General features: G+C 42.5%; 45 protein-coding genes and 4 pseudogenes. 21 read left to right on the forward strand and 28 right to left on the reverse strand.

The features are described 5' to 3' along the window. Nucleotides 1-829 precede the first annotated feature (829 nt). From KZ793_RS16435 to KZ793_RS16475, 8 genes and pseudogenes are all read left to right on the forward strand, one after another. On the forward strand, nucleotides 830-1,444 hold the full coding sequence (locus KZ793_RS16435; RefSeq protein ID WP_225816323.1) for a plasmid pRiA4b ORF-3 family protein: 615 nt from the start codon (nucleotides 830-832) through the stop codon (nucleotides 1,442-1,444). A 485-nt stretch (nucleotides 1,445-1,929) separates the two neighbouring features. Continuing rightward, nucleotides 1,930-2,244, forward strand: a complete 315-nt coding sequence (locus tag KZ793_RS16440) for a PAAR domain-containing protein (RefSeq protein ID WP_225816324.1) — start codon at nucleotides 1,930-1,932, stop codon at nucleotides 2,242-2,244. Between the two features lie 11 nt (nucleotides 2,245-2,255). After that, nucleotides 2,256-2,459, forward strand: a pseudogene (locus tag KZ793_RS22955) (type VI secretion system baseplate subunit TssF); the annotation flags it as partial. 558 nt (nucleotides 2,460-3,017) lie between these two features. After that, a pseudogene (locus KZ793_RS22960) lies at nucleotides 3,018-3,763 on the forward strand (hypothetical protein). A gap of 789 nt (nucleotides 3,764-4,552) precedes the next feature. After that, nucleotides 4,553-4,993, forward strand: coding sequence for a type II toxin-antitoxin system PemK/MazF family toxin (locus tag KZ793_RS16460; protein WP_225816325.1), 441 nt, complete (start codon nucleotides 4,553-4,555; stop codon nucleotides 4,991-4,993). A gap of 1,004 nt (nucleotides 4,994-5,997) precedes the next feature. After that, nucleotides 5,998-6,333: a hypothetical protein gene (locus KZ793_RS16465; RefSeq protein WP_397443626.1), complete on the forward strand. Its 336-nt coding sequence runs from the start codon at nucleotides 5,998-6,000 to the stop codon at nucleotides 6,331-6,333. After that, nucleotides 6,236-7,468, forward strand: coding sequence for a type VI secretion system tip protein TssI/VgrG (tssI, locus tag KZ793_RS16470; RefSeq protein ID WP_317987478.1), 1,233 nt, complete (start codon nucleotides 6,236-6,238; stop codon nucleotides 7,466-7,468). Before KZ793_RS16465 ends, tssI begins: the two co-directional genes overlap by 98 nt. Further along, nucleotides 7,465-8,256 (forward strand): DUF4123 domain-containing protein, encoded by a 792-nt coding sequence (locus tag KZ793_RS16475; protein WP_225816326.1) that lies wholly within the window; start codon nucleotides 7,465-7,467, stop codon nucleotides 8,254-8,256. Before tssI ends, KZ793_RS16475 begins: the two co-directional genes overlap by 4 nt. Before the next feature lie 1,019 nt (nucleotides 8,257-9,275). On the opposite strand, the gene cas6e is transcribed toward KZ793_RS16475, so the two are convergent. The 7 genes from cas6e to KZ793_RS16510 form a co-directional block, all read right to left on the reverse strand. Beyond that, nucleotides 9,276-9,950 (reverse strand): type I-E CRISPR-associated protein Cas6/Cse3/CasE, encoded by a 675-nt coding sequence (cas6e, locus tag KZ793_RS16480; RefSeq protein ID WP_225816327.1) that lies wholly within the window; start codon nucleotides 9,948-9,950, stop codon nucleotides 9,276-9,278. Then, nucleotides 9,937-10,683, reverse strand: coding sequence for a type I-E CRISPR-associated protein Cas5/CasD (gene cas5e / locus KZ793_RS16485; protein WP_225816328.1), 747 nt, complete (start codon nucleotides 10,681-10,683; stop codon nucleotides 9,937-9,939). Before cas5e ends, cas6e begins: the two co-directional genes overlap by 14 nt. Before the next feature lie 11 nt (nucleotides 10,684-10,694). Continuing rightward, complete coding sequence (cas7e, locus tag KZ793_RS16490) at nucleotides 10,695-11,729, reverse strand: type I-E CRISPR-associated protein Cas7/Cse4/CasC (RefSeq protein ID WP_225816329.1); 1,035 nt, start codon at nucleotides 11,727-11,729, stop codon at nucleotides 10,695-10,697. A 20-nt stretch (nucleotides 11,730-11,749) separates the two neighbouring features. Further along, complete coding sequence (gene casB / locus KZ793_RS16495; protein WP_225816330.1) at nucleotides 11,750-12,331, reverse strand: type I-E CRISPR-associated protein Cse2/CasB; 582 nt, start codon at nucleotides 12,329-12,331, stop codon at nucleotides 11,750-11,752. Further along, on the reverse strand, nucleotides 12,331-13,935 hold the full coding sequence (gene casA / locus KZ793_RS16500; RefSeq protein WP_225816331.1) for a type I-E CRISPR-associated protein Cse1/CasA: 1,605 nt from the start codon (nucleotides 13,933-13,935) through the stop codon (nucleotides 12,331-12,333). The genes casB and casA overlap by 1 nt, the downstream gene beginning before the upstream one ends. 14 nt (nucleotides 13,936-13,949) lie before the next feature. Continuing rightward, on the reverse strand, nucleotides 13,950-16,667 hold the full coding sequence (gene cas3 / locus KZ793_RS16505; RefSeq protein ID WP_225816332.1) for a CRISPR-associated helicase Cas3': 2,718 nt from the start codon (nucleotides 16,665-16,667) through the stop codon (nucleotides 13,950-13,952). A 680-nt stretch (nucleotides 16,668-17,347) separates the two neighbouring features. Further along, nucleotides 17,348-18,379: a hypothetical protein gene (locus KZ793_RS16510; protein ID WP_225816333.1), complete on the reverse strand. Its 1,032-nt coding sequence runs from the start codon at nucleotides 18,377-18,379 to the stop codon at nucleotides 17,348-17,350. A 482-nt stretch (nucleotides 18,380-18,861) separates the two neighbouring features. On the opposite strand from KZ793_RS16510, the gene KZ793_RS16515 reads away from it, so the two are divergent. The 8 genes from KZ793_RS16515 to KZ793_RS16550 all read left to right on the forward strand — a co-directional run bounded on the left by KZ793_RS16515 (nucleotide 18,862) and on the right by KZ793_RS16550 (nucleotide 31,288). After that, nucleotides 18,862-19,371 carry a sigma-70 family RNA polymerase sigma factor gene (locus KZ793_RS16515; protein ID WP_225816334.1) on the forward strand — a complete coding sequence of 170 codons (510 nt, stop codon included), beginning with the start codon at nucleotides 18,862-18,864 and terminating at the stop codon, nucleotides 19,369-19,371. Beyond that, entirely contained in the window at nucleotides 19,350-20,363 is a 1,014-nt protein-coding gene (locus KZ793_RS16520) for a FecR domain-containing protein (protein WP_225816335.1), read from the forward strand. The genes KZ793_RS16515 and KZ793_RS16520 overlap by 22 nt, the downstream gene beginning before the upstream one ends. An 87-nt stretch (nucleotides 20,364-20,450) precedes the next feature. After that, nucleotides 20,451-23,033 (forward strand): TonB-dependent receptor, encoded by a 2,583-nt coding sequence (locus KZ793_RS16525; protein ID WP_225816336.1) that lies wholly within the window; start codon nucleotides 20,451-20,453, stop codon nucleotides 23,031-23,033. A 529-nt stretch (nucleotides 23,034-23,562) separates the two neighbouring features. Further along, nucleotides 23,563-24,687 (forward strand): hypothetical protein, encoded by a 1,125-nt coding sequence (locus tag KZ793_RS16530; RefSeq protein ID WP_225816337.1) that lies wholly within the window; start codon nucleotides 23,563-23,565, stop codon nucleotides 24,685-24,687. A 492-nt stretch (nucleotides 24,688-25,179) separates the two neighbouring features. Continuing rightward, entirely contained in the window at nucleotides 25,180-26,298 is a 1,119-nt protein-coding gene (locus tag KZ793_RS16535) for a hypothetical protein (RefSeq protein WP_225816338.1), read from the forward strand. Between the two features lie 468 nt (nucleotides 26,299-26,766). Continuing rightward, nucleotides 26,767-27,897 (forward strand): hypothetical protein, encoded by a 1,131-nt coding sequence (locus KZ793_RS16540; protein ID WP_225816339.1) that lies wholly within the window; start codon nucleotides 26,767-26,769, stop codon nucleotides 27,895-27,897. 490 nt (nucleotides 27,898-28,387) lie between these two features. Continuing rightward, a complete protein-coding gene (locus tag KZ793_RS16545) occupies nucleotides 28,388-29,509 on the forward strand; it encodes a hypothetical protein (RefSeq protein ID WP_225816340.1) in 1,122 nt (373 codons plus the stop codon). A gap of 648 nt (nucleotides 29,510-30,157) precedes the next feature. Further along, a complete protein-coding gene (locus tag KZ793_RS16550) occupies nucleotides 30,158-31,288 on the forward strand; it encodes a hypothetical protein (RefSeq protein WP_225816341.1) in 1,131 nt (376 codons plus the stop codon). Nucleotides 31,289-31,593: 305 nt separating this feature from the next. Here KZ793_RS16550 and KZ793_RS16555 read toward each other — a convergent pair. From KZ793_RS16555 to KZ793_RS16565, 3 genes and pseudogenes are all read right to left on the reverse strand, one after another. After that, nucleotides 31,594-32,153 (reverse strand): annotated as a pseudogene (locus KZ793_RS16555) (hypothetical protein); the annotation flags it as partial. 123 nt (nucleotides 32,154-32,276) lie between these two features. Beyond that, nucleotides 32,277-32,429: pseudogene (locus tag KZ793_RS16560) on the reverse strand (nucleotidyl transferase AbiEii/AbiGii toxin family protein); the annotation flags it as partial. Continuing rightward, nucleotides 32,422-33,195, reverse strand: a complete 774-nt coding sequence (locus KZ793_RS16565) for a type IV toxin-antitoxin system AbiEi family antitoxin (RefSeq protein WP_225816342.1) — start codon at nucleotides 33,193-33,195, stop codon at nucleotides 32,422-32,424. The gene KZ793_RS16565 and the pseudogene KZ793_RS16560, both read right to left, overlap by 8 nt. A gap of 238 nt (nucleotides 33,196-33,433) precedes the next feature. On the opposite strand from KZ793_RS16565, the gene mutS reads away from it, so the two are divergent. Further along, entirely contained in the window at nucleotides 33,434-35,989 is a 2,556-nt protein-coding gene (mutS, locus tag KZ793_RS16570) for a DNA mismatch repair protein MutS (protein ID WP_225816343.1), read from the forward strand. A gap of 4 nt (nucleotides 35,990-35,993) precedes the next feature. Then, entirely contained in the window at nucleotides 35,994-36,755 is a 762-nt protein-coding gene (gene miaE / locus KZ793_RS16575; protein WP_225816344.1) for a tRNA isopentenyl-2-thiomethyl-A-37 hydroxylase MiaE, read from the forward strand. A gap of 106 nt (nucleotides 36,756-36,861) precedes the next feature. On the opposite strand, the gene KZ793_RS16580 is transcribed toward miaE, so the two are convergent. From KZ793_RS16580 to cysG, 14 genes are all read right to left on the reverse strand, one after another. Continuing rightward, nucleotides 36,862-37,149, reverse strand: a complete 288-nt coding sequence (locus KZ793_RS16580) for a HigA family addiction module antitoxin (RefSeq protein ID WP_225816345.1) — start codon at nucleotides 37,147-37,149, stop codon at nucleotides 36,862-36,864. Next, nucleotides 37,149-37,427 (reverse strand): type II toxin-antitoxin system RelE/ParE family toxin, encoded by a 279-nt coding sequence (locus KZ793_RS16585; protein WP_225816366.1) that lies wholly within the window; start codon nucleotides 37,425-37,427, stop codon nucleotides 37,149-37,151. The genes KZ793_RS16580 and KZ793_RS16585 overlap by 1 nt, the downstream gene beginning before the upstream one ends. Nucleotides 37,428-37,875: 448 nt before the next feature. Further along, a complete protein-coding gene (gene rpoS, locus KZ793_RS16590) occupies nucleotides 37,876-38,874 on the reverse strand; it encodes an RNA polymerase sigma factor RpoS (RefSeq protein ID WP_225816346.1) in 999 nt (332 codons plus the stop codon). 51 nt (nucleotides 38,875-38,925) lie between these two features. Beyond that, nucleotides 38,926-39,903, reverse strand: coding sequence for a murein hydrolase activator NlpD (gene nlpD, locus KZ793_RS16595; protein WP_225816347.1), 978 nt, complete (start codon nucleotides 39,901-39,903; stop codon nucleotides 38,926-38,928). A gap of 170 nt (nucleotides 39,904-40,073) precedes the next feature. Beyond that, a complete protein-coding gene (locus KZ793_RS16600) occupies nucleotides 40,074-40,700 on the reverse strand; it encodes a protein-L-isoaspartate(D-aspartate) O-methyltransferase (protein ID WP_225816348.1) in 627 nt (208 codons plus the stop codon). After that, nucleotides 40,694-41,458: a 5'/3'-nucleotidase SurE gene (surE, locus tag KZ793_RS16605; protein WP_225816349.1), complete on the reverse strand. Its 765-nt coding sequence runs from the start codon at nucleotides 41,456-41,458 to the stop codon at nucleotides 40,694-40,696. Before surE ends, KZ793_RS16600 begins: the two co-directional genes overlap by 7 nt. After that, the gene (gene truD / locus KZ793_RS16610) at nucleotides 41,436-42,485 is read right to left on the reverse strand and encodes a tRNA pseudouridine(13) synthase TruD (protein ID WP_225816350.1); all 1,050 of its coding nucleotides are present in this window, start codon (nucleotides 42,483-42,485) and stop codon (nucleotides 41,436-41,438) included. The genes surE and truD overlap by 23 nt, the downstream gene beginning before the upstream one ends. A gap of 3 nt (nucleotides 42,486-42,488) precedes the next feature. Beyond that, entirely contained in the window at nucleotides 42,489-42,962 is a 474-nt protein-coding gene (ispF, locus tag KZ793_RS16615) for a 2-C-methyl-D-erythritol 2,4-cyclodiphosphate synthase (protein ID WP_225816351.1), read from the reverse strand. A 13-nt stretch (nucleotides 42,963-42,975) separates the two neighbouring features. Further along, nucleotides 42,976-43,707 carry a 2-C-methyl-D-erythritol 4-phosphate cytidylyltransferase gene (gene ispD / locus KZ793_RS16620; RefSeq protein WP_225816352.1) on the reverse strand — a complete coding sequence of 244 codons (732 nt, stop codon included), beginning with the start codon at nucleotides 43,705-43,707 and terminating at the stop codon, nucleotides 42,976-42,978. A gap of 5 nt (nucleotides 43,708-43,712) precedes the next feature. Next, entirely contained in the window at nucleotides 43,713-44,033 is a 321-nt protein-coding gene (gene ftsB / locus KZ793_RS16625) for a cell division protein FtsB (RefSeq protein WP_225816353.1), read from the reverse strand. 143 nt (nucleotides 44,034-44,176) lie between these two features. Then, nucleotides 44,177-44,809, reverse strand: coding sequence for an adenylyl-sulfate kinase (gene cysC, locus KZ793_RS16630; RefSeq protein WP_225816354.1), 633 nt, complete (start codon nucleotides 44,807-44,809; stop codon nucleotides 44,177-44,179). 1 nt (nucleotide 44,810) lies between these two features. Beyond that, nucleotides 44,811-46,253 carry a sulfate adenylyltransferase subunit CysN gene (cysN, locus tag KZ793_RS16635; RefSeq protein WP_225816355.1) on the reverse strand — a complete coding sequence of 481 codons (1,443 nt, stop codon included), beginning with the start codon at nucleotides 46,251-46,253 and terminating at the stop codon, nucleotides 44,811-44,813. 11 nt (nucleotides 46,254-46,264) lie between these two features. Next, nucleotides 46,265-47,173: a sulfate adenylyltransferase subunit CysD gene (cysD, locus tag KZ793_RS16640; protein ID WP_225816356.1), complete on the reverse strand. Its 909-nt coding sequence runs from the start codon at nucleotides 47,171-47,173 to the stop codon at nucleotides 46,265-46,267. A 9-nt stretch (nucleotides 47,174-47,182) separates the two neighbouring features. Then, complete coding sequence (gene cysG, locus KZ793_RS16645) at nucleotides 47,183-48,595, reverse strand: siroheme synthase CysG (protein ID WP_225816357.1); 1,413 nt, start codon at nucleotides 48,593-48,595, stop codon at nucleotides 47,183-47,185. 162 nt (nucleotides 48,596-48,757) lie between these two features. Between cysG and KZ793_RS16650 the strand changes: the two genes are divergently transcribed. Next, nucleotides 48,758-49,000: a toxin-antitoxin system HicB family antitoxin gene (locus KZ793_RS16650; protein WP_225816358.1), complete on the forward strand. Its 243-nt coding sequence runs from the start codon at nucleotides 48,758-48,760 to the stop codon at nucleotides 48,998-49,000. Between the two features lie 84 nt (nucleotides 49,001-49,084). Here KZ793_RS16650 and KZ793_RS16655 read toward each other — a convergent pair whose 3' ends face one another. Genes KZ793_RS16655 through cysJ form a run of 3 tightly spaced genes read right to left on the reverse strand, consistent with a single transcriptional unit; the run spans nucleotide 49,085 to nucleotide 53,348 of the window. Continuing rightward, nucleotides 49,085-49,819, reverse strand: a complete 735-nt coding sequence (locus KZ793_RS16655) for a phosphoadenylyl-sulfate reductase (RefSeq protein ID WP_225816359.1) — start codon at nucleotides 49,817-49,819, stop codon at nucleotides 49,085-49,087. Beyond that, the gene (gene cysI, locus KZ793_RS16660) at nucleotides 49,816-51,546 is read right to left on the reverse strand and encodes an assimilatory sulfite reductase (NADPH) hemoprotein subunit (protein WP_225816360.1); all 1,731 of its coding nucleotides are present in this window, start codon (nucleotides 51,544-51,546) and stop codon (nucleotides 49,816-49,818) included. Before cysI ends, KZ793_RS16655 begins: the two co-directional genes overlap by 4 nt. Continuing rightward, nucleotides 51,546-53,348 (reverse strand): NADPH-dependent assimilatory sulfite reductase flavoprotein subunit, encoded by a 1,803-nt coding sequence (cysJ, locus tag KZ793_RS16665; RefSeq protein ID WP_225816361.1) that lies wholly within the window; start codon nucleotides 53,346-53,348, stop codon nucleotides 51,546-51,548. Before cysJ ends, cysI begins: the two co-directional genes overlap by 1 nt. Nucleotides 53,349-53,615: 267 nt before the next feature. Here cysJ and queD point away from each other — a divergent pair, with 267 nt between their 5' ends. Beyond that, a complete protein-coding gene (queD, locus tag KZ793_RS16670; protein WP_132355931.1) occupies nucleotides 53,616-53,978 on the forward strand; it encodes a 6-carboxytetrahydropterin synthase QueD in 363 nt (120 codons plus the stop codon). A 41-nt stretch (nucleotides 53,979-54,019) separates the two neighbouring features. Here the strand turns inward: queD and queE are convergent, their stop codons facing one another. Next, a complete protein-coding gene (queE, locus tag KZ793_RS16675; RefSeq protein ID WP_225816362.1) occupies nucleotides 54,020-54,691 on the reverse strand; it encodes a 7-carboxy-7-deazaguanine synthase QueE in 672 nt (223 codons plus the stop codon). A gap of 170 nt (nucleotides 54,692-54,861) precedes the next feature. Here queE and KZ793_RS16680 point away from each other — a divergent pair, with 170 nt between their 5' ends. After that, nucleotides 54,862-56,247, forward strand: a complete 1,386-nt coding sequence (locus tag KZ793_RS16680; RefSeq protein WP_225816363.1) for an amino acid permease — start codon at nucleotides 54,862-54,864, stop codon at nucleotides 56,245-56,247. Nucleotides 56,248-56,411 lie beyond the last annotated feature (164 nt).

Here is a 56,411-nt window from a genome sequence, read left to right on the forward strand (position 1 = left end):
TCGAAATCTATTAGGTATATGTAACAGTAAATTATCATTTATTTTATCGAATAAAAAATTTCATACCATAATATATACAGGGATTCACTATCAATATTCTTAATTATTTAGATAACATCGAATGAATATTCATCGATCATATACCTCGCCATATAAATTTGATATAGATGCTCATTTCATGGCGGAAACTTATGAATATATTAAAAAATTTTCATAATTTAATTTATTCTCTCTGGTCTGAGCAATTGTAAGCGGAATTTCCTCAAAGAATAACCCTCTTATTTCATTCAATTTTACTCAACAACATACGTACTCATTTCCTTAATCCATGCGATAAAACACTAAAAAACTCGTAACCTTTTTTTATTAATAGGAATGATTTTACAATAAGAATATCTGTAGTTAATCAACTATTATCATGATACAACGTTGGTTAAGGATTTCCTGAGTTAGGACAGTGATTAATCTTCGATATTTGATGAACGGCATGTAAATAATATGCGTTTTTTCTGTTAACAGCAAAGGCTCTGAATATATCGCTCCTACTCGTGATTTTAAACTATACTTAATATATATAACCCATGCACAAAGAGACTACCCACACAAACGGAATTCAGTCAAAGTGCAAACTGGTCAGGCCAGATTATCTGTTGTAAAAGCTATTATGGATATTAGCCACTAGAATTGATGATATGACCAAAGATTTTCGTATGGTAGCTAAATATGTCTGGTATTCCGACAATATTAACCAGAGAAATTCAACAAAATATTGACAATAGATGGAACACATGGAAAAAAGGATCATCTCAAAACCATTAGGAGGTTAGTGATGAATGAAAGATTCTATCAATTAAAAGTAACGCTCACAGACTCAAAACCCGCTATTTGGCGGCGATTTGTCGTTCCCGCTTCTATCTCATTCGATAGGCTGCATGACGTGATACAGATCGTGATGGGATGGCAGGATAGTCATCTACATGAATTTCGTATTGGTAAACTACGACTAACAGAAATGCCAGAAAGCCCATCTGATAGCAAGGAAGAAGACTTATACCGTCTGGTTGACCTGATTAAACAAAAAGGGCGATCTTTTACTTATCTCTATGATTTTGGCGATGGTTGGGAACACGAAATTATTTTAGAAAACAGTCAGTATCCTGAAAATAATCTTCCACTTCCTTTTTATTGTCTGGATGGTGCTCGTGCCTGTCCCTTTGAAGATACCGGCGGGATTGATGGTTATGAAAATTTAATAGCAATACTGAATGATCCTGACCATGAGGAATATGCAGAAACGCGGCAATGGATAAGTGAATTACTTGATTTGGATGAAGATGAATATTTCGACTTCGAACAATTTCCCATTAATAATATTAATGCATTTCTAGCGCTCTATTATCGCTGGTCACGAGATCGTTACCATCTCTTGTGGGATTGGGAATGAATTTAACGATGGGATTAGGTGATACTTAACTCGGTATCGAGTGCAGTTTCTGCGGTGCTTTCAGATTAGCCCTATCAAGCTGCACTGGTATTTAAATATCATTATCATCACTCATTTGATATTAAATGCAGTAACTATCGCGAATGGTATTACTATTACAGACCATTCCTATCAATCAACAGGAAATACAAACCGCATGCAAAAACGAAGCATGCATATAAGATTCTCTTCTCTCACCAAGCCTTTCCGGTTGTACTAACGAAGTTATTAACACAACGACTATACCTAATAGATTTCGAGTTGCAGCGCGGCGGCAAGTGAATGAATCCCCAGAAGCATAGATAACGATGTGACTGGGGTGAGTGAAAGCAGCCAACAAAGCAGCAGCTTGAAAGATGAAGGGTATATCACTCAACTCGCCATTAATTCACTCTAATAAGCGCAGCTTTTATCTGTGATGGTGGGATTTTTACTACGTTATTTCTTTGGCAAAAGAATTAATTATTTCAACTCCAGGCAAAAATATGACGCTAAAAAATGTAATACGACAAGGCGACAGAACCTCTCATGGCGGCTGTGTCTTAGCCAGTGATGACAGTTTTAAGGTTCTGGGTAAAGGCGTGGCACGGATTAACGATCCGGTGTCGTGTCCAAAGTGTGGCGGATATCAAACCATTGCTGAGGGAACCTCAACCGTGATCGGAACCAATCAACAAGGGCTGGCTCTAGAGGGCATGAAAACCTCCTGCGGGGCCACACTGATCGCCTCACAAACATCTTTTCAGATCAAAACCTTATAGGACAGTGTGTTATGAATAAAAAAGAGTCTCTATTCCTACAAGAATTGCAGTATATACGGCAATTGGCGCAGGAAGTCGCAAAAGAAAATCCGCACCTGGCAAATTTTTTATCTGAAGGTGCCGGTGATCCGGATATTGAGCGAGTGATACAGGGCTTTGCGCTGTTGGCTGCCCGTCTTCGCGGCAAGATCGAGGATGAGTTTCCCGAACTCACATCAGGGATGCTGGCAGGGTATGACTGGGAAATCATGAAATTATTGTCACCCTCACCGATTATTCAGGCAATTAAACAGGCGACAGCCAGTAAAGAAATTTATCTGCATCATGGTAAAGTGGTTCATTTTTTTCAAGCCAACAGTTGCCCGGAATGGCTGATTTCCGCCCGGAATGTCTCTTTTATAACGGGTATTGCCGAAGAGATATTGGATAACACCACAAAACTCTACTTAATTCCTGAGTTAAATCAGGAAACAGAAAAGGATTTTTCTCTGGCCGGTGAGCGGCAGAATGCGTTATTTAATCAGCTCAGTCAACAAGAAAAAGACAAACTGTTTGTTGAAAACAGAAGTGCTGATTTGAAAGGCGGATTCGGTTTCTCTAACCATAGCTCGTATAAATATGCGGGTTATATTGACCAGCGCCTCAGAGAGTTATGCGAACCGGATAAGATTACGATCTATCAGGACAGCCAGCGTCAATTTAAGGCGAAAATGGATAGTTATAAGATGCTTATCCCTGACAATGTTTACTACCGAAATCTCTATTTTCTGGATATGGATAAGCAGTTAATAAAATCACTGACCGTGAGCCAACATTTTATTTACTGGGCATTTGGCGATACCTTTTTTAACTGGTTTTTTCCTTTTTCACCTGACGAGAAGAAACAGTTGATTACGGTGGAAAGTGTCGTACCGAAATACACAAAACCGTATGTATCTGCGCAGTATATCTCAAAAGACTGTCTTAGATATCAGTTTGATGCAGGTATGTCGCCTTATCAAGTGCCGACCTATTATGGATTGGATTTGGATGTAAAAGTTGATCCACAAACCGGTTACTTTCAGGAGAAATTGCCTTTCAATGGAGGAGGATGGTGTAAATGGAAAATCAATCAAGCTTCTGTGGCAGTAGGGTATACCGATTCCGACATCTGATGAAAGATGCTGTGCCGTATGCGGGAACCGGCTTAACGGCATTTATCAATGATGCTGCCCGGACAAATATTAGCGAAATTTCTGCATCGAATACGATTGATTTTAACCCGGTTATTTACCCTGTTTTAGAAATGGTTGAAGGATTTCCGAAAAGTATATCCTTACAAGGTAAGGTTAAATTGTATCCTTTTAGGTTGAAGTTAACACCAGGAGCAAAATGGAAAATTATTTTTAAACCTAAACTGGATGAAACCAAAATGCCGAAAGTGATTATTCCACCGGGTAAAGAACCTGCGAGGATTGAATATCCAGATGGGAGCATTGATTGGAATAATGATCAAATAGAATACTGGAAAATAAAGTAACATCATTAAGGTCATATCGCCAATATTTAAGTAAAAATCAATGTATTGTTTTCAGCAACTATTTGTATTTGCATTCCAGGACAAAATTTCTTAAAGATTCACCAAGGACATTATTTAGATTTTGGTTTTAGAGATGCAGTATGAATTTAATAATCGCTGATGCCTTGGAATATAAATGTAGGGTAAAAAATTTGCGTCTGGGAATAAAAATGTCATTATATTCCTTTTTCTTTTATTACTTCCGGCAAAGTTCAGTGGTTTCATTGAAGTCTTAATTACTTTATCTTCTAATATTATTATTCCAGATAACCACATAAAGTCATTTTATTTTACTGCCATATCTTTAATAGTATATATGGTGTTTTATTTGATCAATATAAGATTTTTTCCTACTGCAAAGGAAAATTCAATCATCATTTCTTTGGTAGGTAAAAAACATTGTTTTTTTGTTGTATCGTTTTTTTATTTATAGTGCTTTTCCGATAATTATTTTCTTTGTTATGGTTTTTTTTCTTAAAACGTTAATTGTTTACATTACTTTTCATCTATGTTTTTTGATAGTTTCTTTTGCTGTAATTGGATTTTGCTTATTTGAGTTAACCTGAATTACAACCAATAAAAATATCTATCAACTATAATTTTCCATAAGTAGCCTATTATGATAGGCTATCTTTATCGAACACTGATAACTAACTATTGACCGTTAAATTGTTCGTTTACGTTGTTAGATATCTGACCTAACACATATACTAGGGTAGGAACCATTATTTTAGAGGGCCGATTAATTAAATGGCTATTAGATATCGCCCGCGTATCGGTGAAATATTTGATTGTGACTTTGGGTTACCGGCACAACCAGACCATTTTAATGGTCGCATCCCGCCTGAGATGGTAAAAAAAAGAATGGTTGTAATCATGAATGCCCGTTTGTGTAGCAATGGTTATCTCGTTGTTCCCATTTCCTCAACTTTAAACAACGATGGTATTGCTCGCGGTTATCATGTCGAATTAGATCAATCTATTTTTCGAATAACTAATTTTTATGATCGTCGCAGGCGCTGGGCGTTAGTCCATCATATGCAGATAGTAAACACAAACAGACTCTTTAAATTAAGAGATAATGAACAAACATTTCAGCAATATTTGACGCGTGAAGATGTTGAAAAGATACAACGTGCAATAATCAAAATCATCGGCGCATCAAGCCTTATCAGTAAATCTGAAAGTTGACTTTTGGTATTCTATTAACTACAGTATGATTATTCCCCATGAGGGCTTTGTTAAAAATTTCTCCCGCAAAGGGCTTATAACCCCTCATATCTAATATGAGGGGTTTTTGATTTAGTAATCTACATTCGCCTTATGCGATTATGTACCGCTTGATAATTTTCCCATCAAAATAAGTTCACCATCAACTGACAATTCGTGTAGTTTACTAGTGACATCAATGAGATAACAACTAAGTGGTAAAAGTAAAAGCTGGGAAGACTGAACAAAATCTTCTTCATCTGGAAAAAGACAGAAAAATATGTCGAGTGCTTCAGCGACTTCTATAACTCGCTCGATTAATTCTGCTAGTTCCCGTCCTATGCTTAATAGTCATATAAACACTTTCTCAAAGTGCTGTTTATGTGATCAGATGACACAACGCTTGTCCACGTTGTGTTCCTCGCCTGCTTTTTATTTATAAGGTGTTTTCCAACTCCTCATATGTAAAAAATTTAATAAAATTCCATGTCTGATCATCAATCATGATAATCTCATATTTTTTTCAACTATTGTTTTTCTTTGTTTTTTTATTTCTTGCTCTCTTGTTATTAAATCTTTTTCTGTGATTATATTTTATCTTATATTTTTCTTTCTATTCAAACGTCATATGTGTCGATTTAATGGCATACCAAAGGAGTATTTTGAGTTGTTTCTCAAGGAATGTGAGTGGAGATTTAATAATCATAATTTAAGTTCCATCATATTGGACAGTATGAAGGAAATTCCAACTCCTGTTCCCTTATTCAAAGGGATTAATTGATGGGAATACATTTCTGTCTTCCTGTCGTTCAGCTCGCTATTACTCACGGCATAAGCGGTGTTTTTTATCTGTGGTAATAGGATTTTTACTATCTTGTTTCTTTAGTGACGAAATCAATGACAGCTATTCCTGACAGGATATTTATGCTGATGAAGATGATTTAGCCGGACGGAGAAATAACGTTATAAAGAAAGAAGTAAAACTAATGGGTATATCAGATCCACGCTTGTGTTTTGATTGTAAGCGTTTTTTGAAAAACTGGGTGGAATTTCAGTTGGTGGATGAACAGGGAAAGCCGCTGGTCAACATGCCTTATCGCCTGATCAGTCGCGGCACCCCGGGTTATGTGCGCCGAGGGGTAACTAATGGTTTTGGTGTGCTCAGAGAAGAGGAGCTGTTACCTCATCCGGTGACGCTATATATTGCTGCTCAGCCGCTGGCCGATGAGATGGAACAGCGTCCGTTGCGAGAAAAACGCGGAGGCGAAACCGTTCGTCCAGCGTCAGCAGCAGGCCGTCCAGAATCAACGTCAGGCCGGTAGCGGGCAAAGCAACTGTTTTAAACTGATGCCCGGTAAAATCTTTGACCTCAGCGAACACCCGGTTGATACCATGAATACCCGCTGGCAAATCGTGGCTATTCGTCATCACGGCAAGTGTCCGCAGGCACTGCAAGAAGGTAGCGGAGAATCAGGAACTGATCTGCATAACGAATTCAGTTTTATTTCGGGTTATAAGGACTGGCGAGCGCTATATCGTTACAAACCGCTGGCGGATGGCGATGAAGTGGCAACCGTGGTCGGCCCGGCGGGGGAAGAGATTTACGTGAATGCTGAGGGCTGTATTCGCATTCATTTTCACTGGGATCGTTATGATAAAGCCAATGAAAATGCCTCCTGTTGGGTACGGTTCACCCAGGGTTGGAATGGCAGTGGTTACGGTTTTATGGCGGTTCCTCGTATCGGTCAGGAAGTGATTGTCTCCTACCTGAACGGCGATATTGATCGCCCGATTGTGACTGGTTGCACCTATAACGGCTTAAACCGGCCACCGCTAGATTTACCCGCCGAAAAGACCCGAACCACGTTTAAGACCCGGACTCACAAAGGGGAAGGCTTTAACGAGTTGCGCTTTGAAGATGCAAAAGATCAGGAAGAGATTTACCTACATGGGCAAAAAGATTTAACCGCCCATATTCAGCACGACGCTTACTGGCATATTAAACACGACCATAAGCAGCGAATCGATAATAACCGCTATAGTGAAATTTCAGTGGATGATCATCGGCATGTCAGAGGATCGGGGAAGTACAGCACTGATGGCGATGTTTCACACCGTATCTCAGGTAGTCAACATTTACAGACTGGGGAAGCGTTGGTCGCTGAAAGCGGTCAGGAAACGCACCTGAAAAGCGGCGGTAAAATGGTATTGGAAGCGGCGTCAGAAATTACCTTAAAAGTCGGTAGTCATTTTATCCGGTTAACTCCCGGCGGTATTCTGACCTCGCCGAATTTATCAGTCGGGCAAGGTTCTGCCGGTACTGGCCGTGGGTTGTCTCTGCAACTGCCGGAAGGGGTTGCGCCTCTGCCCGGTGTTAACTTCCCTGCCAAACCGTTTTGTGCTGTGCTGGCTCAACAGGAAGCAAATTGGGTTATTAATAATCCGGAGGATGAATGAATACATCAATAAATTGGCTACAGTGGCTGAGTATCCCTAATAAACCATCGGTTTTCTTTATGCTCAATTCACTCGCGGAATCTGACCCAGTGGCGCTTTTTTATAGCAACGACTGGGTAGAGCAGGCTTTTCCGCTATACAGCAATACACCGATGGATCACATGCTGGCGCAAAGTCCCTGGCTGGTTCAGCCCAAGTCAGGCTGTCTGTCAATGATCGCTCATCTGCTTGATAGCCATGCTCCAACCGATAACAGTTGGGGTTGGGCTTACCGCAGTGATCAGTCATGGATACAACAGCTTAACCATTGGCGTTCACGCCAGCAGGTGATTTTGCAAGAGAAACCGGTGATTTTTCGCAGTATGGACCCACGTATCCTCAGTCAATTATTACCGGCAATGATAGTCAGCGATTGGTCAGCATTTTTGACACCGGTGAGTGAGCTGATGATCGATATGCCCGAACCGCAGATTTATTATCGGCCTGAAAATTGTGGTCAAGGTGGCAGTGAATTGCCCTTTATCCTAGGCAGTCATTTATTAGATGCCTGGCATCATTCCGATTACGCCCTGCAAGGGATGGCATTTGCGATCAATGATGATTGCTGGGAAAACCACGGTGAATTGGCTGATAAGCTGGATAAGCCAGAAGGGCAATTAATGGAACAAATTATCAATTGGTTAAAATACCGTTTAGCAAACGGGGATAATATTAGCAAGCTTACCTGTGTAGATTATTTACAAACAATTACTGACGACTCCCCTTCCCAAAGGTTTATCGAAAGCTGAGAGAGAAACAACAATATAATCAACAACACAATCACCGTGTCCCCGTAAAAACGGGGAACATTTCTACATTCAGCTATCATCATGAAACCTGAATCTGGTTTATCCCCATAAATTCAAGGAACACTGCCCCTCTATGTCAATTGCCCTTCCGGATGACGGTTGATCCCCGTAGATTACGGGGATCAAATTGCAACAGATAGAGATAGTTCTGTCTTTAGCGGTTTACCCCCGTAGAAACGGGGAACAAGTCTATCTCTACCAGCTCAAACGCTAACTGTTCGGTTTATCCCCGTTAGTACAGGGAACACGCTTCCAAATCCAAAACACAACAGTATCAGTTCGGTTCACCCCCGTGGACACAAGGAACACCGATTACTACCGACTACATCACTGTTACTGTCCGGTTTATCCCCGCAGAGGCAGGGAACAACCAGGGAAGCTAATCATCAGTGTCATTTTCGTACGGTTTATCCCCGTTAGTACAATACAGGGAACACATCCTTAGCTTTATAACTATTTGGAGCACTGCTAGGTCCATCCCCGTAAGTACAGGGAACATTTAGTGAACATAGTAAAGCATCACTCGTGACGCGGTTTATCCCCACAAATGCAGGGAACACTTAAATTCTCTCTTTGACGAGATTTATCGAGTTTGGTTTACCCCGGTAATGACCAGGAACACTCACTAACACGATATCCTATCATTAATTATAGCGGTTTATCCCATTAAACACAGGGAACATATTCTTCCCTGCTCAAATGTATACCAAAATTCGGGTTCATCCCCACAGAGATGAGGAACACGGTAATTATTTTATCAATATTTCCGAGAGTAACGACTACGCCTTACTCTACAGAATGATATTAGCTAGCAATATCACTTTTTACCATGCTTTTGAAGCATAACACGAACTTCTAACAACAGCGAATTTGCTACCTTTAACCTCAATATTCCCATACAACAAAGAATATTGTATTGCGATCTTCAACAAAAATAAATTTAAATGACATCAAGGCCATTATACCGTTCTGATTAACATCAATCCGCATCCCATCGCTTTAGCACGACCAAAGCCTTTTGCATACTGTTCCAAATATAGCTCACCGTTGGTAATCGTCAGCAGCCCCTGCAAATCAACACTGGAAAATTGTATTTTTTGCCCCTGCTTTTTTACACTTCGATGCTGAGTATAATCTTCAATATCCAGTAAATCGTCAAACTGAATACCCCACTGCTGCATACGACGATGATTTAACAGCCAATTACGGGCAGCATCCTCCATCATAGCTTTTATTTTCCCCTGTTCCGTTTCACCTTGCTGTTTTGCCTGAAACTTAGCATGCATCAAGACATCATGACGCTGACGTTTTCCAGAAGGAGCGGTAATACAGATTGTTGGATTAACGCGTAATTTGAAAGCTAAACGCTGCCCCTCCTTCAATTGAGGATAAAATGCTTTCGTTTCCACCTCAAACAATGGTGACTGAGTTTGAGGTGAGGTTTTAGATAAAACATAGAATACAGGTAATCCCATTATTCCGATCTCTTCCCGAAATAGAAATTGACGTTTTTCGTCTGCTGAAAACAATTTCCATAACAATTGATGAGAAGTATAAACGCCATTTGCACCCAGTTTTGCTAATATATTTGCTGTTTGACTCGATTGCCGAAGCACAATTTTAGACAAATACATCAACACCCTCCTCGATAGAAAGTTGATACATAACACGTTGCCGGAATTGCCAACGCCCCCGGTTAATCGGCTCATCCCAAGGATAGCTGATTAAGATATTTGAAGAGATAATTTCATCTTTATTCCCCTCCCAAAAATAAGTCACAATACCATTTGCGCCTAGCCATACCTTATCTTCTCTATCAGAATGAATCAGCGGTGGAAAAGAGATATCCAATGCCATTTTTAATGCCGATGACGTAATGAGTTTAGGGCTGAGAGGTAAAGCAAGCGGGCAAGATTTACGTCCAAGATGCAAGATAAATATAGGTTTAAGTAAAGCATCCCGTAATTGTTCCAGCGTAAAATAAGCGTGTTCAGTTAATGTAATAGCAACGATCCAAATACCATCACAACGATAATCACGATTAGACAGTATGGTATTAAGTTTATCTGACCTTAATTCACTTTTACGGCTCTGATGAACCACATTATTATTGTGCGTCGGCACCTGCGTCGTATGATAATCACGCATTAAAGAGCCAGGAACTGTCTGCTTAATTGCAATTAACACACTTTTTTGTAATTTTGCTAATTCAGACTCATTATCTCGTCGAATACCTAACGCAGCGCCTAATAACCCCAAAATTGCAGAGCGACCAGGATACAATTCCGTTGGCCGCTCTCCCCCAACCGCAGGTTGGCCCCAACTTGCCATCGGGCCATATAATCGGAAGACTAAATATGCTTTCATTCCGCCCCCCATTACCGTGCAACAAATTCAAGCAGCTCGGTTAAAGTTCCTTCCCCTGTGAATGTATTGAATTTATAGCGGTCATCGGCACAAATACCGTAAATCAGATCAATATTGCGCATTTGGCTCTCTAATGCATCAATTGCCGATGGACCCTGGTCGCTGTCATTAATGGGTTTTAAAAATGCAACAGATAAAGAACGAGGTTGTTGTTCGCCTTTCTCAGCGAGAGCAAAACTGGCATAAGCACGAGAAGCAAAACTATTTTGTTTACCCGTAGGCGATACTTTCACAGCGGCTTCTGTTAATGCTTTAATCGCTTTATTAGCAAGGGCTTCATCACCATCCAAATTTTTTATTAATTGCGTTTTATTAATGCAGATATAACTGTAAAACAGCGCGGCGGCAAAACCCAATTCCCCTATATGGGCCGACCCCGTATCTTCCTTACCATCATTCAAATCATCCACCGCTGTAAAATAATCATCTTCAATAACAACACTATGTACACTAATAGCATGAGCGACCTGACAGGCAGCCTCGACGTTAAATGCCGGACTTGAGGCTAACATCCGACCAAACAAAGCAATATCCACCGCGGTCTGCTTAGTTTTTAATAAATTAAGCTCCTCAGCCGTTGGTGCCCGGTTTTCTTCCGCCAGCACCGCAATCAACGACATGACAGATTGTTGCTCTTCCGGGCTGATATGTGCCAATTGTTCAATTTCTAAAGCATCTTTTTTCATTTTTCCAAAAACACTGGCAATAGTCGTAGCCAATGCTTTAGCCGATTTTTCTTTCACTCCAACATTGATCAACGTTTCAAATACCTTGATACCCAGTCGCTTGGTGCGAATACCAATATTCTCTGATAGCACCTGCTCAAACAATTCAGAAGTACGCCAGTGACGTTTTAAACTTTGAGAACTTACACGTAAACGTTCAAAACCGCCCATTTTCGCTGTCTTAGGCCGGCCTAAATCATCACGATTCAGATTAGATGGCGCATAGGAAGTTAATAGGTGTAATTGAATAAACTGACTCATAATGATCATCCTAAACTCAATTAATGAAAATCCGATAAATCAACCGATTTACCACTAGCAGCATGGTAATAATCCATAACCCACCTCACTTTGATACGCCTATCCGCCTTACATGGCCGTAATTGTCCATATTCAGCAAACCACTCTTCAATATCCCGCGCTAAAGCCAAAACAGAAATATTGCCTTTGATTTGCTGTAAAACCCGACGTAATCGACGTAATAATTCATTCGGTGTTTTAGAATTTTGTAATTGTGAAAATCTTAATTCACTGACAACCGGTTTATTTCCACCTCCTTTCTTACCCGCCGCTGCCGCCAATTTAATATCACTGTTGTTTTTAACATAAACTAATGCCACCGCCATCGTGGCCCAATATTCCAATTTTACCGGATTATCTGATAAGTTAACTTCATCAGGTAAGCTGAGCCATAAAGCCCGAAAACCTTCGGTTAACATGGCCATCTCAACATTTTCACAACGCTTTAACTGGGCTCTATAAGTAGAAGGAGCTGGAATAATACCTTTCTCTTTTAACTGTTTTGGTGACATAAACATACTTTGCCACCAATGCAATAATATGATTTCACTCTTACTGTCCATTACATCTCCTCTTTACCGGAGTGAATATGATGATTGGTGATAAATGTTTTGATCTCTTGTAACGCTTTTTGTCCATATAACCCGATAATTAACTGCTGACGCGCTCTCATACGTTTCGCCATTGAACGCTCATTACCTAATTCAGATAAAGCAACATATTCATCAAATAAATCTCTACAGAGATGACGCAAGGTATTAAGCCAATGTTTGGCCTGTTCTGGTGTCAGAAAAGGCACATCGGAATTTGCATTATTGATAAGTTGATGTACCACAGAAAAGAATAGGGATTCACTTTGTTGCCAAAAAGTCAGGTCAATAAAGGAAGTGTCTCCTTTCACATCAGCGAGCTTTTCAAACCAAGCCGCTTTTATTTGATTCCGACATAGCCAAATCATATTGATTGCCAGTTTTTGCAGCTCTTTGACTTGATATAGAATCTTTTCCTGTTGTTCAGGTAAGACAAGAAACAACGGCACAGTGACAGAATACCAACAACGTGCTTTCATATTATCCATATCGTAGCCAAACACCCACAGACGAGGCATTGCCCTTCGGAGTTCAGCAAAATGACAACATAAAAAATAAAAATGACTCACAACCGGCGCACAACGTTGTCCCCTTTCATGGCTGGTAAATACTAAAGCATCCCAAATTTTATATGTCACCCCGCCCGGTTGGCCTTTAATAGATAAGGGTTGTGTTGGTTTTTTAGCATCCCATTTATAGGGCGTTAACGGATGGGTCCAATTACCGGAATAATTGCCACCATAGTTTTGTGTCCGATATTCAGAGACGGTGAGCTCAGAATATTTACCTGAAATTTTGCAAATATTTTCACCCTTTTCCACTACAAGACGTATACGTCTTGGCATTGCCCAATACATATGTAAGGGATGCACATCGGTAGCATTAATTTCTGTCCCTTCATTAACACTCACTTTTGTTGGCGCTAACCAGGGAAAAACCTGAACACTGGTTAAATCAGGTTCTGAATAATGCCATTCACTTCGACTAATAACGTTTAACCACAGTTTTTGCCATAATGTGGCATCCGTTTGTTGCGGCATCACTAACGTGGTTAATGGTCCCCCACCTCGTAATCCTACTCGATGTCCCACCCCTCCTGACGGTGCATTAATTTGTAAGGTAAACAGTGCCAAAGTCGCCATTTCAAGAGACATCACATCTCCGATGCCGCGTTTAATGAAATGATCCGTATTAAGTCTTAAACCATTCGCTCCCGGTGCTTCAATTAACAATCCAGCTACAGTGGTTGATTTTACTGTTTGCAGCGGATCAAAATCCTGCATAAAAAGCGGCCCTATACCGGTAACATTAAAGGCATGTATCACTTTATTAAAAGTTTGTTGTAATACCTTCTTATCAGGTGATGTTTCATATAGAGCATACCATTGATATTTATCTTCCGGCGCAAAAACGGTTTGTAATAAACCAATGGCAAATTGGCAAGCTGCTCCTTGAAAATCAGCTCGCGGTAAAGCAAAGTCCATAACATCATGATCACATATCGCATTAATGGGCAGTACTTTTTCACTGCCATCACGTAACCGAAAGGGCAACCACGGGTCCTGAACTAAGTTCATAACACCTCCTGCTTTTATCTTTCACAAAAGCCTATTGTTGAAGAGTAAGTAAAATTCGGATCTTGATCTGGCAACCAAGGTTGCAAATATCTAATTTGGTAATATCTCTGTTGCAATGCATTGAGAGCAGGTATTAATTTTGTTGGAATTGGAGCTAATTTATCCGCATATTTATTTCTGGATAATTTAATCGTACTCAGTGACACTGAAAATTCGGCTGAATTTACCCAAGGTACCAGTTGTCCTGAATCACCTTTTTTCAGTAATAATACCTCAACGGTTTCAATATCACTGTAGCGAGCATTAATATCTGAATCATCCTCATACCAATTATCAGCACTTCGATCACAATAACCATATAATTGCCACTGTAACCAATAAGACTTAGCTTTAGCTGTCTGACTTCGCTCTTCGTCAATAAATTCATTATCTTGATGTTTTAACACTTCAGGTGCCTGCTCATAAGCATGACCATAAACCGCTTCAATTAATTGACGAGTTTCCGCGGGCATACGTATAGCCCCCAGTTCTCTCAACACTCGCATGGTTAACCACAAACGTGCAGGCGAGCGATAAACAGCTTGCGTATTGCGAAAATTATGGCTTAGCCAATCTGATCCAGATTGCTCCCGCCATTCAGGCGCATGGATAAACAATATTGGTGCAGGGCGTGAATCTTTAATACCCGCTCGATAAATACCATCACTATCGCGAGTGTGGCGATGCAAACGCCCGGTTCGCTGGATAAGATCATCAATAGGACAAATATCCGAAATCATGACATCGGCATCAGTATCTAAACTCTCCTGGAATATCTGTGTGGTAATTAATGCTTTGCCCCGCCGCATTTCACCCTGACTATTTTTATCAAAAATAGTCAATACATGATCTTCAATCTCTTTTCGGTGCTGCAATACAAACTGGCTATGAAATAACAGACAACGCTCAGGTTCAGTAAGTAAACTTCGCAATGTCTGATAAGCCTCAATAGCATCATCTATTGTATTTCGTATCCAAACGACACATTGCCCTTGTACAATGGCGGCTAATACTTTTTCAATACAACTGCCAAAGCTATTTAAGAAATCAACTTTGACTTCCCGACTAACATCTTTTCGGCTTGACAACGGTTGTTCAATAATGGGCAAGATGGCATTTAAACTTATTTTTGTTGCTAAAGGAAAATCGGTTTTTTGCAATAATTGAGAATTCAATCCGCCAACATTCAGCCAAATATCCGTTAAACGTTGACGCTGTTTAAAGGTCAATGTTGCTGTCAATAAAACAGCTGAACCGCCCTGATAAAGATGCAGCGCTAATAAATTTTCCAGTAAATTAAACATAAATTCATCAGCCGCATGAACCTCATCAACGATTAATACTTTACGATTAAGCCCAAATAATCTTAATGATTGATAGCGCCTTGGTAATACGGCCAATAAAGCCTGATCAATCGCTCCGATTCCAGCAGGCGCTAACAGCGCCTGCTTACGTGGGTCAGCTAGCCATTGATTACACTGCGCTGAAGCCGCAATATCTGTTTTACCATCGTTTCTATCTGGATGACCTAACGCTAAAACGGGTTCACGAAATTGATTATTTATCCCCCACAGACCATGAGCTAAAACGATATTTGGTTTACTGTCATCCTCTATTGATAGCATTTGCTGGTAATGTTTAGCAATCCGGCTAAATATTGCATTAGAAGATGCCATTGTAGGCAAACCGAAATAAAAACCATCAGCGGCTTTTGCCTGCATCAAACGATGTGTAAGCGCAAGCGCCGCTTCTGTTTTACCTGCCCCAGGAACATCTTCTAAAATAAACAGTTGAGGAGAATCATCTACAGGTATTGATTCGGCCCATTGTTGCAATGGTGTTGCAGCAAAACCGTAATATTCCTGAATGGAAATAAACGGTTTTACCACCGGCGTTCTACCTAAATTTATCGCCATAACCGCTTTTTTTGCCATTGCTTGAGCATGTTTCCAATAATCTGTTAACGGCATAGGTTTAGATTGATACGTAAAATAATGACTATCAGAACCAATCCAATCGGCCAATATTGCAATACCCGCAAACTGCCAGCTCACTTGTTCTAATCGCCGTCGCCACTCTTTGGATTGTAATTTTTCAATGGGAAACTCAGGTTGAAATAATTCAACCAAATGATGTGCAAAGAGTGTGGCGGCATTAAAATTATGAGGTTCAGTAAAATGTTTAATCGCTTTATAGCCTGTTTTATCAACTGGCTGGCCGTGATGCCCTAATACACAATCCATGAATACCATTAAGGTATCAAACATCTCTCGCTGTTCTCTTTGCCCAGTGCCTTCAATATTAACAAGTCTATTAAGTAACTCCGTTTTGATATTTTCCCAGAAATATAATCCTATACGATCATGACAAAAATAACGGCCACCATACTCTTTGGGGCAATCTGGTCGATGCAGACCTACTGCCAAACCGGGAAGTAATTTTTGAAAAGCAGATGCAAATTTACCAATATCGTGCAAAGCCAATATAAAAGAGACCATGCTGCGTAACTGCTGCGTAGATAACGCTAAAAAGTTAGCAAGATCTCTAGTTAACGATCTTTCTAAAGAGAGTAACTGCATTCCTACCGCAGCAACATCTAAACAATGGTAAGGAAGTAGATGATAATCTGCACTATCAACCTCTAAGACTCGCTTCGCCTTACCCCAATATTGAAAATAAATCGGCATTTCCATCTAAAATCCTTACTTGAACATCTCTTTTACCTATTTTTAGAACATAATGCGAAAATTTAGATCAGAAAAATACTAGTTTCTGTTTTTTTAGGATAATTCTGTATAAAAACCAATTACCTAAACAGAAGAATTTTTGACCTACCCATCTGAACATAAGCCAGAATTGAAGTAACATCATAGTGCAAGGAGCAGTTTGACCGGGTAGTCAATCTATATTCATCTATTTGATAAATAAAGATAATTATATGTAAGGTCTGTACTCGTTTTATTAAGGGTTCATTTACATTGACAACCCTGCGTATATGATGTCAGGCCAAGATGAGATGAAAGTACTGATGGGTGTTTAGCGATGTCAATTACAATTATTCCACAAATCGCTTTTAATCCTTATCTGTACATACCTAATAGATTTCGAGTTGCAGCGCGGCGGCAAGTGAACGAACCCCCAGGCGCATAGATAACGATGTGACTGGGGTGAGTGAAAGCAGCCAACAAAGCAGCAGCTTGAAAGATGAAGGGTATATAAGATATATATCACCACGCAGATTTACTCACACTATTTAATATTTTTTCAGCACAATCCATGGAAAAGTAAAAAAAATCATTTAGCCAACATATGAAGATGCAATATCTATTGGCACTTTAACATTTGATGATGAAATATCTCTCATCCATAAAAGCTAACTTTCATCATCAATAATATTGTCATAGAAGCGATATTCAGGAACTTTAGCCTCATTAATCCTGCCAATTCTTACTGGCAAATGACCATAAGAATGACATAATAATTTTATATAATTCCAATACTCCCTTTCTGTTTCTATATGCTCTATCAGTGGATCAAAAGCACCATCATAAAATTCAATATTTAATTCTCTATCATCATTACCGACATTAATATTTTCACTATTATTTCCTTGTTGATTAATATACTCTTTATTACCCTTTTCGTCATTCACATTTCCGCGATCTATAATTTCTAACATTTCTTTTATCATATCTAAGCTATGGCAAGCTGTTTGTGGTGAATTATAAAATAAGCCATCATTAAAAATAGCTTCCATCAATTCATAAAATGCGAACGAAGTTGTTCCTTGTATATATTTGATATTTCTATTATCACATATACCAAAACATCTATCATTCAAAATATCCGTATTATTATCATTATAGCCAATCAATATTTGCCTGTCACTGGCAATGACGGGGATATTTTTAATCTCGTGGATATATTCACTGATACTGTAATGCTCTTTATCTCCTTTTCTATAACCTGATGCCATACAAACTGATTCAATATTAAAATATTTTGTTGGGGTATGTTCACGATTAAAATATTCAGACAGTTTCTCATTATCTTTCATATCTTTTCGCTGATATACCCGATGAACCGATGTGATTCTCTGAATACTGATCCAATCAAATATCGGTTCTTCTTGCGAAGGCTTTCTAATCTCTACAATATAAGCAGCGATATCAATTTCCAACCAAGTGCTTAGCATAGCCTGCCACGGTTCTATCGCGAGAAATATATTTGATATTGTCACTCCTTTTTCTATTATGACCTTATTTCTGAAATATTTCAGGAAAAAGAACGGATCATTTTTCCCTAACTGTTCCTGAACTGATAACATCGGTACAGCTATTGTCGTATCGTAATCTGAACGAAATCTCAGAATCGAATCAACACAAATAATTAAAGTACCTTCCATCTTATCCCTCGTTCATTTAAGCTTTTAATATATTAACCACTGTAATGACCGTATATATAATCATCTATTATAGCTATATATCTGAATTTTGCTATTTTTGAACGTCAAATTTATTATTCCAACCACCTACATTACATCAATATTCAAATATAATTACATGATATATTAGGAACACATCAATAAACCCAACATCATATTACTTTTCCCTAAACCTAAAATTATTTTAAATTTTCCCTTGTGAAAATATTTTTAATATTAGATTCAATCTGAAATTATTTAAATCCTCAATCCCTGTTTAAGGCTCTTACAATTTATCCCTATCAATCACAATCAAAACTATAAATTAATTCATTAATTTTATTTATAACAAATAAAAATGCATTTGATCAGCCGCCTCGCATCCATTATTTATTGGTAACGGAAAGCAATTACCTGTAACATACCAAAATGATAATGATTTGCATTTACATTGATAGCATAGCATGAAAATGACCGTTAATGTTTCAGACACTCAACAGATCCAGTGCATGTACGTCCACAATCATGATTGGCTATTTCGTTGGCTTAAGCATCGTCTTAACTGCGATGAAACTGCCGCAGACCTGACCCAAGATACTTTTGTTAAATTACTTCGTTCACCGTTACCACAGCAACTCAATGAACCCCGTGCCTACATCGTCACCATTGCTAAGGGATTGATGGTTAACTGGTGTCGTCGCCGCTCACTTGAACAATCTTATCTGGATTTACTCGTCAGTCTGCCTGAAACGCTTATTCCCGCACCAGAGCAAAAACTTATCATCCTCGAAACACTTCAAGAAATTGATATCATGCTCAGCCAACTCCCCACGCCAGTGCAAACTGTCTTTTTACTTTCCCAGATAGAAGGCATGAAGTACGAAGATATTGCAAATCAGATGAATATTTCGCTGTCTACAGTAAAACGTTATATGAAACAAGGCTTTTATCAATGCCTGATAGCGATGGCATAAGAGGGATTGGTATGGCTTCCACTGATACATCTTCTTCATCAAGTATACCTTCTGAAACGATACTTGCCGAAGCCGCAGAATGGCTGACCATTTTACATGATAGTCATGCCAGCGAAGCTGATCGGAATGCCTGCGCTGCTTGGTGCGCGCAAAGCCCAGAACATGCTCAAGCCTGGGAGCGGGCACAATGTCTGTTAACACGCATCCACCATTTGCCACCGCATATCGCCTCACCTCTGTTAAACAACAAACAGACTCTTTCCCGTCGAGAAGCCATCAGAAAACTTACACTCACGTTGTTAATACCGGCTGGCGCATCATCACTCTTCTGGCAATCTGATCAATTTCAGCTTCTCACTGGCGATTATCACACCAAAACGGGGCAAATCCAGCGCTGGTCACTGCCAGATAGCAGTCAACTGGCGTTAAATACACAAAGCTCAACCGATGTTCGTTATAACGATACCCAACGGCTTATTAGTCTAAAGTTAGGGGAAATTTATATTGAAACCCATAAAGATAGCCGTCATCCGGCTCGCCCATTCAAAGTACAAACCAAACAAGGCGTTATTGTGGCATTGGGCACAAAATTCAGCGTCCGCCAACAAGCCTCACACACTCAGGTGGAAATAGTAGAAGGCGCGGTTCGCATTACACCAAATAACGGTTTGCCACACATACTACATGCTGGAGAAGCAACCCATTTCACTCAATTTGCCGTTGCCCCACAACATCCCCGGTCAGCAACTTCATTGAGCTGGCTAAAAGGTATGATAGTCGCTGATAACCTGCCGCTGGCAACGATGGTTAACGAACTGAACCGCTATCGCTCCGGTGTCATCCGTTGTGATGATACAGTCACTAATTTGCGGGTTTCTGGTGCTTTTCCCATACGGGATACGGATATGGCACTGCATATGCTATTACAAACCTATCCGCTCTCAATGCGCAGCTTGACCCGCTACTGGATTACCCTCTATTCGCCCAGTTAATAAAAATAATCATTTTTACTGACACTTTTTTCAATCTCATACGGCATAGAAATAAAAGAAGCTCAAAAAGTTATGGAGAACTTACCTATGCCATATCATGTTGACTGCCAAGATTCACAACCACGTTGGCAGAAGAAGTCTTTAGTCGCACTGTTACTACCATTAATACTGCTACCGGTACGTCCCCTGTATGCCACCACACCAGCAGATACACTTTATTCCGTTCATATTCCACCAGGTTCATTAGGCAATTCTTTATCCCACTTTGCAGCTCAAACTAATACGGCGATCTCCTTCGATCCGAATTTAACCAACGGGCTAACAGCGCCTTCATTAAACGGCAGTTTTACTGCACATCAAGGTTTAATCCAACTGCTTACAGGCAGTCATTTACAACTGTCCCAACGTACCGATGGCAGTTACACGCTAGTAAAAATGGCAGAGAATATGACCAACAAGGGTGTAATCGTACTAAACCCCCTTATGGTAGCCGGCAATCGCGGATATTCAGGTAATGAGCCATTACAGTTCGACAGCACTACCATCAAAGGTAAAGATATCGAAAAGTTCGGCGTGATCCATCCCGTTGATATTTTCAAAACAACACCGGGGGTATTATCCGGCGAAGCGCGTAGTTCAGGCAGTCTCGATGTGAATATTCGGGGCCTGCAAGGGCAAGGCCGAGTCCTAACCACTGTTGATGGCGCATCTAACCAGACCGCGCTTTACCGCGGTTATCAAGGTGTCTCCAACCGTTCCTTTATTGATCCCGATTTCATCAGCCGGGTAGATATCAGTAAAGGCCCGACAGGAAAAGGGAGTATGGGCGCCATTGGCGGTACCGTGGAGATAAAAACCATTGAAGCCAGTGATATCCTCCTTGATGGACAAAAGGTAGGGCTGCGCCTGAAAGGAAGCCTGTTGAACAACCATTCCAATCCTGATGATTATCAACGCAATGATTGGGCTTCCCCATCAAAAACCTCTCTTTTCGATGCAAAGAATCGCACCGGGAGTATTGTTTTCGCGATAGCCGAACCTTCCTATGAATTGCTGTTTGGTGCTTCTCAGCGCAAGCGAGGCAATTACCATTCGGGTAAACACGGACCGGGCGCTAAGGAACGTGGCATGCCAGGCTATTTGTGTGAGAGTGATCCACAAGATTGCCTTATTCCACAATTCAGTGAACAGATGGCAGGTTATTCGCTGTACGCAATGGGAGATGCCGTACCTAACACTTCTGAAGATAGCCAGTCATTACTGGGTAAAGGAAAGGTTCGTTTTGGTGATGGTCATGAAATCTCCGCTATCATTAGTCATTACCAAAATCTCTACGGAGAATCCTATGTCGCGGATATGGCAAACCTGAGCCAAACATTTATGATCCTGGAACAGGGACCGCTGACACGGCTCAACATGAACAGGCACAGCCTCAACTATAAATGGGAACCGGCATCAAATCCCTGGATTAATTTGGATATCGGAGTATGGCAAACACGCGTTAACGATCGCCCTCGAACCGCAAATAATACCCTCGGTGATAAAAAATTCATGCGCACAGTTGGGGTGAATTTGAGTAACACCTCATTATTTGCGCTTTCAATGCAAGATATTGAATTGAACTACGGTGCCAACTTTATTCGTGAACGCACTGGTCCAAGCGCGGGTAAATGGAAATATGCCGTTAATCGGGAAGGAGAACGTAAAGAAGGTCGCTTTTTCCTGAACGGAAATTATATGCTTACCGAACGTCTGACCCTAATGGGCGGATGGGATTACAAATCCTATCAGATCGAAGATGACAGTCCAGCACGTCCGGGTAGCTCTTGGTTACCCCAACTCACCTCTGGGAAAGTAAACCATAAGCGAGATCATGCTCATGGCTATTGGATAGGCGCTAAGTTTGAGCTTAATAATGAAACAGCGCTACATACCAAATATGCCTATGCACCACGTTTTCCATCAATGATTGAAGGTATTCGTGGCTACATGATGAGTGTTGACGACCATATAAAACCTGAAATTGCAAAGAATATCGAAGTCGGGCTGACATCACGCTTCCAGAATGTGATTGCTCAAAATGATAGCTTCGATATCAAAATGTCCTACTTTGATAATCGGGTGAAGGATTATATCAGCCGATCATGGATGGATGATTACTGGAGTATGTACATCAGTAATATTAAAGAAGCAAAATTCGCCGGATTGGAATTGGCAAGTGTTTACCATAGCGATCATTTTGATGCGCGTTTGTCGATGAATTACTATACAAAAGTCAGATTCTGTACGGAAAATGAAGGGTGCGTCGCACGTAGCCTCCCTTCAGATTATGCGACTAATCACATTCCTCCTAAATATGCGGTATCACTCGATCTGACACAGCGATTTTTAAATGACAACGTATCTGTCAACGCCAGAGTTTCCCATTATGGTCAAAGATCTGTCCCGGCAGCAAAACCGGGCAGAGGTTCTGCTCCTCTATTGGCACCCATTATCTGGCGGCCTGCAACCGTGGCCGATATCTCTCTGACTGCCCGTATAAATAAGCATGTCGAGTTTGAGTTTGGAGTGGATAATGTGTTCGACAAATATTATATCCAGCCTCTTAGCCTCGGTTATATCCCTTCACCGGGCAGAACGTTTCGTGCCGGTATCACTACTTATTTTTAAATCCATTTATTTTTAAATCCATTCGTTAAGCTGGTGGTATATCCATGATATGCCACTTTCTGGCAAAAGAAGGTAATTAGGGTAAAAACAACATGTCAATATAAATTATTTTCTCTTTTCGTCGGAGTTAATATAATTAAAAAAAATGAAAGATCGACACTGGTTTAAATTATTGCATAAATATAATATGCCACCCGGCATTTTTAATAAAATTAAAGCAACCATAAAATATATTTAAAACCGAAATTCAAATGAAACTTTAAAACAATGAAATAATTTACATGTAATTAATTGTTTTTAAACAACTGTATGTAAAAATATATATCAACACATAGAGCTTTATAATATAAAATCACTTTTCCACAATAATTTAATAATCATAAGTCAATTTCAAATAAAATATCAATAACTCATTGTTTAATAAAACAATCAGGATGTAAACGAAAAGATTAATTCCAAAAACTCAATATTTTTATTATTCAATAAGTATTTATTGAACCTGCAAATTATTTTTAACGAGGATATTTATATGAAAAAAGAGCCAATTAATACATCAAATCCAGATAATATCGAGTTATCTGTTACAAACGAGATAGAAGCCGAAAACTCACCTATCGCGGTGTCTGGCATTGTCTCAGTAACGAACACCTACAACGGTCGACTCGAAGTTTTTGGTGTAAGCACTGATAATGCAGTGTGGCACAATGGACAAACGACACATACAGGCTCTTCCTGGACCGGCTGGACCTCACTTGGCTTAAAGGCGACCAGCAAACCTGCCGTTCACATCAATTCAGACGGGCGATTGGAAGTATTTGTACGTGGTGCCGATAATGCCCTATGGCATAACTGGCAAACCGCCCCCAACGCCGGTTGGTCAGGCTGGCAATCTTTAGGTGGCACGATCACCAGTAACCCTGTGGTATCTGTCAACGCTGATAGCCGGCTTGAAGTCTTTGCCCGCGGCGCCGACAACACACTTTGGCACATCTGGCAAACCGCTCCCCACTCCAATCCGTGGTCAAGCTGGTATTCTCTGGGCCAAGTGATAACCAGTAACCCGGCAGTCCATATCAACTCTGACGGCCGACTGGAAGTTTTTGCCCGCGGTACCGATAACGCACTTTGGCACATCTGGCAAACCGCTCCCAATTCCGGTTATTGGTCAAGCTGGCAGTCATTAGGCGGTACCATCACGAGTGATCCAATGGTCATTTGCACCGTCGATGGTCGGCTTGAGGTTTTCGTACGCGGCAGCGATAACGCACTCTACCACATCTGGCAAACCGCCCCCTATTCCAGTCAGTGGTCTAACTGGGCCTCATTAGGTGGTATTATCACCAGCGCCCCTGCGGTAGCAAAGAACTACGATGGCCGACTTGAAGTCTTTGCGCTCGGCGCCAACAAAAAACTTTCGCTCTACCACATCTGGCAAAATGATACCCATTCCGGTTCATGGCACAACAACTGGGCCTTCTTGGATGGAGGACTCTCTAGCAGCCCAGAAGTCGTGAAAAACTCTAATGGTCAACTTGAGGTCTTTGTACGCGGTGCCGATAACGCACTTTGGCACATCTGGCAAATCGCTCCCGATAAATGGTCTAACTGGACCTCCCTTGGCGGTACCTTAATCGACGCTTCCGTGATCAAATAACTCGGCGGGAATCAGATCCCACAAGGAGAGCGTAATCTTCTGGCACGATGCATTTAAGGAAATCATTCACGCTCTGCATCGGGCCAGTAGTACCTCATTTGCTGGTGTTACCCCAATAGCCAGATGACGAATTGTGTATTTTAATAATGATCATCAGATATTTTGAATGAAAAATAAAATAACTGTGAAAAAAACAGACTTAAAATAGAAAAAATGAAACTTTAAAATAAGAAAATAGTTTATATATAATTAATGTTTTTTATACGTTTGTATTTAAAAATATATATCAACATATAGATCCCAATAATATAAAATCACACTTTCCTAATAATTCAAGAATTATAATTTAACATCAAACAAAATATTACTTATTCATTTTATGAATAAGAATATACAGGATGCAACCGAAAATATTAATGTAAAACCAAATATATTGCTTATTAAATGACTATTTAGTGAGTTTAAAAAATTATGCCTAAAGAGGATATATATATGAAAAAAGAATCTATTAATACACCAGATCCAGACAATACCGAGTCATCTGTTGCAAACAAAGTAGAAATATCCAACGAAATTTCTTGGACCGCATTACCCGGAGTTATCTCAGCAGCAAACAACGCCGATGGTCGGCTTGAGATTTTCGGTGTGAGTACCGACAATGCTGTATGGCACAATTGGCAAACGGTACCAAACAACGGATCTTCCTGGTCTGGCTGGTACTCACTGAATGAAGGAGCAACCAGCAAACCCGCCGTTTACATTAACTCAGACGGCAGATTGGAAGTATTCGTACGTGGCACAGATAATACGCTATGGCATAACTGGCAGACCGCCCCCGGCGCCGGTTGGTCAGGCTGGCAATCTTTAGGTGGTCAGATCACCAGCAACCCAGTGGTATATGCCAACCCCGATGGCCGGCTTGAGGTCTTTGCTCGCGGTTCCGATAACGCTCTCTGGCACATCTGGCAAACCGCACCCCATGCCGGTCCGTGGTCGAGTTGGCAATCACTAAATGGCGTGCTCACCAGTGATCCAGCGGTATATATCAACGCCAGTGGTCTGCTTGAAGTCTTTGCGCGCAGCAACGATTACTCTCTCTGGTACATCAAGCAAACGACTTCTCATACCTACCCCTGGACAAATTGGCAGTCACTGAGTGGTGTGATAACCAGCAATCCGGTGGTAATCAGCAACTCTGACGGCCGGCTTGAGGTTTTTGCACGCGGCTCCGATAACGCTCTCTGGCACATCTGGCAAGTTGCTCCTAATGCAGGTTGGACAAACTGGCAGTCACTGTCCGGTGTCATCACCAGCGACCCAGCAGTACATATCAACGCCGACGGCCGGCTTGAGGTCTTTGCGCAGGGCCCCAATAACGCTCTCTGGCACATCTGGCAGACGGTTGCATCTGGTTCATGGTCTGAATGGGCCTCATTGTCTGGCGTAATTACCAGCGCTCCTGCGGTAGCGAAGAATTCTGACGGCCGGCTTGAAGTTTTTGCACGCGGTGCGGATAACGCCCTCTGGCACATTCAGCAAACTACATCATTATCGTGGTCCGCTTGGGCATCCCTCGGCGGCACCTTAATCGATGTTTCAGCTGTTAAATAATCTAGAAGAATAAGCTTCGTACAAGACATGCGTAATTTTCTGGCCCGATGCATTAGAGAAAATATTCACTGTGCTGCATCGGGCCAGTAGTACCTTATTTGCTGGAATCAACCCAATATTCGACACACAAGCCGGGTATTCACTCGATCTAATTCCCGTTATTTATGATAAAAATATATTTTTCAAATATAAACAAAATGAAACATTAAAACAGGGAAACAATTTATTTATAATTTATTATTTTTGAATTCCTGTATGTAAAAATATATATAAACATCCGGGGTTTTATAATGTAGCATCACATCCACTTAATACTTCACGGACCATAAACCAACATTAAATAAAACATTCATTATCGCTTTAAAGAATAAAGCATGAAAGTGAGAATATTAATTCAAAGAATTCAACACTTTGCTTATTCAATGATTATATAGCGAATCTGAAAAATTATTTCTAACGAGGATATATATGCAAGAAGAATCTATTAATATACCAAAGCCAGATAATGCCGAGTTTTCTGCTACAAATGAGCTAATACAGCTAAAAACCGAAAACTCATCTATCGCGATGTCCAGCATTGCCTCAGTGACTAACAAACCCACTGTTTCTCGTAATTTGGACGGTAGATTGGAAGTATTCGTGCGCGGTGCTGATAACGCGCTCTGGCACATCTGGCAAACCGCGCCCAATTCCGGCTGGTCAGACTGGCAATCTTTAGGGAACACAATTACCAGTAACCCTGCCGTATATGCTAACGCCGATGGTCGCCTTGAAGTCTTTGCCCGCGGTGCTGATAACGCGCTCTGGCACATCTGGCAAACCGCGCCCAATTCCGGCTGGTCAGACTGGCAATCTTTAGGGAGCACAATTACCAGTGACCCTGCCGTATATGTTAACGCCGATGGTCGTCTTGAAGTCTTTGCCCGCGGTACCGATAGCGCGCTCTGGCACATCTGGCAAACCGCTCCCAATTCCGGCTGGTCAGGCTGGCAATCTTTAGGAAGCACAATTACCAGCAACCCTGCCGTATATGCCAACGCCGATGGTCGTCTTGAAATCTTTACCCGCGGTGCCGATAACGCCCTCTGGCACATCTGGCAAACCGCGCCCAATTCCGGCTGGTCAGACTGGCAATCTTTAGGAAACACAATTACCAGCAACCCTGCCGTATATGCCAACGCCGATGGTCGCCTTGAAGTCTTTGCCCGCGGCGCCGATAACGCCCTCTGGCACATCTGGCAAACCGCGCCCAATTCCGGCTGGTCAGACTGGCAATCTTTAAAGAACACAATTACTAGCAACCCTGCCGTATATGCCAACGCCGATGGTCGCCTTGAAGTCTTTGCCCGCGGCGCCGATAACTCCCATAATGCCCTCTGGCACATCTGGCAAACCGCGCCCAATTCCGGCTGGTCAGACTACTGGCAATCTTTAGGGAACGTAATTGCCAGTGACCCTGCCGTATATGCTAACGCCGATGGTCGTCTTGAAGTCTTTGCTCGCAGCGCCGATAAAGCGCTCTGGCACATCTGGCAGAATGTAGCATCCTGTTCATGGTCTAGTTCATGGTCTAGCTGGACATCCCTTGGGGCACCTTGAGCGACGCTTAAACAATGAAATAATCTGTCAAGCTCAGCTCCGCACAAGACATACATAACTTTTTGGCCTGATGCATTAGAGAAAATATTCACTGTGCTGCATCGGGCCAGTAGTCCCTTATTTGCTGGAATTAACCCAATATTCGACACACAAGCCGGGAATTCACTCAAGTTCGCTCCCGTTATTTATAATAAAAATATATTTTTCAAATATAAGCAAAAGGAAACCTTAAAACAGGGAAATAATTTATTTATAATTTATTATTTTTGAATGGCTGTATGTAAAAATACATATAAACACACGAGATTTTATAATGTAGCATCACATCCACTAAGACTTCACGGACCATAAACCAGCATCAAATAAAACATTAATTATTTCTTTAAAGAATAAAGAGTAAAAGTGAGCATATTAATTCAAAGAATTAAATATTTTGCTTATTAAATGACTGTTTAGTGAATCTGAAAAATTATTTCTAACGAGGATATATATGCAAGAAGAACCTATTAACACATCAAATCCAAATAATACCGAACTCCCTATTCCTATTGCAAATGAGGTAGTAATAGAAAACGCGGCAATCGCGTTGTCTGAAATTGTCTCGGTGGTAAACACCTCCGATGGTCGGCTCGAAGTTTTCGGTGTCGGCACTGACAACGCGGTGTGGCACAATCGGCAAACAGAACCACATTCAGGCTCTTCCTGGTCTGGTTGGATCTCACTTAACGGAAACGTAACCAGCAAACCTGTCGTTTATATCAATACAGACGGTCGACTGGAAGTATTCGCACGCGGCACCGATAATGCGCTCTGGAATATCTGGCAAACCGCCGTCAATGCCGGCTGGTCAAACTGGCAATCTTTAGGAGGTTCAATTACTAGTAACCCGGCGGTAGGTGCCAACACCGATGGCCGACTCGAAGTCTTTGCACGTGGCACCGATAACGCTCTCTACCACATCTCACAAACTGCCGCTCATTCCAATCTGTGGTCAAATTGGCAATCTTTGAACGGCGTGATCACCAGCAACCCCGCAGTTCACATCAACTCCGACGGTCGGCTTGAGGTCTTCGCACGTGGTACTGATAACGCTCTCTGGCACATCTGGCAAAACGCTCCCCATTCCAACCAGTGGTCAAATTGGGATTCACTCGGTGGCATCATCACTAGCGATCCTGTCGTCATCGACACCGCTGATGGTCGGCTTGAAGTCTTTGCACGCGGCACTAATAACGCACTCTACCACATCTGGCAAACCGCTCCCCATTCCGGGCCGTGGTCGGGCTGGGCTTCGTTAAATGGCTGGCTCACCAGTGCCCCTTCGGTGGCGAAGAACGCCGATGGACGGCTTCAAGTTTTTGCACGCGGCACCAATAACGCACTCTACCAAATCTGGCAAACGGTTTCCCATTCCGGTCCGTGGTCTAATTGGGCCTCGTTCAATGGCACGATCACCAGCGCACCAACGGCAGTGAAAGACGCCGATGGTCGGCTTGAAGTTTTTGTTCGCGGCACCGATAACGCACTCTGGAACACCAGGCAAGGCACATCATCGTGGTCCGCTTGGGTATCCCTCAATGGCTCCTTAATCGACGCTTCAGCAATCAAATAATCTGGAATGAATCCAGCTTTACACAAGACGAACGTCACCTTCTGGCCCGATACGCTAAGGAAAATATTCACTGCGCTTCATCGGGCCAGTGGTACTTAATTTGCTGATAAAAATCTGATATTCGATACATAAACTCGGTACGGATTCGAACTTGCATATTATCGTTGATGACAAAAGCATATTTTTGTCTATCTGAAACAGACTCTTAGTCGAATATGCCTGGAAAAAAACTTTAAACAGAATAACCTTTTTTAGGTACATAATTAAATCATGATCTGTGTTTATCAATAGCCAGATTACGAATTGTGTGCTTTAATAATTATTCAATAAAATATTTTAAATAAAATTTAAAAAACATGAAAAAAATATATTTAAAATAGAGACCAATGGGGCCTTTAAAATAAAAAACAGTTTATTTAAATTAAATAATTTCGTATAGAAACAACATATAAAAATATGTAACCGCATAATACGAGGCTATATTTATTTAACATTTTACAATTCAACCATTAACAAAAAAACATCCACCATTTATTTCATTAAAAAAATAGGAGACCAGTGAAAACATCAATATATAAATCTGAATGCCTCTCTCATTAAATGATTATTTTATGAATCCGAAAATTTATTTTTAAAGAGAATATACATATGAAAAAAGAACCTATTAAAACGTCAAATCCAGATAATACCGAAGCATATGTTGCAAATGAGATAGAAATCGAGAACTCTGCGATAGCATTATCTGGAATTGTCTCAGTAGCAAACAATGCCGATAATCGACTTGAAGTTTTCGGTGTGAGTGCTGACAGCGCAGTGTGGCACAACTGGCAAACAACACCGCTCCCAAGCTCCTCTTGGGCCGGCTGGAGCAAATTTAACGGAGTAGTTACTAGCAAACCCGCTGTTCATCGTAATTCGGACGGTCGATTGGAAGTATTCGTGCGTGGTACGGATAATGCACTCTGGCACAACTGGCAGACCGCCGCTGATAGCAATACTTGGTCAAGCTGGCAGCCGCTGTATGGAGGTATAACCAGCAACCCAGAGGTATGTATCAACTCTGACGGCCGACTTGAAGTCTTTGCACGCGGCACCGATAACGCGCTATGGCACATCTGGCAAACCGCAGCCCATACCAATTCGTGGTCAAGCTGGAAATCTCTGGGTGGCACACTCACCAGTAACCCGGCTGCACATATCAACGCCGATGGTCGGCTTGAGGTCTTTGCACGTGGTGCCGATAATGCCCTTTGGCACATTTGGCAAACAGCCGCTCACACTGATCAGTGGTCAAGTTGGCAGTCACTAAAAGGTATAATCACTAGCGACCCAGTAGTCATCGACAACTGCGATGGTCGGCTCGAAGTCTTTGCGCGCGGTGCCGACAGTACACTCCGCCACATTTCACAGATCGGTTCTGATTCCGTTTCATGGTCAAACTGGCAATGTTTGGATGGTGTGATCACTAGCGCCCCGGCGGCGGTGAAGAATATCTCTGGTCAGCTCGAAGTCTTTGCACGCGGCGCTGATAACACGCTCTGGCGCACCAGGCAAATTTCTAATAACGGTCCGTGGTCTAACTGGGCCTCATTCACAGGCATTATCGCCAGTGCTCCAACGTTAGCGAAGAATTCAGATGGCCGGATTGAGGTCTTTGTGCTTGGTCTTGATAAGGCACTCTGGCACCTCTGGCAAACCACTTCATCACCGACATCATCGTGGACTACCTGGGCTCTCATCGGCGGTATCACCTTGATCGATGCTTCTGTGATCAAGTAATCAGAAAGAAGTTAGCTTCACACGAGACGATCGTGAGCTGCTGGCCCGGTGCAAACGGAAAATATCCATTGCGTTTCACCGGGCCAGATAGGGGGATAATGGGCTGTACCCAAATTCTGTATCAAGGCTCTTTTATCATCAATATTCGAACATTTAACGATTATTTTTATAAAAAAAGCTATATCTCAACCTACACATTTACAACTGATTAATTCATCCGTCATTACTGTCCCACTTAATCTTCATCATTCAACCGCAATGGTTTATAAATAAATATATAGTGAATGTATATCACAAGTTATAAACTAATCCAGCCACTCAGTCAGCGCTTTCTCTAGTTTATTCAACGCCTGAATATGCTTACCTTTTGACATAAGATCGAGATTGTGTAACTTCCATTTTACTGCCGGTAAATACTGAATTTGGCTCTCTGGAGACAACAGCCAGTCCGGCTTACCACTTTTGAAGGACATCAAAAAGTCATAATCCCTTTGGGTAAACTGTTCCTTAAGTGCTGAAATCATCAATTCAGACACGGAATTAAGGTCTTCCAACAACACACTATTGAATGTCATTCCACTGAATTCATTCACATAGAGTTCAGAAATATCCTTCCATCGAGGATTAAGTACTTCAGACAATGGTCGGGGATGGCTAAGTAAATAGGCGATGAACCCATTAAAGATTGAACGATTTATTCCCTGCACTTCTTGAGAAGTAACAATAATACGCATTTCATTAGGATTATTTGTCTGTAATGCTGCAAAAACCCCCTCTTGTTGTTGGAGTAAAGCGGCAATCCTAGTTAGTGCCGCTCGAACATTGGGTAACGCTAACTCCCTGCTTTCCAACGGTGTATATACCCGTTATCTTTCAAGCTGCCTCTTTGTTGGCTGCACTCACTCACCCCGGTCACATAGTTCTCTATGCTCCCGGGGATTCGCTCCCTTGCCGTCGCGATGCAACTCGAAATCTATTAGGTATAAACCAGATCAATATCAACTGACAAACGGGGAAAATCACGTACAAACAAATTAATCACTGTCCCCCCTTTCAGCGCAAAACAGCTCTCTGTCGCCACCACAGGAAGTATGCTCATCAGCAATACTACTTGTCGGTAATACGGCGAATATTTATCCATGAGATAATCCATTGTTCAAATACTTTTCTGGAACCGTAATCTGATACTGTTTATCCAACTTCCCCCCTAACACGACTTGACGCTTCCCTGCCCCTAAATCAATTTTAGTTTTATCAACACGTTTAGCCCATGCATGAGCATAATAGTCGGTCAAAAAAAGATATAAACGATTAGTTTGGATCGCATGACTGGAATGAAGGAGTATTTCCACTTTACGCGGACTGAGATTAACCAAACCTTGGAAGAGTTCCGCAGCATGTTCAAAAGAAAACGGCACGGGTACAGCATCTAAAACTTCGTAAACTGCTAATTCAGGTATGCTGGCTTTTAGCTGGTTTCCTTTGATTTCAACATCTGTCAGGTATTTCTCATCAAGTAGGGACAACTTCTGATTAGAAAGCAAAAACCAGTCAACATCGGGAAATTCTTTAAACCACTTCGGCAACGCAGCTTTATCTTTCACGCAGAGCCATATCCTTTGCTGCGTTAACTGTAGATAATGAGAACGGCCTTGGTACACCAAACTGGTAAGCCCTGCTAAATGAACCGGGATAGAAAGTTGGTTTTGCAGGCACTGTACAGCATCACTCCATTCAGGCTTGCGTCCTGTCCGTACATACACCCCGGCCCGCAGTTTTTGCAGCCAGTTGCTATTCATGTACTTATTCGCTAGAGAAGGGCTGATGCTGTGTTTTGTTAGCCAGGATTGCAATACTAAGGAGCCCGGCGTAGTGTTTTGCAAAAGCCAGTTTAATTTTGATGACATATATTCACTCCTAGTGTAACAATATCATAAATAGTAAACCATCTAGTGACTAAAGTGTCAATTTTTTGAGCAGTCATTTCATTGATAACATCGTTATATTGTGTTTTTCCCATTACTAACCAGACCAAAATTACAACTAAATTTGCGAATTGCTTCCAGATTTTACTTGTGTAAGTTTAAAGCTTGGTGCGATACCATAACGAAAGAATTGATTCACAAACTTAACTAAGACCACTGCATGATTAATACAGAAACTTTCGACACCCACACGCCCATGATGCAGCAATATCTCCGTCTTAAAGCACAGCATCCTGATATCCTGCTGTTTTACAGAATGGGGGATTTCTATGAGCTATTTTATGACGATGCCAAAAAGGCGGCGAAATTGCTGGACATTTCCCTGACCAAACGAGGTCAATCAGCCGGCAATCCTATCCCTATGGCAGGCGTGCCACATCATGCAGTAGAAAATTACTTAGCTAAGCTGGTTCAATTAGGTGAATCGGTCGCTATCTGTGAGCAAATCGGCGATCCTGCCACCAGCAAAGGCCCGGTTGAACGTAAAGTCGTTCGCATTGTTACTCCCGGTACCGTGACAGATGAAGCACTATTACAGGAACGGCAAGATAATCTGCTAGCGGCTATTTGGTACGATAATCAAGGATTTGGTTATGCCACACTGGATGTGACATCTGGCCGCTTCCAAATATCTGAAATGGCAGAGCTGGAAACGATAGCCGCTGAATTGCAACGTAGCCGTCCTGTTGAATTGCTCTATCCTGAAAGTTTTGAGCATATGGCTCTAATTGAAAATTTTCATGGCCTGCGCCGTCGCCCTTTATGGGAATTTGAACTGGATACAGCAAAGCAGCAACTTAATCTGCAATTTGGTACCCGTGATCTGGTCGGTTTTGGTGTGGAAAAAGCAACTCTCGCTCTGCGTGCCGCAGGTTGCCTGTTGCAATACGTCAAAGATACTCAGCGCACAGCGTTGCCTCACATCCGTGGCATCACGGTGGAACGTCAGCAAGATACGGTTATTATGGATGCGGCAACCCGCCGTAATCTGGAGCTGACACAAAACCTGTCTGGCGGTACAGATAATACCCTCGCCTCCGTTCTTGATCTGTGTGTTACCCCAATGGGTAGCCGAATGTTGAAGCGCTGGTTGCATGCTCCTGTCAGGGACCGCCAGATATTGGAGAACCGTCAACAAGCTATTGCTATCTTGCAGGAAATTGGATTGGAGTTGCAGCCATTTTTGCTACAAATAGGTGATCTCGAACGTGTGCTAGCACGCTTGGCTCTACGCTCTGCTCGGCCGAGGGATCTGGCAAGAATGCGCCATGCATTCCAGCAATTACCGGATATCCATCAAATTATGGACTCCTCAGATTCCCCCTATATCAAGCAATTGCAGAAAAACATCGGCAGGTTTGATGAATTACAAGAATTGCTTGAAAAAGCGATTGTAGAAACACCTCCGGTATTGATTCGGGATGGTGGCGTAATCGCACCGGGTTATAACAGCGAGTTGGATGAGTGGCGCACATTGGCTGATGGTGCCAGTAACTATCTGGAACAACTGGAAATTCGTGAACGGGAAAAACTGGGTCTTGATACTCTGAAAGTCGGCTTTAATGGTGTTCATGGCTACTATATTCAAGTCAGCCGAGGGCAGAGCCATCTGGTGCCAATTCACTATGTCCGCCGTCAGACACTGAAAAATGCTGAGCGTTATATCATCCCCGAGCTAAAAGAATATGAAGATAAAGTACTGACCTCTAAAGGGAAATCTCTGGCAATAGAGAAAGCGCTTTATGAAGAATTATTCGACCTATTACTGCCTCATCTGGCCGAATTACAAACCAGTGCCGAAGCATTGGCTGAGCTTGATGTACTGGCAAATCTGGCAGAACGCGCTGAAACCCTGAATTATGTTTGCCCAACATTGAGTGATAAACCGGGAATTCAAATCACCGGTGGCCGTCATCCGGTTGTCGAGCAAGTTCTGAGTGAGCCATTTATCTCAAACCCACTCTCTTTGTCTTCACAGCGGCGTCTGTTGATTATTACCGGTCCAAACATGGGCGGTAAAAGTACCTATATGCGTCAGGCAGCACTTATTACACTTCTGGCCTATATCGGTAGCTTTGTACCGGCTGAAAAAGCCGTCATCGGCCCAATTGATCGTATATTTACCCGTGTAGGTGCTTCCGATGATCTGGCATCCGGCCGTTCAACCTTTATGGTGGAAATGACAGAAACTGCCAATATCTTGCACAATGCGACAGAACAAAGTTTGGTATTGATGGATGAGATTGGCAGAGGCACATCAACCTACGATGGCCTTTCTCTGGCATGGGCATGTGCAGAAAATCTGGCAAACCGCATTAAAGCAATGACCTTGTTCGCCACTCACTATTTTGAGCTGACCACGTTGCCGGAAAAACTTGAAGGGGTAGTTAATATTCATCTGGATGCGGTAGAACATGGAGATACCATCGCCTTTATGCACAGCGTGCAAGAGGGTGCAGCCAGTAAGAGTTACGGATTGGCTGTGGCTTCCCTCGCTGGCGTTCCACGCGAAGTGATTAAACGAGCGCGTCAGAAACTTAAAGAGCTGGAATCGCTATCCAACCATGCAACAGCAAGTCATGTGGATACACCACAACTTGCACTATTAACGGAAGAGACATCACCGGCGGTTGAAGCATTGGAAAATCTCAATCCAGACTCACTGACTCCACGTCAGGCATTGGAATGGATTTATCGGTTGAAAGACATGGTGTAAGAACGTGCTTGACAAAAACCTTTTACAACCTATATACCGCTTTTTGCAATGTGAAACCCCAGATCTGTGGGTAGATAAAGCAAAACAGCCTGAAAATTTACCTGTGCTACTACGGGATCATCTGTTATGTGAACTGAAAGCAGCACAGAGCGCTATGTATTTGATCCGTAAGTATGCTGTGGATCAGCAAAGTGCGGATACACTTCTGGCATGGTTTAAACCTTATGAAGATTTTGCCTACAAGAAAATTGGCGATCTCAATTCATTAAGAGGTCAAAATCAGGCAACCAAGCAGATCACCGCCAAAGCTAATTCACCCTATAGCCAGGATCTGATTGATAAAATGGTATTGCTGATTAAAGAAGAGTTACATCACTTCTATCAGGTGCTGGAGATCATGGATGCACGCAATATTAGTTATGAAAGTATCAGTGCCAGCCGTTATGCTAAAGGTATGCTTAGCCATATCATCAACCACGAGCCTTATACACTAGTGGATAAACTGATTATCGGCGCTTACATTGAAGCGCGTTCTTGTGAACGTTTCGCCAAACTAGCCCCCCATTTGGATGAAGAACTGAGTAAATTTTATATCTCACTGCTGCGTTCTGAAGCACGTCATTACCAGGACTATCTTTCACTGGCACAATCTATTGCTAATGAAGATATTACCGAGCGGGTGAACTATTTTGGCCGTGTTGAAGCTGAATTAATTCAAAATCCAGATAGAGATTTTAAATTCCACAGTGGCATCCCTGTAATCTAAACTGAATGTAACATTGATTAGAAAAAGGTGAGCTTATACTCACCTTTCAGACCAACGACAAAGCAATTTAAGGTGGTTCAGAATTAGGGACATTGAAATGTGTCAATCAAGCTATTTGCAATCGATGAAAGTGAGACACATCAATATGCTGCTTTACCTGCCATAAATCATAGTCTACCTGCATCCCCATCCAAACTTGAGGTGAACTGCCAATAACAGCAGACAATTTTAGTGCCATTTCTGGCGAAACATCAGACTTGCCAATAACCAAGCGTTGCACAGTTGATGGTGCTACACCTAGTGCCTTAGCCAAGCCTCTGGCGCTCAAATTCAAAGCTTCCATAGCCTCTTTAACCAATATTCCGGGATGCGGGGGGTTATACATCATAGCCATTAGTGGTAATCCTCATAGTTCACAATGTAGACATCACCATCATACAACTCAAAGGTAATTCGCCCATTCCCTGCCACAGTAATAGACCACACGCCATTTCGGTTTCCTGTAAGTGGATGTAAAAAAAAGCCAGGGATATCTACATTTTCAATTTTTACAGCTCTATTCAACACCTCAAGACGGGTAGCAATCTTTGGAGCTTGCATGGCATTAACACCGGCTGTAGAACCTGTTTCGAAAAACTTTTTCAACCCTTTATGTTTAAAACTCTTAATCATATCCGTCTGATAAACGGTGATGCTCGGTACAATTATCATACGCAACATTTTTATACATCAAAGTGAGACTTTAAAACCATCTGTGATTTGGTATGGAATTGCGCTGACAATAAAAGGTAAGACAAATTTAATCTCAATAGGCCGGATATAATGTGGTGTATTGAGATCAATTATATTCAAACGAAAATAAGGGTAGAGCTATCTGGTGACAGTAATGAACTTGTCCCCTTGAAAAGGAAAATTATTGGAAGAGGATAATGAAGTGTCCTAAATTAGTCGACCACTGTAATTTAAATATCAAAAATCTTTGATTGAAATTTACTATCATCATCCCAGACAATTAGAGTCATTCTACAGGGTACTGAAGAACCTGATAATACCAAGCATCAACAATGCAAAAATACGGACAATAGTTCTTCAGAACCCAAGTAGCCAAACTATTCAACAACTAAGTACGGAACAATGCTTCAATATTCAAGCCTTGAGTTTGCATAATATCTTTCAGACGTCGCAACCCTTCGACTTGGATCTGACGTACCCTTTCCCTGGTCAATCCGATCTCTTTGCCCACATCTTCCAAGGTTTCAGCTTCATATCCCAAAAGACCAAAACGACGTGCTAATACTTCACGTTGCTTCGAATTCAACTCAAACAACCATTTGACGATACTCTTTCTCATATCGTCTTCCTGTGTTGTTCCCTCCGGCCCGGTTTCATTCTCATCCGATAAAACATCCAATAACGCTTTATCAGAATCACTGCTAATGGGTGTATCAACCGAAATGATACGTTCATTCAATCGCAGCATACGACTTACATCATCAACCGACTTATCCAGTTGTTCCGCTATCTCTTCCGGGCTAGGTTCATGATCCAATTTATGGGCAAGTTCCCTTGCTGTACGCAAGTAGACGTTGAGTTCTTTAACAATATGGATCGGCAACCGAATAGTACGAGTTTGATTCATAATCGCCCGTTCAATGGTTTGCCGAATCCACCATGTTGCATAGGTGGAAAACCTGAACCCGCGCTCCGGGTCAAATTTTTCAACAGCACGGATAAGGCCAAGATTACCTTCTTCAATCAAATCAAGAAGAGCTAAACCTCTGTTACTGTAACGACGGGAAATTTTAACAACCAATCGCAGGTTACTTTCGATCATTCTCTGGCGGGCCAGAACATCACCACGTAATGCCCGCCTTGCAAAAAAAACTTCTTCTTCCGCCGTCAACAAAGGAGAAAAACCAATCTCGCTGAGATAAAGCTGTGTTGCATCAAGAACCCGCTGGTTCGCGCCCTGCAATACATCTAAATCCTTCTCAAGATCAGTTAGATCATCCTCATCGTTCTTCAATAATTTCTCATCGAAGTCGTCAGCTTCAATACCACTTTCATCTAAATCCGCATCATCATACAACTCGTTAACTTTCAGCGTATTTTGGCTCATAAGCTGCCCCTACCCATGATAATGCAGGCAGAATTCAGCATTCTGCCCAGTTTATCGCTGCGGAAGATAACGCAGCGGGTTTACGGATTTTCCCTTGTAACGAATTTCAAAGTGTAATCTTACAGAGCTGGTACCCGTGCTACCCATAGTGGCAATTTTTTGCCCCGCCTTAATGTCCTGTTGCTCACGAACCAGCATTGTATCGTTATGAGCATAGGCACTCAGGTAGTCATCGTTATGTTTTATAATTATCAGATTTCCATATCCACGTAAGGCGCCTCCGGCGTAGACAACTCGACCACCTGCTGTTGCGAATACTGACTGACCACTGCTACCAGCAATATCAATCCCTTTGTTACCCCCTTGGGTATCAGAGAAATTTTCAATCACTTTGCCTCCAGCTGGCCACATCCAACTACTGACAGCACTGTTTCCACTGCTTGCGGTTGTCGTCGGTGATTTTACATACGTATTGTTTACGGTTGACGTAGTTGCTTGTGGCAACATTTTTACACTTTTCTGTTTTCCGGAATTTGCAGGATACGCATTAGTTGATTGAGAATCAACCAGCGTTGTTTGAATTTGATTATGGCTATAAGTGGTTAACATCCCGCTACTACCGGTCCTCAAAGTCTGCCCCACCGTCAGACTGTAAGGTTCTGAAATATTATTTTTGCTCGCAAGATCACGAAAATCACTGCCGGTGATCCAGGCAACATAAAACAGAGTATCACCGTGCTTGACTGTATAAGTGCTGCCGTTATAGCTGCCTTTAGGAATACTGTCATAATCACGGTTATAAACGATTCTCCCCTGCAAATTGCTATCAGCCGCACTCATTGACGAAGGTGAAGATGGCATTGGCGTAGATACAGCAGAATTGCCGGAAGATATTACCGGATAACGACTCCCGCTGTTTTGTTTTTGATCAATACTAGTGATAGGTGCAGGGCGAGTTGGCGTATTTGTACAACCGACTAACCAGATTCCCATCAATGAACAAACTACAATCCGCTGTATTTTCTTCATTGGGCTTCCCGAATTCATACTTTCTTCCCCCATAACGGCAAATAATAAGCGTAAAAATCAATAACTCTTAAAGGTTATACATAACCACAAAAATTTCCAAACGAAAATAATTTCGCTTATTAAAGCGCATATAACCATTAATTGAAAAATAGTTGCAATAGACTATGAACTTAAGCCAGTTCCCCTTGCACAAGAGGCACAAAACGTACAGCTTCGATCACTTCACTATGAAAACCATTGCCATGACGTTTCACGGATTTAAGAATTTGTGTATGCTCACCAACGGGCAAAACCATCACGCCACCATCAGCAAGCTGAAGCATCAGTTCTTTTGGGATATACGGAGGCGCCGCGGTCACAATAATAGCATCAAATAACCCACGCGACGGCCATCCTTGCCAACCATCCCCATGACGGGTTGAAACATTATGCAAATCAAGCTGTTTCAATCTGCGTTTAGCCTGCCACTGTAAGCCCTTAATCCGTTCTACCGAGAAAACATGTTTGACCAAATGCGCTAATATTGCCGTCTGATAACCAGAACCAGTACCAATTTCCAAAACCTTAGCATCTGGTGTTAACTGAAGCAGTTCAGTCATACGGGCAACAATATAAGGCTGAGAAATCGTTTGCCCATAACCAATAGGCAAAGCCGTATTTTCATACGCTTTATGTGCCAGTGCTTCATCAACAAAACGTTCTCTGGGCACGGCGGAAATGGCAGCCAGTAAACGTTCATCTTCTATTCCCTGCTGGCGTAATTGTGTCAGCAAATTTTTCATTGCCCGACTCAGCATTCTCCATCAACCTCAGCTTTAGCTAACCAATCCCTTACTAACGCCTGCGCTTTATACGCAGTCAGATCGATCTGTAATGGCGTAATAGAGACATATCCCTGTTCCACCGCTGCAAAATCTGTTTCAGGGCCAGCATCATGTTTATCTCCCGGTGGCCCCAACCAGTAAAGCATGTTGCCTTTCGGATCTTGCATAGAATAAACTTCTTCCGCAGCATGACGGCTACCACAACGTGTCACCCGAAAACCTTTAATGTGCTCAAGTGGCAGATCAGGGACATTCACATTTAAAATATTACCCGCTTTCAGAGGCGTTGTTTGTAGCATTTGTAGCAAACGACATGTGATTTTTGCCGCTGTTTCGTAATGCAATTCTCCATCAAGTGAAATGGCCAATGCCGGTAACCCCAGATGGCGGCCTTCCATTGCAGCCGCAACCGTACCGGAATAAATCACATCATCCCCAAGGTTAGGGCCACGATTAATACCAGAAACAACAATTTCAGGACGCGGAAGCACCAGCCGATTAACACCGAGATAAACACAATCTGTTGGTGTGCCGCCCAATACCGAAATGTCACCATTCTCCAGCGTATTAACACTTAATGAACGATCAAGGGTCAATGCATTAGATGCACCGCTCCGATTACGATCAGGTGCCACAACCTGCACATGATAACTTTCGCGCAATGCAGCCGCTAGAACTTGAATCCCTGGAGCGGTCACACCATCATCATTACTCAACAATATTCGTAACATTATTTTGATCCTGATTGATTATTTCCCTGACCACACTGGTAGCAAAACTGCCAGCCGGCAACCAGAAACTGATTTTTACCGTGTCATTATCTTGCCATTGCCAACTCAGATTCTGAGGCTGCACCAGAATCGCCCTACGGGAACCCTCCACCCTTTCACGCTTGATAAGTTCCCACAACGATTCATAAGGCTGTAAATATTGTCGTTCAAAATCCGCAGCTTGGTGCTGTGCTCCAAATTCACCGTCACCAGGCAGCGGTGCGGTTATTTGTAATTCTCCATCGATCACCCGCTGTTGCAATAAAGGCAATTCAGCTTCGTCAGCAACGAACCAACTACCACGCCCTGTTAATTGTAAGGCGTCACCCTTCATTACCTGTTGCTGCTGTTTCAGAACAATCCGCGCACTGGCTACCGCATTAAACATAGCACTACGACTGGCTGACAGATAAAAACTGCGTTTATTTCTCTCTTTTACTCGGATTTCATTATTTGCCCAACGCTGTGCTTGAATCAGATTCTGCCCATCCCAGCCAAAACGCTGTTCACCAAAATAGTTAGGCACGCCACCTTGCTGGATCAGCCGTAATCTGTTTTCAACCAATTGGTGATGACTAATTTCCCGCAAAATCAGCGTAAATGAATTTCCTTTCAATGCACCAATACGTAGTTTACGTTTCTGACGAGCTGTCGTCAGAACTTCACATCCCTCAAGCTGAAACGAGGCAAAATCAGGCTCCTGTTTGCCCGGTAAGTGCAAACAAAACCACTGTTCTGTCACTGCATTACGGTCTTTTAAACCGGCATAACTGACCGATCTAGACGGTATACCCGCGAAACGAGCGAGGTTATCTGCAACAAATTGGGTATTACAGCCCGTCTTACGAATATGCACCATCAAGTGCTCACCTTCTCCATCAGGAGAAAATCCCAAATCTTCATAGACAATAAAATCTTCCGGAGAAACCTTTAATATCCCCGTAGCTTCTGGTTGCCCATACAGCCAATTTAATTCAGCCAATACCATCAATTATTCCTTAACCAGCAAAGCAACCGCTTCGCAAGCAATACCTTCTTTACGCCCAACAAATCCCAATTTTTCGGTGGTTGTGGCTTTAACATTGATATCATCAATGTGACATTGCAGATCTTCTGCCAGATTGACTCTCATTTGTGGGATATGCGGCCACATTTTGGGTGCTTGAGCGATAATCGTAATATCCAGATTACCAATCCGATAACCCTTTTCTCTGATACGCGAATAGGCTTCGCGCAATAATTTACGGCTATCCACGCCTTTAAACGCCAGATCAGTATCTGGGAATAATTTCCCGATATCGCCCAATGCCGCAGCACCTAACAAAGCATCAGTTGCTGCATGGAGAGCAACATCACCATCGGAATGCGCCAACAGCCCTTGTTCATAAGGAATACGAACACCTCCGATAATAATCGGTCCTTCACCACCAAATTTATGTACATCGAAACCGTGTCCGATCCTCATGATGTCTGTTCCTTTATTTTCTAGACAGATAAAATTCGGCCAATGCCAAATCTTCAGGACGTGTGACTTTTATATTGTCCGCACGCCCGTTAACCAACACCGGTTGATAGCCACAATATTCCAGTGCAGAAGCTTCATCTGTGATATTAGCGTGTTGCGAAAGCGCTTTTAACAAACAGTCCCTTAGTAACATCAATGGAAAAAACTGCGGTGTCAGTGCATGCCAGAGATCTTGGCGCTCTACCGTATGGTCAATAACCTGACCAACACGTCCACGCTTCATCGTATCGCTGACCGGAGATGCCAGAATACCACCACATGCCATATTTCCCTGTTCATCTGCTGCTGCCAATTGTAGCAAACGTTCAAGATCGTCATGGTGTAAGCAAGGGCGAGCAGCATCATGCACTAAAACCCAACAATTATCATTGCCAGTCAAATGAGCCAGATGATTTAAACCAGCCAACACAGAATCGGCTCGCTGTTCACCACCAACTACCGTAGTAATGCGCGAATCGGATGCAACCTCAAGGGATTGAAACAGTGTATCAGCCGGATTTAAAACAACCACAACGCGTTGAATGCGGGGATGATTAAGTAATGCAGTTAGAGTGTGTTCAATAACAGCTTTTCCGGCAATAGACAAATATTGCTTTGGGCAATCCGAATTCATTCGGCTACCAATACCCGCTGCGGGTACCAAAGCAATAATATCAGCACAGGAATGAAGTAATAGATTGTTCATCTTAATTATTGAGTATTATTTGGAGTCGAGGGATGCGAAGTGTTTTCTTTAGATTTATCAATGATTAAACGATAGAAAGTTTCACCCGGTTTGATCATACCCAGCTCACTACGGGATCGCTCTTCGATGGCTTCCTGCCCACCCGTAAGATCATCAATTTCCGCCGATAACTGATCGTTACGCGCTTTAAGTTTGCCGTTATTACGCTCTTGCGTCGTAACATCATTCTTAACCCGCACATAATCGTGAATGCCGTTTTTACCAAGCCACAGTGAATACTGTAACCATCCGAGTAAAACCAGTAATAGTAGCGTCAGCTTACCCATTTCCGCCCCCTGAAATATCCGTCAATCATCCCATAACTCAAAGAATGACGCTACTATCACAAAACAGGACAGGGGAAAAATAGTTAAAGAAGCTATTTACACAAGCACATCATTGAAGACGCAATAATGTGCCTTTGTTGATGTTATTCGTGATGAATCCTTGAGCGTATGGTGCCGCTCTTTTCCAATTCCACCAGCAACTGGGCCACGGAGGTTTCAACGGGTTGCTGGCCTGGAAGATAAATTTCCGGGTTATCGGGAACCTCATAGACTGAATCAATCCCTGTGAAATGACGGATTTCACCTGCACGGGCTTTTTTGTACAATCCCTTAGGATCACGGGATTCGCAAATTTCCAATGGTGTATCGACAAAAACTTCAATAAATTTCCCCGGTTCCAACAGTTCACGCACCTTTTTCCGCTCTGCTTTATGAGGGGAGATAAAAGCCGTCAGCACGACTAAACCCGCATCGACCATCAAACTGGCAACTTCACCCACACGGCGGATATTTTCCTGCCTATCCTGTTCGGAGAAACCCAAATCACGACAAAGACCATGACGCAAGTTATCGCCATCAAGCAAATAAGTTTTTATTCCCCGTTGAAACAGGGCCTGCTCTAAGGCCCCGGCCACCGTGGATTTACCTGAACCCGATAAACCAGTGAACCAAATAACCAATGCAGGATGCCCATTTTCAACCTCCCGCTGCGCTCTGGTCAGTTGATATGGATGCCAGACAACATTTTCTGATGCCAAATTTTCAATGTCAGACAATTTATTTACCTCCCAGTAAATCTCTGGCTCCCCAATGAGGGAAATGACGACGAATCAACCGATTCAATTCCAGTTCAAATTCGCTGAATTCTTTTGGCCCTTCATAAACATCTGTCTGAATTTCACGCACCAAACCAGCACCAACCGTGACATTAGTCAGCCGATCAATAAAGATAATGCCGCCAGTGTCACTATTTTGCTGATAACTATCGAGCATTAATAGCTCTTCAAAAGAAAACTCCACTGATCCGATGGCATTCAATGGTAAATCAACAGCCACCCGTTGTGTCAGGTTCGTAATATCCACCTGATACTGGATATTCTCAACTTTCCCACGGCTCTTTTTACCCGCCACTTTGATATCAAGATTTTGTCCCTGCACCAAAGGCTGTTCAGACATCCACACGACATCCACCAACGCATGCCGGGTAACCGTCATCTCATCAGCAGCAGAAATCAGGAGATCGCCCCGGCTGATATCAATTTCATCTTTCAGCACCACGGTAATTGCTTCACCAGGGACAGCAAAATCCAAATCACCATCAAAAGTCACTATCCGCTCTACTTGCGAGGTTACACCAGATGGCATGACTTTAATCTTCTGCCCCTTGCGTAAAATCCCAGATGAAAGTGTACCGCTGTAACCACGAAAATCGAGATCAGGCCGGCTGACATACTGTACCGGGAAGCGCAATAACTGCTTCGAAGCCTCTTTCTTTACATCTGCGGTTTCAAGAATATCCAACAACGCTGGCCCTTCATACCAGGCCATATTGGTACTTCTGGTGACAATGTTATCGCCATCAAGTGCAGAGATCGGAACAAAATAAATTTTCAAATCTGTCGGCAACTGAGCGGCAAAGTTCAAATAATCTTGTTTGATCAGGTCAAAAACCTCCTGCCTGTATTCCATCAGATCCATTTTATTCACCGCAACCACCAAGTGGCGGATCCCCAGCAAGGTACTGATAAAACTGTGACGACGGGTCTGCTCCTGAACGCCTTTACGGGCATCAATCAACAGAATCGAGAGATCACAGGTCGATGCGCCTGTCGCCATATTGCGGGTGTATTGTTCATGTCCCGGCGTGTCGGCAATAATAAATTTGCGTTTTTCGGTGGAAAAGTAACGATAAGCGACATCAATGGTGATGCCCTGTTCGCGCTCTGCGGCGAGACCATCCACCAGCAAAGCCAAATCCAATTTTTCACCCTGAGTACCGATTCGTTTACTGTCATTCTGCAATGTTGAAAGCTGATCTTCGTAGATCTGACGGGTATCATGTAACAGACGGCCAATCAGGGTACTTTTGCCATCATCCACGCTGCCACAAGTCAGGAAACGCAACAATCCCTTATCCTGTTGAGCACGCAGATAGGCTTCCACACCACCCTGTTGTTTAATTTGATCAGCAATAGCTTCATTTTGTGCAAGTGCGGACATGGTTGTTCTCCTTAGAAATAACCCTGACGTTTTTTCAGTTCCATAGAAGCAGATTGATCACTGTCAATCAGCCGTCCTTGCCGCTCACTTGTCGTGGATATCAGCATCTCTTCAATAATTTCCGGCAATGTTTCAGCATCAGATTTCACGGCCCCCGTCAGCGGCCAGCAACCAAGAGTACGGAAACGAACTTTGCGCTGACTGATAACTTCGCCGGGCTTCAAATCGATCCGGTCGTCATCAACCATAATCAGCGTGCCATCACGCTCTATTACCGGACGCGGTTTGGCAAAATAGAGAGGAACGATATCAATTTGTTCCAGATAGATGTATTGCCAAACATCCAGTTCAGTCCAGTTGGAAAGTGGAAATACGCGAATGCTTTCACCTTTGTTAATCTGACCGTTGTAATTGCGCCACAATTCAGGACGCTGGTTTTTAGGATCCCAACGATGCGAGCGATCACGGAAGGAATAGATCCGCTCCTTAGCACGTGATTTCTCTTCATCACGACGAGCGCCACCAAAGGCAGCATCAAAACCATATTTATCCAATGCCTGCTTTAACCCTTCCGTTTTCATGATGTCAGTATGTTTGGCGCTACCATGCACAAATGGATTGATTCCCATTGCTTCCCCTTGCGGGTTACGATACACCAATAGTTCAAAGCCGTAATTCTTCGCGGTACGATCACGAAACTCGTACATTTCGCGGAATTTCCAGCCCGTATCCACGTGCAGCAAAGGAAATGGTAAGGTTCCCGGATAGAACGCCTTGCGTGCAAGATGAAGCATGACCGAAGAATCTTTACCAATAGAGTAAAGCATTACTGGGTTTTCAAACTCTGCGGCCACTTCTCGTATAATATGGATACTTTCAGCTTCAAGTTGCTGCAAGTGTGTCAATCTTTTCTTGTCCATTACCACTCCTTATGCAAAATCGACTACTGCCGGACGACTTATCTTGGCAATAGGTTGTTGCCCAAACCAGGCTATCTGATGGTGGAGTTGAACTACCTCCCCCACTACCAGTAACGCCGGTGACGGTGCCTGCTGTGCTAACTGTTCCAGTTCCAGCAAAGTGCCTGTCAACACTTGTTGCTCTGGACGGGTACCACAACCGATAACAGCCACGGGTGTATCTTCCGCCCGCCCATGTAAAATTAATTGATGGCTTATCAAGGCGGATTTCACCGTCCCCATATAAATCGCCAGAGTCTGGTTGCCTTTGGCCAAAGCCTGCCAATCCAGCTCATTACCATTTTCCCGGCAATGACCTGTAATAAAAGTGATACTCTGCGAGTGCTCCCGGTGAGTCAGAGGAATTCCCGCGTAAGCAGTCGCTCCAATAGCGGCGGTAATGCCCGGTACGACCTGAAAAGGAATGCCTGCTGATGCCGCAATCTGTAACTCCTCACCACCACGACCAAAGATAAAGGGATCACCGCCTTTAAGGCGAACCACTTTTTTCCCCTGTCTGGCAAATTTCACTATCAATTGGTTAGTTTCTTCCTGAGAAACAGAGTGATTACCCGCTCTTTTGCCAACGCAAATTTTATCTGCATCACGGCGAACCAGATCCAGCACTTCACTGCTGACCAGATGATCATAAAGCACCACATCAGCCTGCTGAATAACCTGTAATCCTCTCAATGTCAGTAATCCCGGATCGCCTGGACCTGCACCGACCAGAGCCAATTCTCCCGGTGAATCAGGCTGTTCCAGTTGTTGCTCAAGTTGTTCTTCCGCCTGTTGGATCTGACCGTTTGCAACCAACATAGCGAAACGACCATTAAAAGCCTGTTCCCAAAAAGAACGACGCTGGCGCATGGAAGTTAATCGCTGTTTTACTCGTTCACGCCAATTCCCGGCGATTTTTGCCATCGTGCCAAGACTGGAAGGCAGTAACGCCTCCAGCTTTTCCCGTATTAAACGCGCCAGTACCGGGGCTTTTCCCGCCGATGAAATCGCCACTAAAACAGGAGAACGATCGATAATTGATGGAAAAATAAATGAGCAATGAGATTGATCATCAACGACATTGACCAAAATACCGCGCTTATCCGCCTCGGTAAAAACCTGATGATTTAGAATGCGATCATCAGTCGCCGCAATGACCAAAAAGATGCCATCAAGATATTCAGGTTGGAATTCTCTCTTATACCATTCCAGCTCACCAGCTTGATAACGCTGTTGTAATTCAGAGCATAATTCAGGCGTTACAACCTGTAATAATGCACCTGCCCGTAGTAGTAGAGTCGCCTTACGTGCAGCCACCTCTCCACCACCGACAAGTAATACAAGCCGCCCTTTCAACTCAACAAATATCGGTAAGTAATCCACAATTGCCCTTTGTATCCAGTGAAATATTTATAAGTAATGAAACTGTTTCGAATGAATATATGAGTCGGTGGTAAAGTTATAAAATGACAAAAAGGAATTAATTGTTCTGTAATGGAATATAGGTGACCTTTCTAGAATAGCTTTTCATTAGATTGCATGAGGATGAAGATGAAAGCACAAAATATAATGACAGTAGCCGGGCAACTGGCTGTTATTAGCTACGTGCCGGAAATCGGCATGTTCAGGGGTAAATTCTTAGTATTGTCCGGTTATTGTGATTTTATCTCTGATAGTATTCAGGGCTACCCCGAATCATTTGGGGAGCAATTGCATCATGCAGCAGCCGAGCATCAAGTTTCGGTGAACGCATTTATCATTGAAAGTTTAAATGAACAAATGAAATAGGCGTAAAAATCCATTGCACAAAGCCCCGCCATAAAACAAAGCGAGGGCTTTACCATCGATCCCACTCAGGAAATATCCGGTTTTTTAATTTTCATGTAACCCACATTCTCTCTTTAAGCCAAAGAAACGGGTTTGTTCTTCACTCATACCCGGTTCCCATTTTTGGGTTGTATGAGTATCACCAACAGAGAGATAACCCTGTTCCCATAATGGATGATATTCCAACCCATGCTTTGTAAGATATTGATGCACATGTTTGTTATCCCAGTCGATAATCGGCAAGAGCTTAAATACGCCACGCTGTACAGACAAAACCGGTAATTTTGATCGGCTTTCAGATTGCTGGCGGCGTAAACCAGCAAACCAACTTTGTGCTCTCAGGTTTTTCAAAGCCCGATTCATTGGTTCGACTTTATTAATTTGATTGTAGCGTTCGATTCCCTCTACACCTTGTTCCCACAATTTTCCATAACGAGCTTCTTGCCAGGCTGGAGAATGTTCAGCACTGAATACTTGCAGATTCAGTTTCAGTTGCGTTGTTAATTTATCTATGAATTGATAAGTTTCAGGGAACAAATAGCCGGTATCAGTAAGAATGACAGGAATATCCGGGTATTCCTGTGCCACTAAATGAAGACATACCGCCGCCTGAATGCCAAAACTGGAAGAAAGAACAAACTCCCCCGGCAAATTCTCCAATGCCCAATTTACCCGCTGATGAGCATCCATAATTTCAAGTCGCTGATTAATCTCAACCAGTGATGTCTCCTGCTGTTCTGTCGCCACTCCAACCAATTGTGATAAGCTGAGTTGGCTCATACCGCCTCCTGCCAATCGTAAAAATCGCGGGCCGCATCCAGTACCGGTTTGATAATATCGGTACGGATCAGGAAATCGCCAAAGCCTTCATTTAGTTGCCTCCCTATCGCCCAGCACCCGATAAGTTCATCCATGATGGATAAGATCGCTTCAGAACTGATATTTTCTTTATACATGCGTGGAATACGAGTGCCGATCCGGTTTCCACCAAGATGAAGGTTATAGCGATCAAGCGCTTTACCCACCAACCCCACTTCCGCCAACATAGCTCTACCACAACCATTCGGGCAACCCGTCACCCTCAAAACAATATGTTCATCACCAATACCGTGTTTATTCATCAGTTGTTCAACATGGGTGACAAACTCCGGCAAAAAACGCTCAGCCTCAGCCATTGCCAATGGACAAGTTGGGAAAGAGACACAAGCCATTGAGTTTTCACGCTGAACGGTGGTTTTATCGTCAATCAACCCATGTTGACGGGCGATAGTTTCAATGCGCTGTTTTTCACTTTCAGGAATACCAGCAATGATTAAGTTCTGGTTGGCTGTCAGGCGAAAATCCCCTTTGTGGATTTTTGCAATTTCGGCAACGCCACTTTTCAGTGGCCTGCCCGGATAGTCCAAAAGGCGGCCATTCTCAATAAACAGCGTCAAATGCCATTTATCATCGATTCCTTTTAGCCAGCCAATTTGATCACCACGGCCAGTAAATTCATAAGGCCGGATTGCTTCAAATTTCACGCCCGCACGTTTTTCCACTTCCTCTTTAAAGGTGTTAATGCCAACCCGCTCCAACGTATACTTGGTTTTAGCATTTTTACGCTCAGTCCGGTTACCCCAGTCACGCTGAGTGGTCACCACAGCTTCAGCAATCGCCAATGTATGCTCAAGCGGAATATAACCAAATTCACTCGCCATTCGTGGATAGGTATTTTTATCGCCGTGAGTCATCGCCAAACCACCACCCACCAGCACGTTAAAACCAATCAGTCTGCCACCTTCTGAAATGGCAACGAAGCTCAGATCGTTAGCATGTAGATCAACATCATTCTGGGGAGGAATAACTACCGTGGTTTTGAACTTACGCGGCAAATAAGTGGGCCCAAGAATCGGCTCTTCATCCGTAGTTGCAACTTTTTCTTTATCCAGCCAGAGTTCAGCATAAGCACGGGTACGTGGCAGCAAATGTTCTGAAATTTTCTTTGCCCATTCGTAGGCTTGCTGATGCAGCTCTGATTGAATAGGATTCGAGGTACAAAGCACATTGCGGTTAACGTCATTCGCCGTCGCAAGCGAATCCAGACCAACCTGATTCAGTAATTGATGTGCAGGTTTTACATCCCCTTTCAAAATACCATGAAATTGAAATGTCTGACGGTTAGTCAACCGGATACTGCCATAAAGGGTATTTTCCTCAGCAAACTTATCAATACCCAGCCATTGCTGTGGCGTAATCACGCCACCCGGCAGACGACAGCGCAACATCATTGCATGACGTGGCTCTAGTTTTTGCTCTGCCCGTTCAGCACGGATATCACGATCATCCTGCTGGTACATGCCATGAAAACGAATCAACAGGAAATTGTCCCCTTCAAAACCTCCTGTCAAGCCATTTGTTAAATCTTCGCTAATCGTACCTCGCAGGAAGTTACTCTCCCGCTTCATACGTTCACTGTCAGCCAGTTTACCTTTAACAATCAAAGGACCATGTTGTTTATCGTTCATTAGTACACATCCCTCTGATAACGGCGCTCAAGGCGCAGTTCACTTAAGAATTCATCTGCCTGTTCGATATCCATGCCACCATACTCAGCAATAATATCCAGCAACGCATGTTCCACATCTTTCGCCATCCGGTTTGCATCACCGCATACATACAGATGTGCCCCTTCCTTTATCCAACGCCACACTTCTTCGCCCTGCTCACGCAATTTGTCCTGAACATAAACTTTATGCTGCTGATCACGGGACCACGCCAGATCAATACGAGTCAACAGGCCATCTTTGACATAACGCTGCCACTCCATTTGATAGAGAAAATCTTCCGTGAAATGTGGATTACCAAAGAACAGCCAATTTTTCCCTTCAGCGCCATCGGCCTCCCTTTGCTGCATAAATGCCCGAAATGGTGCAATTCCAGTTCCCGGCCCAATCATGATGACAGCCGTGCGTGGATCAGCAGGCAGACGAAAATTATCGTTATGCTCAACAAAAATACGAATATCACCATTTTCCTGTAAGCGATCTGCCAGATAGCCGGATGCACCGCCGGTGCGGGCCCGACCATCAATTTCATAACGAACAACACCGACTGTAATATGAACTTCATTTTCTACTTCAGCCTGAGAGGAAGAAATTGAATAAAGTCTTGGCGTTAGAGGCCGCAATAAATCAATAACCTGTTGAGCTTCTGGCTGAGAAGCAGCCTCTCTTACCATATCGGCAATAGGTTTATTGTGAGCGTATTGCTGTAATGCCTGTTTATCGGCAATCAGAGACAATAATTTCTCATTTTTTGCCAGCACAGCATATTTTTCTACAATCAAGCTAGTATTTTGGGTTAGCTCAACATGGCTGATCAGTGCTTCCCTTAATGGTAATTTCTGACCATTAACTTCAATCTGTTCTGTTCCTTCCAACCAGAGTAGATTCAACAATTCATCCACCAGAGCCGGATCATTTTTAAACCAGACACCCAAAGCATCACCCGGTTGATAACGCAGACCGGAATCTCCCAGATCAATTTCAATATGGCGAACATCTTTATCAGAACCACGGCCCGTTATTTTCTGACAAGTAGCTAAAGCCGCAGTCAATGGTGCCTGTTTAGTATAAGAAGTTGAGAAAACTTCATTTACCGATCTGTTCTGTGCAGAAATAATCACAGTTCCTGTCTCAGCCGGAATACGCTGTTTCAGTATCCCAGTTAATTGTTTACGCCACTGGGCCGCAACCTGCTGATATTCCACATCACCATCTACACGCTCCAGAAGCCGTTGAGCACCTAATTCATTGAGACGATTATCGAAATCTTTTCCGGCCTGGCAGAACCGCTCATAAGAAGTATCACCCAGACCAAAAACCGCAAATACCGCACCATTCAGCTTCGGTGCCTTTTTAGAATAGAGATATTTATATAATGCAACCGCTTCCTCAGCAGGTTCTCCTTCACCTTGAGTAGAAGCAATAATTATCAGTATCTTTTCTTGAGAAATTTGTTTGAATTTATAATCACTGGCATTGAATAGATTGACATTGAGTTTCTCTGCCAACAAATCATCGCGGAGTTGCTCGGCCAAACGGCGAGCATTACCGGTTTGTGAAGCTGAAATTAATGTAATCGTCTCCTGTGCCGGAACCGCCGGAGCCACAGCCTGAACCTGTGGTTGTTGATTTACCATTCCCCAAAAATAACCAGACAGCCAGGCTAATTGAGTCGGTGAAAAATCCCCAACTGCCGATTGCAAACGCGCTAGCTGTTCAGGTGAAACCGGAAGAAGTGAAATTGAAGGTGGTTTTATGCTCATTGTCCTGTGCTGCCCTTTACGATTACTAATGTCCGTTATTTTTAGTAGAGAAAATAAATAGGGATTGTTTGTAAGGTTATCTCAGCGACTTGTTACTATTTAAAGAAACTATCGCAATATCAAATAACCAAAACGCCTAACCATATTTACAGATTTAATATATCTATAAAACAGTTAATAAGAGCAATGGCAAAAAAATGAAAAAACCAGGTTTAATTCAGAGGATCAGGTAGAATGACGGGTTTTTTGAAGTCAGGGAGAACCACTATGAGCACAACGATTTTTAAAGATTTTCAGTTTGAAGCCGCCCACCACCTGCCACATGTTCCAGAAGGCCATAAATGCGGACGCCTGCATGGGCACTCATTTATGGTTCGGCTGGAAATTACCGGGGAAGTCGATCCTCATAGTGGTTGGATTATGGACTTTGCTGATCTAAAAACTGTATTTAAACCCATTTGGGAACAGCTAGATCACCACTACCTGAATGATATCCCTGGACTGGAAAACCCAACTAGCGAAGTACTGGCAGCCTGGATTTGGGCTAAAGTTAAACCCTCAATTCCACAACTCAGTGCCGTTATGGTGAAAGAAACCTGTAACGCAGGATGTATTTTCCGCGGAAAGTGAAACAAATTACTGCACCAGGAAACCTCCAGTGCAGTAATCTCTCAAGCAATATTCAAATACTTATGTGTTTGCATAGAAAGCCGCCAATTGCGCGCAATACAAGTTTCAATACATAAACGGGTAGCGTCTTCTTTCTGGCTAATCGGTTGCAATGCAATAATACGCGATGAGTTGTCATCCAATACCGCTAATAACTCATCCAATGCCTCAATATCTCTTTCACGTGCAACTGGATGTTTTATTTCATTAGCTCTCTGCAAAGCTTGCTGCAATACCTGATAACCACCACGCATTTTAACTTTTGGCGAAACTGTCACCCAAGTGGCAGAAGAACATTTAACATGATACGTACCACTGGTTTCTATCTGGCATTGATAGCCAAGGCTTTCTAACTCTTCAGTCAGAGGAGTAAGATCATAAAGGCAAGGCTCACCACCAGTAATAACAACATGACGCGCGGTATATCCCTGTTGAACAAACAGTGCTGCAATTTGCTTAGGTGATGCTTCACCCCATTCATCGCTTTCATTCGTCTTCAGTAAGATTGTCTCCAGCATTCGCTGCTTTTCGGCTTCTTTTTCCCAGGTGTGTTTAGTATCACACCAGCTACAACCGATCGGACACCCTTGCAGACGAATAAAAATTGCCGGGACTCCCGTAAAAAAACCTTCTCCCTGCAATGTCTGGAATATTTCGTTAATCGGGTAAAACATAAAAATCTCTGGTTTCATTAGATAGGAATGCATTATTACAGATATCTATCCCGCAGACATCAATCTTTATGGTAAGGTACAGGGTTTGCTTCGCTCGGCTAATATGAAGCTTATCGGGGCATTGTGTGCTTAAAATATATCTAGCACTGAGAAAGTGACAGGAATAAATAATGCAGAATAATGAAACTCAGCTGAAACGGGGTCTAACCGGGCGGCACATCCGCTTTATGGCATTAGGCTCCGCAATAGGCACAGGGCTGTTCTATGGCTCCGCAGCAGCTATTCAGCAAGCTGGACCCGCCGTATTACTCGCCTATTTAATCGGCGGTGCTGCCGTATTTATGGTGATGCGTGCATTAGGCGAAATGGCTGTTCACCATCCAGTAGCCGGTTCTTTTTCACACTATGCCAGCCATTACCTCGGCCCTTTAGCCGGATTTCTAACCGGATGGAATTATATATTCGAAATGCTGATCGTCTGCCTGGCTGACGTTACTGCATTTGGTTTTTATATGAAGCTCTGGTTCCCACATGTGGAACAGTGGATCTGGGTGCTAAGCATTGTCTGCTTTATTGGCGCAATTAATCTTTGCCATGTGAAGATTTTCGGTGAAATGGAATTCTGGCTTTCTATTGTGAAAGTTACCGCAATTATCGCTATGATTATCGGCGGCATGGCTATCATGGTATATGGATTCGGTCAGGAAACAGACCATGTAACCGGCATTTCCAGTTTATGGGAATATGGCGGTTTTATGCCTAATGGCATCAGTGGTGTTATAGCTTCACTTGCCATTGTGATGTTTGCTTTTGGTGGTATTGAAGTCATTGGTATTACTGCCAGCGAAGCTAAAAATCCTGAAAAAACTATTCCAAAAGCAATCAATGCTGTTCCTTTCCGTATTTTGCTGTTCTACGTATTGACCCTGTTTATTCTGATGTGTATCTATCCGTGGAATCAAATTGGTCAAGAAGGGAGTCCATTCGTACAGATTTTTTCTAGCCTAGGTATTAATTCTGCGGCTAATATTCTTAACATTGTGGTTATTACTGCCGCAATTTCTGCAATTAATAGCGATATTTTTGGTGCTGGCCGCATGATGTATGGTATGGCCCAAGAAGGACAGGCGCCTAAATCATTCACCAAGCTGAGCCGTAATGGTGTACCGTGGATGACAGTGGTAGTTATGTCAGCCGTCCTGCTGATTGGCGTTGTTCTTAACTATCTGCTTCCGAATGAAATTTTCGTTATCATTGCTTCTATCGCAACATTTGCCACTGTGTGGGTATGGCTGATGATCCTGCTTTCTCAGGTTGCTATGCGCCGCAAAATGAATAAAGAAGAAGTTAAAACATTAAAATTCCCTGTTCCTATGTGGCCAATAGCACCAATATTAACAATTATCTTTATGGTATTTGTTATTGTATTACTGGGCTATTTCGAGAAAACCCGCATTGCATTAATTGTGGGAATCACATGGGTAATCTTATTATCAATCACCTATTTCTTTAGCAAAAAGAAAAATATTTCTCAAACCCATCAGATAAACAAATAATTTTTATTCATAAATGCCAGATTGCTCTGGCGTTTATTTTAATTTATTCAGAAAAGATATATTTGACATTTATCTCAATATCATTTTTATATATTAATCAAAATAAATCTTATTTTTAAAATATGAATCCATCGCAATACATAGTAAAAATCCCCCTTCATAGA

The sequence above is a fragment of the Photorhabdus antumapuensis genome (assembly GCF_020387775.1).
Taxonomy (GTDB): domain Bacteria; phylum Pseudomonadota; class Gammaproteobacteria; order Enterobacterales; family Enterobacteriaceae; genus Photorhabdus; species Photorhabdus antumapuensis.

What these genes read in the sequence shown, in the direction of transcription:
- KZ793_RS16435 (WP_225816323.1), top strand. Translation starts at nt 830, where the DNA reads ATGAATGAAAGATTCTATCAATTAAAAGTAACGCTCACAGACTCAAAA.
- KZ793_RS16460 (WP_225816325.1), top strand. Translation starts at nt 4,553, where the DNA reads ATGGCTATTAGATATCGCCCGCGTATCGGTGAAATATTTGATTGTGAC.
- KZ793_RS16465 (WP_397443626.1), top strand. Translation starts at nt 5,998, where the DNA reads ATGGGTATATCAGATCCACGCTTGTGTTTTGATTGTAAGCGTTTTTTG.
- tssI (WP_317987478.1), top strand. Translation starts at nt 6,236, where the DNA reads ATGAGATGGAACAGCGTCCGTTGCGAGAAAAACGCGGAGGCGAAACCG.
- KZ793_RS16475 (WP_225816326.1), top strand. Translation starts at nt 7,465, where the DNA reads ATGAATACATCAATAAATTGGCTACAGTGGCTGAGTATCCCTAATAAA.
- cas6e (WP_225816327.1), bottom strand. Translation starts at nt 9,950, where the DNA reads ATGTATTTGTCTAAAATTGTGCTTCGGCAATCGAGTCAAACAGCAAAT.
- cas5e (WP_225816328.1), bottom strand. Translation starts at nt 10,683, where the DNA reads ATGAAAGCATATTTAGTCTTCCGATTATATGGCCCGATGGCAAGTTGG.
- cas7e (WP_225816329.1), bottom strand. Translation starts at nt 11,729, where the DNA reads ATGAGTCAGTTTATTCAATTACACCTATTAACTTCCTATGCGCCATCT.
- casB (WP_225816330.1), bottom strand. Translation starts at nt 12,331, where the DNA reads ATGGACAGTAAGAGTGAAATCATATTATTGCATTGGTGGCAAAGTATG.
- casA (WP_225816331.1), bottom strand. Translation starts at nt 13,935, where the DNA reads ATGAACTTAGTTCAGGACCCGTGGTTGCCCTTTCGGTTACGTGATGGC.
- cas3 (WP_225816332.1), bottom strand. Translation starts at nt 16,667, where the DNA reads ATGGAAATGCCGATTTATTTTCAATATTGGGGTAAGGCGAAGCGAGTC.
- KZ793_RS16510 (WP_225816333.1), bottom strand. Translation starts at nt 18,379, where the DNA reads ATGGAAGGTACTTTAATTATTTGTGTTGATTCGATTCTGAGATTTCGT.
- KZ793_RS16515 (WP_225816334.1), top strand. Translation starts at nt 18,862, where the DNA reads ATGAAAATGACCGTTAATGTTTCAGACACTCAACAGATCCAGTGCATG.
- KZ793_RS16520 (WP_225816335.1), top strand. Translation starts at nt 19,350, where the DNA reads ATGCCTGATAGCGATGGCATAAGAGGGATTGGTATGGCTTCCACTGAT.
- KZ793_RS16525 (WP_225816336.1), top strand. Translation starts at nt 20,451, where the DNA reads ATGCCATATCATGTTGACTGCCAAGATTCACAACCACGTTGGCAGAAG.
- KZ793_RS16530 (WP_225816337.1), top strand. Translation starts at nt 23,563, where the DNA reads ATGAAAAAAGAGCCAATTAATACATCAAATCCAGATAATATCGAGTTA.
- KZ793_RS16535 (WP_225816338.1), top strand. Translation starts at nt 25,180, where the DNA reads ATGAAAAAAGAATCTATTAATACACCAGATCCAGACAATACCGAGTCA.
- KZ793_RS16540 (WP_225816339.1), top strand. Translation starts at nt 26,767, where the DNA reads ATGCAAGAAGAATCTATTAATATACCAAAGCCAGATAATGCCGAGTTT.
- KZ793_RS16545 (WP_225816340.1), top strand. Translation starts at nt 28,388, where the DNA reads ATGCAAGAAGAACCTATTAACACATCAAATCCAAATAATACCGAACTC.
- KZ793_RS16550 (WP_225816341.1), top strand. Translation starts at nt 30,158, where the DNA reads ATGAAAAAAGAACCTATTAAAACGTCAAATCCAGATAATACCGAAGCA.
- KZ793_RS16565 (WP_225816342.1), bottom strand. Translation starts at nt 33,195, where the DNA reads ATGTCATCAAAATTAAACTGGCTTTTGCAAAACACTACGCCGGGCTCC.
- mutS (WP_225816343.1), top strand. Translation starts at nt 33,434, where the DNA reads ATGATTAATACAGAAACTTTCGACACCCACACGCCCATGATGCAGCAA.
- KZ793_RS16580 (WP_225816345.1), bottom strand. Translation starts at nt 37,149, where the DNA reads ATGGCTATGATGTATAACCCCCCGCATCCCGGAATATTGGTTAAAGAG.
- KZ793_RS16585 (WP_225816366.1), bottom strand. Translation starts at nt 37,427, where the DNA reads ATGATTAAGAGTTTTAAACATAAAGGGTTGAAAAAGTTTTTCGAAACA.
- rpoS (WP_225816346.1), bottom strand. Translation starts at nt 38,874, where the DNA reads ATGAGCCAAAATACGCTGAAAGTTAACGAGTTGTATGATGATGCGGAT.
- nlpD (WP_225816347.1), bottom strand. Translation starts at nt 39,903, where the DNA reads ATGAAGAAAATACAGCGGATTGTAGTTTGTTCATTGATGGGAATCTGG.
- KZ793_RS16600 (WP_225816348.1), bottom strand. Translation starts at nt 40,700, where the DNA reads ATGCTGAGTCGGGCAATGAAAAATTTGCTGACACAATTACGCCAGCAG.
- surE (WP_225816349.1), bottom strand. Translation starts at nt 41,458, where the DNA reads ATGTTACGAATATTGTTGAGTAATGATGATGGTGTGACCGCTCCAGGG.
- truD (WP_225816350.1), bottom strand. Translation starts at nt 42,485, where the DNA reads ATGGTATTGGCTGAATTAAATTGGCTGTATGGGCAACCAGAAGCTACG.
- ispF (WP_225816351.1), bottom strand. Translation starts at nt 42,962, where the DNA reads ATGAGGATCGGACACGGTTTCGATGTACATAAATTTGGTGGTGAAGGA.
- ispD (WP_225816352.1), bottom strand. Translation starts at nt 43,707, where the DNA reads ATGAACAATCTATTACTTCATTCCTGTGCTGATATTATTGCTTTGGTA.
- ftsB (WP_225816353.1), bottom strand. Translation starts at nt 44,033, where the DNA reads ATGGGTAAGCTGACGCTACTATTACTGGTTTTACTCGGATGGTTACAG.
- cysN (WP_225816355.1), bottom strand. Translation starts at nt 46,253, where the DNA reads ATGTCCGCACTTGCACAAAATGAAGCTATTGCTGATCAAATTAAACAA.
- cysD (WP_225816356.1), bottom strand. Translation starts at nt 47,173, where the DNA reads ATGGACAAGAAAAGATTGACACACTTGCAGCAACTTGAAGCTGAAAGT.
- KZ793_RS16650 (WP_225816358.1), top strand. Translation starts at nt 48,758, where the DNA reads ATGAAGATGAAAGCACAAAATATAATGACAGTAGCCGGGCAACTGGCT.
- KZ793_RS16655 (WP_225816359.1), bottom strand. Translation starts at nt 49,819, where the DNA reads ATGAGCCAACTCAGCTTATCACAATTGGTTGGAGTGGCGACAGAACAG.
- cysI (WP_225816360.1), bottom strand. Translation starts at nt 51,546, where the DNA reads ATGAACGATAAACAACATGGTCCTTTGATTGTTAAAGGTAAACTGGCT.
- cysJ (WP_225816361.1), bottom strand. Translation starts at nt 53,348, where the DNA reads ATGAGCATAAAACCACCTTCAATTTCACTTCTTCCGGTTTCACCTGAA.
- queD (WP_132355931.1), top strand. Translation starts at nt 53,616, where the DNA reads ATGAGCACAACGATTTTTAAAGATTTTCAGTTTGAAGCCGCCCACCAC.
- queE (WP_225816362.1), bottom strand. Translation starts at nt 54,691, where the DNA reads ATGTTTTACCCGATTAACGAAATATTCCAGACATTGCAGGGAGAAGGT.
- KZ793_RS16680 (WP_225816363.1), top strand. Translation starts at nt 54,862, where the DNA reads ATGCAGAATAATGAAACTCAGCTGAAACGGGGTCTAACCGGGCGGCAC.